At 56.3% G+C, this 56,233-nt stretch carries 58 protein-coding genes and 2 tRNA genes (2 of these 60 only partly in view); 28 read left to right on the plus strand and 32 right to left on the minus strand.

Translation table 11 applies throughout. The features are described from left to right. From msrQ to clpB, 8 genes are all read right to left on the minus strand, one after another. A protein-coding gene (gene msrQ / locus RZS32_RS06065; protein WP_317056123.1) for a protein-methionine-sulfoxide reductase heme-binding subunit MsrQ crosses the window boundary here: on the minus strand, positions 1–543 show its 5' portion. It extends 84 nt beyond the left edge of the window; the window shows 543 of its 627 coding nt (coding positions 1–543); the start codon lies at positions 541–543; the stop codon falls past the left edge of the window. Further along, entirely contained in the window at positions 543–1,445 is a 903-nt protein-coding gene (msrP, locus tag RZS32_RS06070; protein WP_317056124.1) for a protein-methionine-sulfoxide reductase catalytic subunit MsrP, read from the minus strand. Before msrP ends, msrQ begins: the two co-directional genes overlap by 1 nt. A gap of 109 nt (positions 1,446–1,554) precedes the next feature. Further along, positions 1,555–2,208 carry an HAD family hydrolase gene (locus tag RZS32_RS06075; RefSeq protein ID WP_317056125.1) on the minus strand — a complete coding sequence of 218 codons (654 nt, stop codon included), beginning with the start codon at positions 2,206–2,208 and terminating at the stop codon, positions 1,555–1,557. After that, on the minus strand, positions 2,205–3,698 hold the full coding sequence (locus RZS32_RS06080; RefSeq protein ID WP_317056126.1) for an FMN-binding glutamate synthase family protein: 1,494 nt from the start codon (positions 3,696–3,698) through the stop codon (positions 2,205–2,207). Before RZS32_RS06080 ends, RZS32_RS06075 begins: the two co-directional genes overlap by 4 nt. 173 nt (positions 3,699–3,871) lie before the next feature. Continuing rightward, positions 3,872–5,452: a hypothetical protein gene (locus RZS32_RS06085; protein ID WP_317056127.1), complete on the minus strand. Its 1,581-nt coding sequence runs from the start codon at positions 5,450–5,452 to the stop codon at positions 3,872–3,874. 33 nt (positions 5,453–5,485) lie between these two features. Further along, positions 5,486–6,262: a hypothetical protein gene (locus tag RZS32_RS06090; protein WP_339106841.1), complete on the minus strand. Its 777-nt coding sequence runs from the start codon at positions 6,260–6,262 to the stop codon at positions 5,486–5,488. A 161-nt stretch (positions 6,263–6,423) separates the two neighbouring features. Next, complete coding sequence (locus RZS32_RS06095) at positions 6,424–8,448, minus strand: glycosyltransferase family 2 protein (protein ID WP_339106842.1); 2,025 nt, start codon at positions 8,446–8,448, stop codon at positions 6,424–6,426. Between the two features lie 247 nt (positions 8,449–8,695). Beyond that, entirely contained in the window at positions 8,696–11,314 is a 2,619-nt protein-coding gene (gene clpB / locus RZS32_RS06100) for an ATP-dependent chaperone ClpB (protein ID WP_317056131.1), read from the minus strand. Between the two features lie 255 nt (positions 11,315–11,569). Here clpB and RZS32_RS06105 point away from each other — a divergent pair, with 255 nt between their 5' ends. The 3 genes from RZS32_RS06105 (at position 11,570) to RZS32_RS06115 (ending at position 13,972) form a co-directional block, all read left to right on the plus strand. Beyond that, positions 11,570–11,824 carry a hypothetical protein gene (locus RZS32_RS06105; protein WP_317056132.1) on the plus strand — a complete coding sequence of 85 codons (255 nt, stop codon included), beginning with the start codon at positions 11,570–11,572 and terminating at the stop codon, positions 11,822–11,824. A 55-nt stretch (positions 11,825–11,879) separates the two neighbouring features. Beyond that, positions 11,880–12,608, plus strand: a complete 729-nt coding sequence (pyrF, locus tag RZS32_RS06110; protein WP_317056133.1) for an orotidine-5'-phosphate decarboxylase — start codon at positions 11,880–11,882, stop codon at positions 12,606–12,608. 110 nt (positions 12,609–12,718) lie between these two features. Then, positions 12,719–13,972 carry a DNA polymerase IV gene (locus RZS32_RS06115; RefSeq protein WP_317056134.1) on the plus strand — a complete coding sequence of 418 codons (1,254 nt, stop codon included), beginning with the start codon at positions 12,719–12,721 and terminating at the stop codon, positions 13,970–13,972. Positions 13,973–13,974: 2 nt separating this feature from the next. On the opposite strand, the gene RZS32_RS06120 is transcribed toward RZS32_RS06115, so the two are convergent. Then, positions 13,975–14,838 (minus strand): N-formylglutamate amidohydrolase, encoded by an 864-nt coding sequence (locus RZS32_RS06120; protein WP_317056135.1) that lies wholly within the window; start codon positions 14,836–14,838, stop codon positions 13,975–13,977. Between the two features lie 144 nt (positions 14,839–14,982). Between RZS32_RS06120 and RZS32_RS06125 the strand changes: the two genes are divergently transcribed. The 5 genes from RZS32_RS06125 to RZS32_RS06145 all read left to right on the plus strand — a co-directional run bounded on the left by RZS32_RS06125 (position 14,983) and on the right by RZS32_RS06145 (position 19,428). Next, a tRNA-Val gene (locus RZS32_RS06125) sits at positions 14,983–15,057 on the plus strand. A gap of 75 nt (positions 15,058–15,132) precedes the next feature. Further along, positions 15,133–15,258, plus strand: a complete 126-nt coding sequence (ykgO, locus tag RZS32_RS06130; protein WP_008562923.1) for a type B 50S ribosomal protein L36 — start codon at positions 15,133–15,135, stop codon at positions 15,256–15,258. Between the two features lie 192 nt (positions 15,259–15,450). Next, positions 15,451–16,800, plus strand: a complete 1,350-nt coding sequence (locus RZS32_RS06135; RefSeq protein WP_317056136.1) for an aminotransferase class III-fold pyridoxal phosphate-dependent enzyme — start codon at positions 15,451–15,453, stop codon at positions 16,798–16,800. Between the two features lie 235 nt (positions 16,801–17,035). Next, a complete protein-coding gene (locus tag RZS32_RS06140; RefSeq protein WP_317056137.1) occupies positions 17,036–18,412 on the plus strand; it encodes a cytochrome ubiquinol oxidase subunit I in 1,377 nt (458 codons plus the stop codon). A 5-nt stretch (positions 18,413–18,417) separates the two neighbouring features. After that, positions 18,418–19,428, plus strand: a complete 1,011-nt coding sequence (locus RZS32_RS06145) for a cytochrome d ubiquinol oxidase subunit II (RefSeq protein ID WP_317056138.1) — start codon at positions 18,418–18,420, stop codon at positions 19,426–19,428. On the opposite strand, the gene RZS32_RS06150 is transcribed toward RZS32_RS06145, so the two are convergent. Next, positions 19,419–20,291, minus strand: coding sequence for a LysR family transcriptional regulator (locus RZS32_RS06150; protein ID WP_317056139.1), 873 nt, complete (start codon positions 20,289–20,291; stop codon positions 19,419–19,421). The genes RZS32_RS06145 and RZS32_RS06150 overlap by 10 nt on opposite strands. 95 nt (positions 20,292–20,386) lie before the next feature. On the opposite strand from RZS32_RS06150, the gene RZS32_RS06155 reads away from it, so the two are divergent. Continuing rightward, positions 20,387–21,448 carry a sodium-dependent bicarbonate transport family permease gene (locus RZS32_RS06155; RefSeq protein WP_317056140.1) on the plus strand — a complete coding sequence of 354 codons (1,062 nt, stop codon included), beginning with the start codon at positions 20,387–20,389 and terminating at the stop codon, positions 21,446–21,448. Here RZS32_RS06155 and RZS32_RS06160 read toward each other — a convergent pair. Both RZS32_RS06160 and RZS32_RS06165 read right to left on the minus strand, forming a co-directional pair. Then, positions 21,445–22,197: a DUF1194 domain-containing protein gene (locus tag RZS32_RS06160; RefSeq protein WP_339106843.1), complete on the minus strand. Its 753-nt coding sequence runs from the start codon at positions 22,195–22,197 to the stop codon at positions 21,445–21,447. The two genes, RZS32_RS06155 and RZS32_RS06160, sit on opposite strands and share 4 nt — an antisense overlap. A 49-nt stretch (positions 22,198–22,246) precedes the next feature. Next, entirely contained in the window at positions 22,247–25,822 is a 3,576-nt protein-coding gene (locus RZS32_RS06165; RefSeq protein WP_317056143.1) for a hydantoinase B/oxoprolinase family protein, read from the minus strand. Between the two features lie 127 nt (positions 25,823–25,949). Between RZS32_RS06165 and RZS32_RS06170 the strand changes: the two genes are divergently transcribed. Continuing rightward, positions 25,950–26,366: a TIGR01244 family sulfur transferase gene (locus tag RZS32_RS06170; RefSeq protein ID WP_317056144.1), complete on the plus strand. Its 417-nt coding sequence runs from the start codon at positions 25,950–25,952 to the stop codon at positions 26,364–26,366. Further along, positions 26,363–27,082, plus strand: a complete 720-nt coding sequence (locus RZS32_RS06175; RefSeq protein ID WP_317056145.1) for a 2-dehydro-3-deoxygalactonokinase — start codon at positions 26,363–26,365, stop codon at positions 27,080–27,082. The genes RZS32_RS06170 and RZS32_RS06175 overlap by 4 nt, the downstream gene beginning before the upstream one ends. Here the strand turns inward: RZS32_RS06175 and RZS32_RS06180 are convergent. The 11 genes from RZS32_RS06180 to RZS32_RS06230 all read right to left on the minus strand — a co-directional run bounded on the left by RZS32_RS06180 (position 27,079) and on the right by RZS32_RS06230 (position 35,308). Next, the gene (locus RZS32_RS06180) at positions 27,079–28,008 is read right to left on the minus strand and encodes a metal ABC transporter permease (RefSeq protein ID WP_317056146.1); all 930 of its coding nucleotides are present in this window, start codon (positions 28,006–28,008) and stop codon (positions 27,079–27,081) included. The genes RZS32_RS06175 and RZS32_RS06180 overlap by 4 nt on opposite strands. Continuing rightward, positions 28,005–29,204 carry a metal ABC transporter permease gene (locus RZS32_RS06185; RefSeq protein WP_317057850.1) on the minus strand — a complete coding sequence of 400 codons (1,200 nt, stop codon included), beginning with the start codon at positions 29,202–29,204 and terminating at the stop codon, positions 28,005–28,007. Before RZS32_RS06185 ends, RZS32_RS06180 begins: the two co-directional genes overlap by 4 nt. Before the next feature lie 4 nt (positions 29,205–29,208). Next, positions 29,209–30,003, minus strand: a complete 795-nt coding sequence (locus tag RZS32_RS06190) for a metal ABC transporter ATP-binding protein (RefSeq protein WP_317056147.1) — start codon at positions 30,001–30,003, stop codon at positions 29,209–29,211. A 3-nt stretch (positions 30,004–30,006) separates the two neighbouring features. Then, entirely contained in the window at positions 30,007–30,975 is a 969-nt protein-coding gene (locus tag RZS32_RS06195) for a metal ABC transporter solute-binding protein, Zn/Mn family (RefSeq protein WP_317056148.1), read from the minus strand. 106 nt (positions 30,976–31,081) lie between these two features. After that, the gene (locus tag RZS32_RS06200; protein WP_317056149.1) at positions 31,082–31,597 is read right to left on the minus strand and encodes an ImmA/IrrE family metallo-endopeptidase; all 516 of its coding nucleotides are present in this window, start codon (positions 31,595–31,597) and stop codon (positions 31,082–31,084) included. Further along, entirely contained in the window at positions 31,594–31,935 is a 342-nt protein-coding gene (locus RZS32_RS06205; protein ID WP_317056150.1) for a hypothetical protein, read from the minus strand. The genes RZS32_RS06200 and RZS32_RS06205 overlap by 4 nt, the downstream gene beginning before the upstream one ends. An 83-nt stretch (positions 31,936–32,018) precedes the next feature. After that, positions 32,019–32,981 carry a sensor histidine kinase gene (locus RZS32_RS06210; RefSeq protein ID WP_317056151.1) on the minus strand — a complete coding sequence of 321 codons (963 nt, stop codon included), beginning with the start codon at positions 32,979–32,981 and terminating at the stop codon, positions 32,019–32,021. Continuing rightward, the gene (locus RZS32_RS06215) at positions 32,966–33,658 is read right to left on the minus strand and encodes a response regulator transcription factor (RefSeq protein WP_317056152.1); all 693 of its coding nucleotides are present in this window, start codon (positions 33,656–33,658) and stop codon (positions 32,966–32,968) included. The genes RZS32_RS06210 and RZS32_RS06215 overlap by 16 nt, the downstream gene beginning before the upstream one ends. Positions 33,659–33,669: 11 nt before the next feature. Beyond that, positions 33,670–33,867: a hypothetical protein gene (locus RZS32_RS06220; RefSeq protein ID WP_317056153.1), complete on the minus strand. Its 198-nt coding sequence runs from the start codon at positions 33,865–33,867 to the stop codon at positions 33,670–33,672. 128 nt (positions 33,868–33,995) lie between these two features. After that, positions 33,996–34,670 (minus strand): cupin domain-containing protein, encoded by a 675-nt coding sequence (locus tag RZS32_RS06225; RefSeq protein WP_317056154.1) that lies wholly within the window; start codon positions 34,668–34,670, stop codon positions 33,996–33,998. Positions 34,671–34,687: 17 nt separating this feature from the next. After that, positions 34,688–35,308, minus strand: a complete 621-nt coding sequence (locus RZS32_RS06230) for a glutathione S-transferase family protein (protein ID WP_317056155.1) — start codon at positions 35,306–35,308, stop codon at positions 34,688–34,690. A gap of 94 nt (positions 35,309–35,402) precedes the next feature. Here RZS32_RS06230 and RZS32_RS06235 point away from each other — a divergent pair, with 94 nt between their 5' ends. Further along, positions 35,403–35,948, plus strand: coding sequence for a TetR/AcrR family transcriptional regulator (locus RZS32_RS06235; protein WP_317056156.1), 546 nt, complete (start codon positions 35,403–35,405; stop codon positions 35,946–35,948). Positions 35,949–36,102: 154 nt separating this feature from the next. Here the strand turns inward: RZS32_RS06235 and RZS32_RS06240 are convergent, their stop codons facing one another. From RZS32_RS06240 to RZS32_RS06250, 3 genes are all read right to left on the minus strand, one after another. Next, complete coding sequence (locus RZS32_RS06240) at positions 36,103–37,218, minus strand: site-specific DNA-methyltransferase (RefSeq protein ID WP_317056157.1); 1,116 nt, start codon at positions 37,216–37,218, stop codon at positions 36,103–36,105. Between the two features lie 89 nt (positions 37,219–37,307). Next, positions 37,308–37,940 (minus strand): ribonuclease HII, encoded by a 633-nt coding sequence (locus RZS32_RS06245; protein WP_317056158.1) that lies wholly within the window; start codon positions 37,938–37,940, stop codon positions 37,308–37,310. Positions 37,941–38,036: 96 nt separating this feature from the next. Next, positions 38,037–38,519: a hypothetical protein gene (locus RZS32_RS06250; protein WP_317056159.1), complete on the minus strand. Its 483-nt coding sequence runs from the start codon at positions 38,517–38,519 to the stop codon at positions 38,037–38,039. Between the two features lie 217 nt (positions 38,520–38,736). On the opposite strand from RZS32_RS06250, the gene RZS32_RS06255 reads away from it, so the two are divergent. From RZS32_RS06255 to RZS32_RS06265, 3 genes are all read left to right on the plus strand, one after another. Continuing rightward, the gene (locus RZS32_RS06255) at positions 38,737–38,979 is read left to right on the plus strand and encodes a hypothetical protein (protein WP_317056160.1); all 243 of its coding nucleotides are present in this window, start codon (positions 38,737–38,739) and stop codon (positions 38,977–38,979) included. Positions 38,980–38,998: 19 nt separating this feature from the next. Beyond that, on the plus strand, positions 38,999–39,703 hold the full coding sequence (locus RZS32_RS06260; protein ID WP_317056161.1) for a winged helix-turn-helix domain-containing protein: 705 nt from the start codon (positions 38,999–39,001) through the stop codon (positions 39,701–39,703). A 379-nt stretch (positions 39,704–40,082) separates the two neighbouring features. Beyond that, positions 40,083–40,511, plus strand: a complete 429-nt coding sequence (locus tag RZS32_RS06265) for a GFA family protein (protein WP_317056162.1) — start codon at positions 40,083–40,085, stop codon at positions 40,509–40,511. Between the two features lie 24 nt (positions 40,512–40,535). On the opposite strand, the gene RZS32_RS06270 is transcribed toward RZS32_RS06265, so the two are convergent. Beyond that, positions 40,536–40,612 (minus strand) — tRNA-Arg (locus RZS32_RS06270). Positions 40,613–40,749: 137 nt separating this feature from the next. Between RZS32_RS06270 and RZS32_RS06275 the strand changes: the two genes are divergently transcribed. The 7 genes from RZS32_RS06275 to RZS32_RS06305 all read left to right on the plus strand — a co-directional run bounded on the left by RZS32_RS06275 (position 40,750) and on the right by RZS32_RS06305 (position 46,143). Next, the gene (locus RZS32_RS06275) at positions 40,750–41,775 is read left to right on the plus strand and encodes a LacI family DNA-binding transcriptional regulator (RefSeq protein ID WP_317056163.1); all 1,026 of its coding nucleotides are present in this window, start codon (positions 40,750–40,752) and stop codon (positions 41,773–41,775) included. Between the two features lie 106 nt (positions 41,776–41,881). Further along, on the plus strand, positions 41,882–42,829 hold the full coding sequence (locus tag RZS32_RS06280) for an NAD(P)-dependent oxidoreductase (RefSeq protein WP_317056164.1): 948 nt from the start codon (positions 41,882–41,884) through the stop codon (positions 42,827–42,829). A gap of 142 nt (positions 42,830–42,971) precedes the next feature. Beyond that, positions 42,972–43,241: a 30S ribosomal protein S15 gene (rpsO, locus tag RZS32_RS06285; RefSeq protein WP_317056165.1), complete on the plus strand. Its 270-nt coding sequence runs from the start codon at positions 42,972–42,974 to the stop codon at positions 43,239–43,241. A 68-nt stretch (positions 43,242–43,309) separates the two neighbouring features. After that, a complete protein-coding gene (locus RZS32_RS06290; RefSeq protein ID WP_317056166.1) occupies positions 43,310–43,927 on the plus strand; it encodes a GbsR/MarR family transcriptional regulator in 618 nt (205 codons plus the stop codon). 70 nt (positions 43,928–43,997) lie between these two features. Next, positions 43,998–44,645: a DUF4166 domain-containing protein gene (locus tag RZS32_RS06295; RefSeq protein ID WP_317056167.1), complete on the plus strand. Its 648-nt coding sequence runs from the start codon at positions 43,998–44,000 to the stop codon at positions 44,643–44,645. Positions 44,646–44,647: 2 nt separating this feature from the next. After that, positions 44,648–45,205 (plus strand): hypothetical protein, encoded by a 558-nt coding sequence (locus RZS32_RS06300; protein WP_339106844.1) that lies wholly within the window; start codon positions 44,648–44,650, stop codon positions 45,203–45,205. 32 nt (positions 45,206–45,237) lie between these two features. After that, entirely contained in the window at positions 45,238–46,143 is a 906-nt protein-coding gene (locus RZS32_RS06305) for a TIGR01777 family oxidoreductase (protein ID WP_422395958.1), read from the plus strand. A gap of 75 nt (positions 46,144–46,218) precedes the next feature. Here RZS32_RS06305 and RZS32_RS06310 read toward each other — a convergent pair whose 3' ends face one another. Continuing rightward, positions 46,219–47,073 carry an SDR family oxidoreductase gene (locus RZS32_RS06310; protein ID WP_317056169.1) on the minus strand — a complete coding sequence of 285 codons (855 nt, stop codon included), beginning with the start codon at positions 47,071–47,073 and terminating at the stop codon, positions 46,219–46,221. Positions 47,074–47,079: 6 nt separating this feature from the next. Continuing rightward, positions 47,080–47,508, minus strand: a complete 429-nt coding sequence (locus tag RZS32_RS06315) for a glyoxalase (RefSeq protein ID WP_317056170.1) — start codon at positions 47,506–47,508, stop codon at positions 47,080–47,082. Positions 47,509–47,605: 97 nt separating this feature from the next. Between RZS32_RS06315 and RZS32_RS06320 the strand changes: the two genes are divergently transcribed. Then, positions 47,606–49,087 (plus strand): AMP nucleosidase, encoded by a 1,482-nt coding sequence (locus RZS32_RS06320; RefSeq protein ID WP_317056171.1) that lies wholly within the window; start codon positions 47,606–47,608, stop codon positions 49,085–49,087. Positions 49,088–49,094: 7 nt separating this feature from the next. Here RZS32_RS06320 and RZS32_RS06325 read toward each other — a convergent pair whose 3' ends face one another. Beyond that, positions 49,095–49,727: a TetR/AcrR family transcriptional regulator gene (locus RZS32_RS06325; RefSeq protein WP_317056172.1), complete on the minus strand. Its 633-nt coding sequence runs from the start codon at positions 49,725–49,727 to the stop codon at positions 49,095–49,097. 108 nt (positions 49,728–49,835) lie between these two features. Here RZS32_RS06325 and RZS32_RS06330 point away from each other — a divergent pair, with 108 nt between their 5' ends. The 4 genes from RZS32_RS06330 (at position 49,836) to RZS32_RS06345 (ending at position 52,424) form a co-directional block, all read left to right on the plus strand. Continuing rightward, a complete protein-coding gene (locus RZS32_RS06330; RefSeq protein ID WP_317056173.1) occupies positions 49,836–50,540 on the plus strand; it encodes a PspA/IM30 family protein in 705 nt (234 codons plus the stop codon). Positions 50,541–50,558: 18 nt separating this feature from the next. Next, complete coding sequence (locus RZS32_RS06335; RefSeq protein WP_317056174.1) at positions 50,559–50,840, plus strand: YiaA/YiaB family inner membrane protein; 282 nt, start codon at positions 50,559–50,561, stop codon at positions 50,838–50,840. Between the two features lie 354 nt (positions 50,841–51,194). Beyond that, complete coding sequence (locus RZS32_RS06340) at positions 51,195–51,482, plus strand: HU family DNA-binding protein (protein WP_317056175.1); 288 nt, start codon at positions 51,195–51,197, stop codon at positions 51,480–51,482. 69 nt (positions 51,483–51,551) lie between these two features. After that, positions 51,552–52,424, plus strand: coding sequence for a DMT family transporter (locus tag RZS32_RS06345; protein WP_317056176.1), 873 nt, complete (start codon positions 51,552–51,554; stop codon positions 52,422–52,424). Between the two features lie 68 nt (positions 52,425–52,492). Here RZS32_RS06345 and aroC read toward each other — a convergent pair whose 3' ends face one another. After that, positions 52,493–53,596, minus strand: coding sequence for a chorismate synthase (gene aroC / locus RZS32_RS06350; protein WP_317056177.1), 1,104 nt, complete (start codon positions 53,594–53,596; stop codon positions 52,493–52,495). Between the two features lie 613 nt (positions 53,597–54,209). Between aroC and RZS32_RS06355 the strand changes: the two genes are divergently transcribed. Next, positions 54,210–55,265: an acyltransferase family protein gene (locus tag RZS32_RS06355; RefSeq protein ID WP_317056178.1), complete on the plus strand. Its 1,056-nt coding sequence runs from the start codon at positions 54,210–54,212 to the stop codon at positions 55,263–55,265. A gap of 12 nt (positions 55,266–55,277) precedes the next feature. Here RZS32_RS06355 and RZS32_RS06360 read toward each other — a convergent pair whose 3' ends face one another. Next, positions 55,278–56,233, minus strand: the 3' portion of a protein-coding gene (locus RZS32_RS06360) for an aspartate aminotransferase family protein (protein ID WP_317056179.1). Its footprint extends 352 nt past the window's final position; only the last 956 of its 1,308 coding nucleotides appear in the window; its start codon lies beyond the right edge, outside the window; it ends in the stop codon at positions 55,278–55,280.

The following is a 56,233-nucleotide window of genomic DNA, read 5'->3' on the forward strand; positions in this document are numbered from 1 at the left end:
GAAAACCAGTGGCCTGACTTGCCAACCTTTGACGAGCATCACGTAGTGCACCGCCCCCAAAATGGCCGCTGGGTATATCAACTTATGCAACTTGCCCCAGGCCGCCGCTCCCATTTTGCGCACAGACACATTGTTTGAGGTCATTGCCAACGGAAGCAGCAGAACAAACGCCGCCATGCCCACAGTGATATAGGGCCGCTTCACAATATCGGCCCAAACCCGATCGAGACGCTGCACATCCAACACAGCCCAAACCAAAAGATGACAGGCCACAAAGAAGAAACATGCCAGCCCGATGGCTCGTCGGAATTTCAGAAGGTTTATCCCGAGAGTCCGCCGCAAGGGCGATACGGCCAGACCTAAGACCAGAAGATAAAGCGCCACCTCACCAAGCTGGTGTTCCAGAGCCTTAACCGGATCAGCCCCAACGCGATTGTCGATCCCCAGCCACAACAGCCACCCCGCATACGCAAAACTTGCCAGGTAGATTGTCCACGGCGGAATGCGCCGCAGCCCGGTGTTGATGAGATCGCTCAGCGTCATTAGTAGAACTTGGTCAGGTCCATGCCTTCATAGAGTGATGCCACCTCTTCGGCATAGCCATTGAACATCAAAGTATCCTGACGGCGTGCAAACAAACCGGTGCCAAGCACGCGCTCGCTTGCCTGACTCCAGCGTGGATGATCCACCTCGGGATTCACATTGCTGTAGAATCCGTATTCGCGGGGGCCAGCCTTGTTCCAGCTTGTCGGCGGTTGGGTGTCGGTCAGCGTAATACGCACAATCGACTTGATCGACTTGAACCCGTATTTCCACGGTACGACCAGCCGCAGCGGCGCGCCATTCTGATTAGGTATGTCTTTTCCATAGATACCGGTTGCCATGATCGTGAGTGGATGCATCGCCTCGTCCATGCGCAAGCCTTCAACATAGGGCCAATCTAACACCGGGTAGCGCATCCCGGGCATTTCCTCGGGGCGGTTGACCGTCTCAAACGCCGCATACTTGGCGTCAGATTGAACACCTGCCAATTCCAGAAGATCTGCAAGTTCAAATCCGTTCCAAGGAACAACCATCGACCAAGCTTCGACGCAGCGGAAGCGGTAGATGCGTTCTTCGACCGTCATTTTGGACATGATGTCCTCGAACGCATAGTCGCCCGGCTTGTCCACCATCCCGTCGATCTTCACCGACCATGGCTCGGTTGTCAGCATATGCGCATATTTCGATGGATCATCCTTGCGCGTGCCGAACTCATAATAGTTGCAATAGCTGGTGATATCATCCCAAGACGTTGGTTCCAGGTCTTCAGCGCTTGCGCTTTGACCAATACCCGACAGCCCTAACCCCGCCGCCGCGCCTGCAATGATGTGGCGGCGATTGAGATAAACGCCGTCGTCCGTCACATCACGGTCTGTCAGAGTGTTCTTCCAACGATTGGCCATACATGAGCCTCCGGCAAATTCGGTTACGGTATGTCTGCTGTAACAGGTCGGTCTTTGTCAGCACAAAACAAGCTCACTCACAATGAGTTCGGTTCCTGTAACAATCGGCTCAGAGGCCCAGATACGCCCCGACGTCTGTCATATCCCTGACCACCACATCGCAAATCGGAGTGAGCTTCGCAGGATCAGCCACCAGTGCAAATCCGACACACCGCATACCCGCCGCTTTGGCCGCGCGGGCGCCCGATGCGCTGTCCTCCACCACAACACAGTCTTGCGGTGCGACACCAAGCTGTGCAGCCGCATGACGATATATATCCGGCGCGGGTTTGGGATTGGCCAAATCGCGGGCGGAATAGATATGAGGCTGAAGCAAATCCTTCAGCCCAACCTTGCCCAGCGTGATTTCCATCTTGGCCACAGGGCCATTAGATCCAACCGCAATCTTGATACCAGCAGTCGCAAGTGCCTCTACCAAAGCCTTGACCCCAGACACCTCCTCAGTTTGCGTCTTCAGCGCGGCAAACATTGTTTGATAAAACCGTTGTACCCAATCCGCTGGAAGGTCAGCCCCGCGTTTGATTGCGCCTTCTGCCACCAACTCCATCGGACCAGCGCCATATATCTCGGCCGCCTCTTCCTTTGAGATATCTAATCCACGTGCCCGCATATCCTGCCAAAAGAGCCGCGCACAGACGCGTTCGCTTTCCACAAGAACACCATCGCAGTCAAAGAGAACTGCCTTGCAAATGACATTAGTCATGGATGATGCGCAGCATCGAAACTCGGCCGGAATTTGTTCATCGGTACGGACGTACCATCCGCCTGAACGATCCGCACATGCCGCCGTCGCATCAGACGTGGTTCAGCCACACCGACGGAATGGGCAATGGTCTCGACCTCTTTGATGACTTGCTTCGCATAGTTGGCGACTTTCTTGTACTTATCTTCGACAACCAGTCCCGCCTGCAAATGCGGGTCGTGCGTGGTTATACCCGTCGGGCATGTATTGCGATTGCACTTCAGTGCCTGAATGCAGCCGAGGCTAAACATAAAGCCCCGCGCGGAGGTTACGAAATCCGCACCAGCGCAAATCGCCCAAGCTACATCGCCGGGATTTACCAGCTTGCCTGCCGCGATAATACGAATGCGGTCTTTCAGCCCATGCCTGTCACGCAAGTCCACCATTCGAGGCAGCGCCTCTCGAATGGGCAGTCCGACCAGATCCATCAACGGCATTGGCGCCGCCCCGGTGCCACCCTCACCGCCATCAATGGTGATGAAATCCGGCGCGCTTTCCTCGCCGCGTTCGGCGATCAGCTGAAAAAGTCCATCCCAAGCTTCGCTTGACCCGACCACCGTTTTGAAACCCACAGGTCGCCCCGTGACGTCACGGATGTGACTCAGGAAATCAAGCAGCTCGCCAAAGTCATTCACTTCACGGTGGCGGTTTGGCGAAATACTATCCTGTCCTTCGGCTATCCCTCGAATTTTGGCGATCTCGGAATTGACCTTCTCGCCTGGCAGAATACCGCCCTTGCCGGGTTTGGCGCCCTGCGCAAGCTTCAATTCGAACATTTTGACCTGAGGATGCGCAGCGACCTCACGCAGTTTCTCATCGCTCAGCGCCCCATCCTCGGTGCGCACGCCATATTTTGCTGTACCGATCTGATAGACAATATCGCAACTGCCCTCCAGGTGAAACGGGCTGAGCCCACCCTCCCCTGTGTTCAGCCACACACCAGCCTCAGCAGCACCCCTACTGAGCGCCTCAACGGCGGGACGCGAAATTGCGCCAAAGCTCATGCCTGAGATGTTGAAGATCGACTTGGCCTTAAAGGGAAGTGCCGCATGCGGTCCGATCTCCATCGGTTCAGTCGTCGCGAATTGATCGTCCAAAGGCGGGAAAGACGCAGGGACAAAAATAGGCGTCCCTGCCACATTCAGATTGCGGGTGGAGCCAAATGCAACTGTATTTCCCTTACCCTGCGCCGAATGCGCCACCCAATCCCGCTGCGCGCGGTTGAACGGCATCTCTTCACGATCCATGGCGAAAAAGTACTGACGAAAAAATTCACCCAACGAGGTGAACAATCCCCGAAATCGTCCAATCACCGGATAGTTCCGCCGAATGGCATCTCCGGTTTGGGTCTTATCAATTATGTAGAAAAGTACGGCCGTCGCCAGAACAGCTCCGATAACCAGCACAAAAACGATAGCCAGCATCGCCAGCGCATTGAATGCGTATGTCATTAGACCTTCCGACGTTTAAGGGCATGCACAATTCCGTTATGCCACAGATGTCGGGCGTCACAAGACGAAAGACAGTTGGGAAATAGCCTCTGACAAGCTGCGTGCGGTTTCCAAGACTATGGGTGCAGGTTCTAACGGGGCGGAACGCACTGGTTGAACGAAACTTGTGGGCACTATTTCTTATGGATCACAACCACCTGATCCTTACGCTTCTTCTGATACCGGACCGGCTCGACGATGCATCCTGAAATGTCTTCTGACAGCGCGTTGAACTCGGCCGCGATAGCAGAGTCTGAATGCTTAAACTCTCGTTCATCCAACCAGCTCCGGAACAGTGCGGCTGTTTTTGTGATCCCTGGCTTCTCGTAGGTCTCTGGTTGCCAGCGCAAATCTTCAATCACATAGAGGCCACCGGACGACAGCCGTGGAAAAATTTCCAGAAATGCATTTTGCTGGTGATGGCTCGCATGACTGGCATCATCAATAACAATCGTCGGGGCCGGTGTAATCTCTTCAATCGCATCAGCAATCTGCTGGCGTTCATCCATATCGCAGCGATGAAACTCAAAACGCTCATGCTCGAACCACGAAAAGTCAGAGACATCTAAGCCGTGGATGTCTGCTTTGGGGAAATACTCCAACCACATGCGGATCGAGGGCAAATCCGTTGTCACCCGATCCGCGCTTTTGCCATGCTCCGGCCCACCGATCAGCAATCCCATTTCAAGAAAGACAATCTCGCGGTCGCGATAAGGGTGGAACAGCATATGATACAACTCGGTGTAGCGATGCTTAGTTGAGCCCTTGTCTGATCCATACCGGTCTGCCAGATCGGTGAGGTTTTCACCACCTTTACCTGTGGGGACGCGCGCGGCGGACATGGATTTGCCTGCAGCATCGGCAGCCTTCAAAGCTTCTTTTTCTTCTCGTGACATGACTGGGGCGGCCTCGCAATCAATCTTGTGTTTGATGAGTGTTTCCGCAAGCCAACTGCCTGGTTCCGGCATCCCGCCTATGGCCGCCAGTTTCTCACGCACACGTCTTCCATAGAAGTGAACCGAAAAAGTCTCTGGCTTAATCAAGTCACTCACGTTTTCACGGGCGCGCGTGCGCAACAATGCGCGCCGATCGCGAAAGCTTACAGGATAAAGAGCTGAAATTGGAAAGGCGTATTTGGCTTCACCTGTCTTTTTCAAATAATGCGTCACGGCCTGAGGCCCCCACACACCCCAAGGCAGTTCACTTACATGCACTGGCGCACCATTTTCCTTAAGACTCTGTAGTTCTTGTTTCTTCTCTTTGGAGTACCACTCAGGGATATCATATTCATCCTCGGTCATCTCCAACAGCTGCCCCAAGGCATTGCTGTCGTTTGGCAATCCCAAAACACCACCATTTATAAGGTGTTCAGACTCCCACCCAAAGAAATGCCCGGTTTCACTTTCGAAAGGTTTCACACAGTAGGCATCAAGATCAGCCCAGATCATTCGGTCATTCTGACGCAGCAGATGATAACGGAACACGTCCGAAAAAAGGGCGAGACTACCCGTCCGACCATGCTCTAGGAAATTGTCAATTTTCAGAACAGAGTTCCCATGCACCAATTCGATGCCATCGGGCACATTCTGAATGTCCTTGTAGTGATAAAGTTTAACGTGGTGGCCTGCGTCTAAAAACGATTGCGCACAAAGAACCTCAACGTAGCTGAGTGCGCCTTCTACCCACAACATACCGATTTCGTATTCGCGGCTCATTTACTGTTCCGTCTTCTTGGTCAACTCAGCGGCTCATGCATGTTCGACCTCAACAAGGCTGAAGTCCGGGTTTGTTCTAATTTCCGCAATATCTCTGTCATACATTCGTGACAAATGTGCCCGCTCAGAAGCCGTCCATGGATCATATCCACCAAACTCTGCTCCCCGAGGATATTTTTCCTGCAAAGCGACCCGGTTCGCTAAGGCCGACTCGGCCCCGTCCCGGTAAATCATGGCAATCAACTCTTCGACCGCGCGGCCACTTGCGGTTGGGCGCTTATTCTTGTTTTTGGGTTGCTTAAATTTCCCAATATCTACCTCAGGGCCGCACAAATTGGCTAATATCCGACTGTCGATGCCCTGAAAATCCTCGAACCGCCAAACATGAATCTGCGCCTCAGGAAAACACTTCTTGATGACTCTGAGCACTTTCATCCAGTTTGGCATGTGTTCCATTACACGGGTGCGCATGACGGTTTCATTTATGAAGTTTGCACTTGTGACAGACCGCAGATACTCCACATAAGCAGACGCAAAAAAATCCGCATAGTTGCGCACCCCTAGGTGCACCTCGCGCACGGGCCACGGAAATTGAGACGCGAATGTTGCGATCAATTGGTCTCGCCACAGGTAAAGCAGCCCACGTTTCACACAATGTCCGCAATGTCCGGCCAAATTCTCGTCTGAAAAAACAATCCGTTTGATCTTGTGCTTCTTCGTCAAAAGACCGCCGAAAAAAGCAGCTGTCTTTTCGGCCAATTCCTTTTCGCTGTACTTGGTACGGTAGTTCAGACCCTGTTTTTCGTACACGTAGAGCTGACACGGCACAGTCAGCTCTTTTCGCGTGTCACGATGATGAACGTACAGGACACCATTGCGTTCAAGGTATCCCGCATTCCGGCCCAGTGTCGATTGAATGTGACTGGTCGCTGTCTTGTGGAACCCACCATGCAAAATGACATAAGGCACCGTCATCCGGTCAACTGCTCTTTGACTAAGTCTACGCTATCTTCTGGATTCTGCCCGGGTGGATTGATTTTCTGCAGCAGCTTATGAAAATCAGCCCAATCTCTATTGGATTTCAACGCGGCAATCTTGGCGCGATGCCACGCACATGCTTCAGCATGCAGCCGCAACAGTTGAGGGTCTTTCAACAGTTTCTCGAACTCTTCTCGTGTGCGATCCACCGTCGGCAATAGCGACCGATCTTCTTCCATATTGAGGTTCATATCCGCCCAATATGCAACGCCTTGATCCCGATCAACATGGTTGGTCCGCCCACGGTCGCGCTTTACCAAGAAACTGTCGATCGACCGGACCGAGTAATGATGCAATCTGGCAAAGTCGTGTCGAAACCCACCCCAAGCCGACCAACCTGTTTGGAAATAAGCCTCCGGCATCAATTGCCCACCGGCGTCTTTCCAAACGAAACCTTCAGGGCGCCCTTTATCGAACTTCGGACGGTGTACTCCGAAACGGTTGGCACCTCGACCGGGCCGAAACATGGATTTTAACCCCAACGCCCGGTACTTGTCGCGATAGTCTTCCGGTGCGCTCCAGATGAACTGCTCGGTGACCAGGTTTTCCTCGTAGCTGACTTTGTCGCCACAACCGAAAATCTTCCAGCAAAAGGAAATCGCGTCTGCCGTCCCTGTTGCCTCGAACAGATCCGGCAAGCGCCGATCACCGACGCGAATGTTCAGAAACTCATCGCAATCTGCGCACATCACCCAGTCGCACTCGGTGTAAAAATCTTCCTTCAAGGTGCGGCGCAATGCAGACCGCTGTGGGCTGGAACCCTTCTTGAATTTGTTGTCGATGTGCTTTGCCAAACCGAGCTCTTCCAGACGCATGCCGATCCTGTCAGTGCCATCATCGCAATCGTTTGTGAAAACAAGAAAATCCGTGAATCCCAGAGCCCTATGATAGGCAACCCATTCGAGCATAAAAGGGCCTTCATTCTTCATCGTCGTTACGATGCCACAGCGCTCATTCTTGCGCGGTGCGAGCTTTTTTGCGACAGAAACGATTTTGAAGTCTGGATTTGGCGCTGGCTGGGGTGTGTCTTCTTTGACCTCCAGCCCATCCTGCGCCGCTCTCGCAGCCCGCTCTTCACGACGCGCCAAGGCGCGCAGACGCTTGCGAAATACTTTCGTAAATTGATCCGCCGTCTCGTCGCGACCCTTTTCACTGAAATACCCAGCGACAGCCCCACGATACCATTTTAGATCTCTTCGCCCCCTGTACAGTCGATAAAACTCTACGTCATTAAGCTCATCAAAAATCACAGCGTTCATCACCGGTTTCAGTGCGTTGATCTTGCGCAGGAACACTGCTGTCTTGTGGTTTGAATGACGGCAATTAAAGACACGAATATTGTCACCTTCAAACCGGCTCACGTGCTGTTTGTCCAACTCATGATACGGGTCATAAAAGATGTTAACCCGCTCCAGCTTGGCGGTAAGTTTCGACGCGTCCGACAAAGGCAGCGTCCAGTCCTGCCGCCGGCCACCCTCATACCGCGTTTCCCATGGAACAAGATCAGTATCGAGCGTGCTCTGCGGGTTGACCGAAATCACATGCGCACCGGGCACCAGTGAGCCAAACGCGATAGCGGCGTATCCGCCCATGGACACACCTGCAAAAATGACCCGGTCATAACCCTCGAAAAATCCCTCATCGGCCAGTTTCTGGAAACGTTCGATCAAATCCGAGTCGCGATACCAATCTGCGACATGCGCCATCACGCCCAGATGCGAAATGTTGATGTCCTTGGCAAATTTAAAGGCCCAGGGCTCGCGGCCTGGCGAGCGATCGCTCACATTCGAAAGGTTATCGAATGTCACCAGCAAACGCTTCACTGGCCTTTGTACGAACAACAGCGAATGGCGCAGACGCCGTTCAAGGAAGCCTTCCGCGTCGCCGCCTGGACGGATTTCATCGAACCAGAGCGGCAACTCTGGTGCGTCTGATGTCTCGGTGTCCTGCTCTGCCATGACCCGGTCTTATAGAAGCTACGTTCAAATGCCCGGTAAATTCCCAGGCCCAACTGCCTTTTGAGCACTATAGGCTTGCGCAGCAAACCGGTGCAACACTCGTGTTGAATCACAAAAACTGTCGCTGATCCAGAAACAATATCATCCTATTGTTTCCAAACCCCAAGCTTCTCTCTTGTCGCAAATACCCCACGCGTCGCTGGCGCGAACGAAACCCCCGCCAATGTCGAAGGCGGGGGTCTATGTGTCAGTGTACGACAGCGTCGTCAGGCCGTTCGCGGTTGGTCGACCCAACCCTGTCGCCAATGATCAACCCTTCGGGGCCTGCGCTCACCGGCACGGTGCTGCCATCAAGTATATCTCCCGCCAGAAGCGCCTCGGCCAGCGGATTCTGTAGCGCCTTTTGTATGACGCGCTTCAAGGGTCTTGCGCCATAGACAGGATCATAACCTTCATCGGCCAACCATGTCTTGGCCTCCGCATCAAGCTCTAGCGTGATCTTCCGGCTGGCCAGCCGTTTCAACAACCGGCTCAGCTGAATGTCCACGATGCCATCCATCTGGTCGCGGTTGAGCCGGTCAAAGACTACTATTTCATCCAGCCGATTGAGGAATTCCGGCCTGAAATGCGACCGCACCGCATCCATCACATCACGCCGCGCGTCGGAGGCATCCGCCCCTTCGGGCAACTGGCTGAGCGCCTGAGACCCAAGGTTCGATGTCAGAATAATCAGCGTCTGCTTGAAGTCGACTGTCCGGCCCTGTCCATCGGTCAGCACCCCGTCATCAAGCACCTGCAACAGCACGTTGAAGACTTCCGGATGCGCCTTTTCAACCTCATCGAATAACACCACCTGATAGGGTCTGCGCCGCACAGCTTCGGTCAGAACACCGCCTTCGTCATAGCCGACATAGCCCGGAGGTGCCCCAATCAACCGAGCGACCGAATGCTTCTCCATGAACTCACTCATGTCGATCCGCACCATGGCGCTGTCATCGTCAAAGAGAAACTCCGCGACGGCTTTGGTCAACTCAGTCTTACCTACGCCGGTTGGCCCGAGAAACAGGAACGATCCAAGCGGCCGGTTCTCGTCATTGAGGCCCGCTCTTGCACGGCGAACGGCATTCGCCACCGCCTTCACAGCAGTATCCTGACCAATCACACGGCCATGCAGCTTGTCTTCCATGCCAAGAAGCTTCTCACGCTCGCCTTCCAGCATCTTGGCCGTCGGAATTCCCGTCCAACGCTCGACCACCTGCGCAATCTGCTCCGGGCGCACCGCCTCTTCGACCATCACACCAGTTTCCTCGGCTTGCTCGGCCTCGGACAGCTGCTTTTCCAGCCCCGGAATGACGCCATAGGACAGCTCCCCAGCCTTGGCGAGATCCCCCTCACGCTTGGCGTGCTCCAGCTCGATCCGCGCGCGATCCAACTGTTCTTTGATATCTCGCGCACTAGCAAGCTTGTCACGCTCTGCCTGCCATTGTGCAGTCATTTGCGAGGAGCGCTCCTGCATATCCGCCAGCTCTTTTTCCAGCTTTTCCAAACGATCTTTGCTGGCGGCATCGTCTTCTTTCTTCAGCGCTTCCGCCTCGATCTGCTTTTGCAAAATCTCGCGGTCCAGCGCATCAAGCTCTTCAGGCTTGGAATCCACTTCCATTCGAAGCCGCGATGCCGCCTCATCCACAAGGTCAATCGCCTTGTCCGGCAGGAACCGGTCCGTGATGTAGCGATGGCTGAGCGTCGCTGCAGACACCAGCGCACTGTCCGAGATCCGCACACCATGGTGAAGCTCGTACTTTTCCTTGATGCCCCTTAGGATGGAAATCGTATCTTCGACGGTCGGCTCCTCAACCACCAAAGGCTGGAACCGCCGCGCAAGCGCTGCGTCTTTCTCCACATGCTTACGATATTCATCAAGCGTCGTTGCCCCGATACAGTGCAATTCACCTCGCGCCAGCGCAGGTTTGATCAGGTTGGCGGCGTCCATAGCCCCTTCGGACTTGCCAGCACCGACAAGCGTATGCATCTCATCAATGAAAAGAACAATCTCACCCGCCGCCGCCGTAACCTCGTTGAGCACGGCCTTCAGACGCTCTTCAAACTCGCCACGGTATTTCGCACCAGCAATCAGCGCGCCCATATCCAGCGCCAGGAGCTTCTTGTTCTGCAAACTTTCCGGCACGTCACCATTGACGATCCGCAGCGCGAGCCCCTCCGCAATCGCGGTCTTACCCACACCCGGTTCCCCAATCAGAACAGGATTGTTCTTGGTCCGGCGGCTGAGCACCTGCATAGCGCGGCGAATTTCGTCGTCGCGGCCAATGATCGGGTCAATCTTGCCATCCGCCGCGGACTTGGTCAGGTCAGTGGCGTATTTTTCCAGCGCCTCATATGTATCTTCAGCGCTGGCCGTATCTGCCGTGCGCCCCTTGCGCACATCATTAATGGCCGCGTTCAGTTCTTGTGCACTGACACCGCCCTGCTCCAACGCGTCTCGCGCCGGGCTTTTGACCACGGCCAGCGCTGTCAGAAGCCGTTCAACGGGAACAAAACTATCACCCGCCTTTTTGGCCACCTTGTCGGCCTCATCCAGAACCTTGGCTGTCTGCCCATCCATATAGACTTGGCCGGCGTCGCCTGTAACTTTCGGGATTTTGCCCAGTGAAAGGTCAAGCGCCTCGACAACGCGCTGCGGCTGACCACCGGCGCGACGGATCAAATTGCTCGCCAACCCCTCGGGGTCATCCATCAATGCTTTCAGAATATGTTCGGGCGCCAGTTTCTGGTGGCTCTCCCGCATCGCGATCATCTGCGCGGCCTGAATGAACCCGCGTGACCGCTCGGTGAACTTGTTTAAGTCCATCTCAGGTCTCCTTCTCATAAGCGTTCCACCTCTGGCGCACCCAGCAATAGGCATACACCGGTCCGGAACCTCATTAGCAAAGATGGGTAACGCGTCTGTTATCTTCAAGACCACGCCGCCACATCACGACAAAATCGCGCTGATTCAAGTCTCTAGCACGAAACCGTGAGTCATATTGCAATAGAGCCGAAGCGGACCCAATTACTCACATAGTTATCCACAGGTATTCAGACCTGAAAGACAAGGAGCAGTCCCATGATCATCGAAGCCCTGGCATTCGACACAATCCGCTACAACCCAGAAATAGAAGGCTTTGAGGCCTCTGTCCGCATTCGCGACGCGTTGTGGGTGTACAACTACCCGGTGCATGTCAAAGCCCCGTTACACGCGGATTATGCACTGGTTGCGCGCAGCCTCGTTCAAAAGGCCCGCGACCAACACGAATCGCAAACCAAGACGCTGCACTCGCAGGTCCTGCGTGCAGTGCAAACCCCAGCTTTGGCCGCGTAAAATTCTGAAGGTGGGTTGACCGCGAGGGTCATGGCCGCAAAAAGAGCGAAAGTTCATGCAAGCCGGAGCCTACGCCATGTCGCCCTCATTACCCTCTGACGACCGTTTGATTGTGGCCATAGACTTGCCCAATGCGTTGGCGGGTTTGCAGCTGACGGAGCAGCTTGGCGATGCTGTATCGTTCTACAAGATTGGGCTCGGTATGCTCACCGGCGGCGGGCTTGCCCTGGCCAATGAGCTGAAACAGGATCATGGAAAACGTATTTTCATGGACCTCAAACTCTTCGACATCGGCGCCACGGTCGAAAATGCCGTGCGCGGCCTTGCTCATTTCGACCTTGATTTTCTAACTGTCCATGGCGATCCACATGTGGTGCGCGCCGCGCGCGAAGGAGTCGGTGGCAAGGAGATGAAAATTCTTGCCGTGACCATCCTGACGTCGCTTGACCGCACCGATCTCGACGCCGCACTGATCTCTTCAGGCGACATAACCGATCTGGTCATCAGCCGCGCTGCGCGGGCGTTTGAGGCTGGTGCAGACGGTGTCATCTCCTCGCCACAGGAAGCCGCGCTCATCCGCGCACTTCCAGAAGCGCAGGGCAAGCTCATCGTCACACCCGGCGTTCGCCCCATCGGTACCGCACTGGGCGACCAGAAACGCGTCGCCACCCCGGCCCAGGCCCTTTCGGACGGCGCTGATCATATCGTCGTAGGCCGCCCGATCTGGGCCGCCGAGAGCCCACGAGAGGCCGCGCAAAACATCCTGAGGGACATCTCGGGCTAATCCGTCTTTCACTGTTCTCCAAATACTCAAACTCCAGCATCAACCCCAAGCACTTTCGCTCGGGCAGGGTCCGTCGTACATTACACTGCATCGCCAAACCGATAGGTCCCATGCCTGCCTTCTGCCGAGATTGCCTGCATCCTTTTGAAACTGGCACGCGCTGCCCCGCTTGCCGGAGCCCTCGCGTGCTCTCGCATCCGGAACTCTTTGATCTCTCCATAGCGCACATGGACTGCGACGCCTTCTATGCCAGTGTCGAGAAACGCGACAACCCCGAGTTGGAGTCCAAACCCCTCATCATTGGTGGTGGGCGGCGCGGCGTGGTTTCAACCGCTTGTTATGTTGCCCGTATTCGCGGTGTACGCTCGGCCATGCCAATGTTTCAGGCGCTGAAGCTTTGCCCGGATGCCGTGGTTCTCAAACCACGCATGTCCGTCTATGCGGACGTTTCAAAGCAAATCCGCGAGATGATGAAAGAGCTCACACCTGATATCGAGCCGTTGTCGCTTGATGAAGCCTTTCTCGATCTCACCGGAACGGCCCGCCTGCATGGCGCCCCGCCCGCCATTATGCTGGCCCGGCTGGTTCAGCGCATGAAGAGTGACCTGGGCCTCACCGGCTCTATTGGCCTCAGCCACAATAAATTCCTGGCCAAGATTGCCTCAGACCTCGACAAGCCGCGCGGGTTTTCCGTCATTGGTCAGGCCGAAACGGCTGCATTTCTGCATGACCAACCTGTTACCTTGATCTGGGGAGTGGGCCAGGCCACCCGCGCATCACTTGAAAAGGCCGGCATCCGCCACTTCAGCGATCTTTTACGTTGGGAACAGATGGATCTGACCGCTCGTTTTGGCGCGATGGGAGACAGGCTCTGGCATCTGGCCCGTGGGCAAGACCACCGCCGCGTATCGGCCAATGCCCCTGTCAAATCAATCTCGAATGAGACCACTTTTTCTGAAGATACAACGGACACCGACATCCTTGATGGCCATATCTGGCGGCTGGCCGAGAATGTGGCTGACCGCGCTAAGGCCCGTGCTCTGGCCGGTCGCGTTGTGACACTGAAGCTCAAACGTGCCGATCACTCACTCCTGACCCGGAGACTGGCGCTTCGCGATCCCACGCAGCTGGCCGATGCGATTTATCGGACCGCACGCGCACTCTACGATCAGGTCGAGCCAGATCAGCCCTACCGCCTTATCGGCGTCGGTATTTCAGAGCTTTGGCCAGAAAGCGCCGCGGACACCTCGGGCGACCTGCTCGATCCCCAGGCCCGCCAGCGTGGAGAAGCAGAACGCGCGACAGACGAAATTCGCGCCCGGTTTGGACCAGACGCGATTCTCAAGGGGCGGTCGTTACGCTAGATTTACTCGGCTGCCAGCGGCTGTGCCTCGGGTCGACCGATCCGAGCAATATCCGCGATAATTGCCTGCAGGCGGCGTTTAAAGGTCGCAAACTCCGCATTCGGGCGAATTGTTTTTTCGTTCATGTAAAGCGCGCGATCGATTTCAATTTGTATTGCATGCCTATCATTTGCCGGTTTTCCGTAGTTCTGAGTGATAAACGCCCCGGCAAAAGGCGTGTTTCGCGTGACCGCGAACCCGGCGTGAACAAAGGCCGCTTCAATACGATCTACAATGGCTTCACTGGCCGCGGCACCAAACCTGTCACCCAATACAATCTCTGGCCGTTTGATCCCTGTGCGCACAACAGAATCCATCGCCTCATGCGGCATGGAGTGGCAATCAATCAAAATGGCCTCGCCAAATGCTTCGTGCGCCTGGTCCAGTTCTGTCCGAAGCGCGGCGTGATAAGGTGCCCAGTAGCGTTCAAGCCTCTGCTGTGCCTCGGCCAGGGTGATCTTCCCGCTGTAAATCGCCTGCCCGTTGGCTACGACGCGCGGGATAACTCCCAAACCTGACGACACCCTCGGATTGTGCCCGCCCTTGCGCACGCCATCAATGAGCGCAGGGTCAAGCTCTTCAATACTGCGGTTCAAATCAACATAGGCACGCGGCACAGTCGCAGTAATCAGGGATGCCCCAAACTGCGGAGCGACCTCAAAGAGCTGATCGACAAACGCATCCTCCGAGCTTCGGATCGCTTTTTCGTTCAACATCGAGCGGCGCAGGAAATGCGACGAATATCCCCGGCCGCTATGCGGCGAGGCAAAGACCACCGATGTGGTCCGACGATTTGGACGTGTCAGCGAAAACGCAGTGTTGGTCATCATTTCTCCTACACGCCATAATAGAGCGAAATTGGCAATCTAAAAGCCCTTGATCCAGTCCTCGACTCCTTTTATAGACACGGCTCACCGGCGCGGTTTCCCGCGCCCCTCTTTATTTGGGGCATGTGAAGCGGTGACGTGAACGGGCGATTAGCTCAGCGGTAGAGCACTTCGTTGACATCGAAGGGGTCACAAGTTCGATCCTTGTATCGCCCACCATATTTGTTGTGTCGCCTTAGGCGACACACCCGTTAACCCCGGCGCAAGCCCGCGCCACGACAAAGGAGACGACCGATGAAGGTCAAGAATTCGCTGCGGTCCCTGAAGAACCGTCACCGCGATTGCCGCGTCGTGCGCCGCAAAGGCCGCGTCTATGTAATCAACAAAACCCAGCGCCGGTTCAAAGCCCGCCAAGGCTAAGCCAACCTGCGTTGTAGACTGAAGCCCCGCCGTTCGGCGGGGTTTTTCGTTTTGGGTGATCCCAGTTTCCACAACGGATATCAGATGGGGAATTTTGAAAGCTTCCGCCTCGCGCTTTTCACTCCTTTGTAGACAGACACGTTTCGCCCTGTCAGGATTTGATCAAATCCCGTTCTGCTCTCGGAGGCTGTTATGAAAGATGACAATTTTTTGCGCGAGATGAATGCGCGCCACATCTGGCACCCCATGGGTCATCCCGGCGAGCAACAATCAAACGCACCCAAGATCATCAAAGGAGCTGAGGGCGTTGAGATCGTCGATATCGACGGGCATCGGACCGTGGATGCCGTGGGCGGCCTCTGGTGCACCAATCTGGGCTACTCCAATGACGCGATCAAACAGGCGATTTCCGATCAGCTTTGGGAACTGCCGTATTACTCTGCCTTCGCTGGCACCTCAAACCCTCCAGCGATTGAGGCCTCTTATGCGGTGCAGGAGTTCTTTGCTGAAGACGGTATGACGCGGGTGTTCTTCACCTCGGGCGGGTCCGACGCCGTAGACACCGCTTTGCGCATGGCGCGACAGTATCATCGCCTGCGGGGCGAGCATACGCGCACAAAGTTCATAAGCCTGAAGAAAGGCTATCACGGCACCCATTGGGGCGGCGCGTCTGTGAACGGCAACAACAGATTCCGGATCACCTACGAGCCGCTTCTCCCCGGCTGCTATCACTTACCCAGCCCTTACACGTATCGGAACCCCTTTGATGAAACTGACCCGGTCAAACTGGCCGAGAAGATCGCGGCGGCCTTTGTGGATGAGGTGGAGTTTCAGGACCCCAGCACCATCGCCGCATTCATCATGGAGCCGATTCAGGGAGCGGGTGGGGTGATCGTGCCGGACGCGTCCTTTATGAAGCATATGCGTGAGATCTGTGACCGCTATGGTATCTTGCTGATCTCAGATGAGGTAATCTGCGGGTTTGGGCGCACAGGCGACTGGACTGGCGCTCGGCATTGGGGCGTTAAACCGGATATGATGACCGTTGCCAAAGGCATCACGAGCGCCTACTTTCCGGTCGGAGGCGTGCTCGTCGGAGACAAGGTGGCTGATGTGTTTGAGAGCGCCGGGTCAGATGGTGCGATTTGGACTGGCTATACTTACTCCGCCCACCCCGTAGGCGCAGCAGCCGTCGTCGCGTGCCTGTCGGAAACACTGCGACTGGATACCAAAACAAACGCTGCGTCGAGAGGTGCGCAACTCTTTGAGGGCGTGCAAAAACTGATGGAAAAATACGACATCATCGGCGATGTGCGCGGCGGGCATGGGTTGATGACAGGAATTGAACTGGTCAGCGATCAGTCTAGCAAAACGCCTATGGACATGGATACGATCAAACGCGTGCATCAAGCGACCTACGAAGCCGGTGCTATGGTACGGATCGGGGGAAACAACCTGTTGATGTCTCCTCCATTGATCATCACAGAGGCGGAAATTGACAGGGTGCTGACCGCACTCGACACAGGTTTCGCTGCGGCCTAAAGCTTTCAGCACGCGGCGTTGGGGTTTTGGAGGATGTTCAAGATCCCACTGACGCGCCAAAACGCCGCGCTGGCAAATGTTTCGCGCGCGAAACGCTTTAATTTCTTGTTAAAACTTGCGTCTGCTTGATCAGAGCCCCGTGCGCCCGGTGGTCGCAGGGAGCAGATACTTTGCGACACAGGGCTAAATGTCTTTCGAAGGCCAAGCATTTAGGCTGGCGGAAAAGGCAAAGGTCATGGACACGTTACTTCTGTCCCGTATTCAATTCGGAGCGAATATTTCGTTCCACATCCTGTTCCCAACGATCACCATCGCTTTAGGATGGGTGCTGTTCTATTTCAAACTCCGCTACGGCCGGTCCGGCGAAGAAAGCTGGATCAAGGCCTATCGGTTCTGGGTCAAGGTTTTTGCGCTCAGTTTTGCGCTGGGCGTCGTGAGCGGCATCACCATGTCTTTTCAGTTCGGCACCAACTGGCCAGGTTTTATGGAAACAGTTGGAAATATCGCAGGGCCTTTGCTGGCCTACGAGGTGATGACAGCCTTCTTTCTGGAGGCCGTATTCCTGGGGATCATGCTGTTTGGCTTTAGCCGTGTGCCAAGCTGGTTGCACACGACGGCAACCTTCCTCGTGGCCTTTGGTACGACTATGTCTGCCTTCTGGATTTTGGTCCTTTCAAGCTGGATGCACACGCCCATAGGGTTTGAGATGCGCGAAGGCGTGGCACATGCCACGGACTGGTTTGCGATTATCTTCAATCCGTCGATGCCCTATCGGCTGGCCCATATGTTGCTGGCGTCTGGTTTGACTGTGGCGTTCCTTTTGGCCGGCATAGGGGCCTATCGCTGGCTGCGGAACGACAAGGCGGATGATGTGCGTGTATCGCTTGTCACGGGTCTTGGTTTGGGGGCGCTTTTGATACCAGTGCAAATCCTGATGGGGGATTTTCACGGGCTCAATACGCTGGAACATCAACCCGCCAAGGTTGCCGCCATGGAGGGCAATTGGGAAACGCGCGGCAATGTGCCCCTGCTGCTCTTTGCGGTGCCGGATGAAGCTGCGCGGGAAAACAACTTTGAGATCAGCATTCCCAACGGCGCCTCGCTGATCCTGACGCACAAAGCAGATGGCGTGGTGCCTGGGCTGAATGATTTTGTGGCTGAAGATGGCACGATCTTGCATCCGCCCGTGGCACCCGTGTTCTACAGCTTCCGCGTCATGGTGGGCACAGGCATGGCCATGCTGTTTCTGAGCTGGGCGGCCGTGGCGATGATGGCCTACAAAAGACGCGGGCCTGAGGGTCTGCCCAAACCCATGCTCTGGGCGATGGTGCCCATGGCATTCAGCGGCTGGGTAGCGACGCTTGCAGGCTGGTACACCACCGAAATCGGGCGGCAACCCTGGCTGGTGACGGGTGTGATGACAACCGAGCAAGCTGTGGCCGACGTGCCCGCGCCAATGGTGGCGTCAACGCTCTTTGTCTATCTCACCGTCTATGCCGCATTGCTGATCGCTTATATCGGTGTGCTGTTCTACATCGCACGCAATGCTGGTGCAGGCAGCGATCACGTGGGACCCGAACGACCCGGCATGGCGCCGGTTCCGGCGGAGTAGCGGCGATGGACATGTTTGGAGACCCGGCACAATGGCTGCCCCTGGTGTTTGCCGCCCTGATGGGGCTGTCGATCCTGATCTATGTGTGTCTTGACGGATATGACCTTGGGGTCGGGGTTCTCTTCCCCTTTGCCGATGATGCCGAGAAAGACCGTATGATTGCGTCAATCGGTCCCTTCTGGGACGCCAATGAAACATGGCTGGTTCTGGCCATCGGTATTCTTTTGGTGGCCTTTCCGGCAGCACACGGCATGATCCTGACCGCTCTTTACCTGCCGGTCGCGATTATGCTGGTCGGGCTCATCCTGCGCGGTGTTGCGTTTGAGTTTCGCGCCAAGGCCCCCGCCCACCGCAAGCCGATGTGGAATATGGCATTTTATGCTGGCAGTTTGATGTCTTCCTTGTCGCAGGGCTTCATGCTGGGCGTCTATATCATGGGCCTTGAGATCACGCTCTTCACGCTGGTTTTCGCCACAATCACGGCAGTCTTCCTGACAGTAGCCTACTCGTTTATCGGCGCCACCTGGATTATTTTAAAGACCGATGGTGAATTGCAGAAAAAGGCCGTCAGTTGGGCACGGGGCGGTATTTGGGGCGTTGTCCTTGGACTTGGTGCCGTATCGCTCGCGTCGCCTTTCGTCAGCCCCCGAATTTTCGATAAATGGTTTTCGGTGCCCGAGATTTTCCTTCTGGCTCCTTTGCCGATCATGGCGGCGGGATTGGTGCTGGCGCTTTGGGTGACATTGCGGCATCTGCCGGACAGTCAGGATCGTCTGTCCTGGCTGCCCTTCACGTTGACAACCGTGCTCTTCACGCTTGGCTTCTTTGGGATGGCGTATTCGTTCTACCCCTATGTCGTGCCCGAGCAGTTGACACTGTACGAATCCGCCAGCGCGCCCGAGAGCCTGTTTATCATTCTTGTGGGGACAGTATTCGTCCTTCCGATGATCGCGGGATACACGGTGCTGTCTTACGTGATCTTCCGCGGCAAGGCGACAGAGCTGCGCTACGACTGATCCTGCTTTAGCAGCGCTGCCAAAAGTGGATGCGGGAAACTGCGAGGGATGGTGACAGCAAAGAAGGCTTCATTGATCCGCAGATCATATGGCGCGGTTTGAAGCAGACCTGAGGCGATTTCGTCGGCCAACACCACGGCGGGCGCAATAGCCAGTCCGACGCCCTCGCGCGCCAAAAGCCGTACCATGGCCATGTCATCCACATCGGCCACAACCCGCGGCTCAACACCCAGACGCACAACAAGGCTATCAAAGCCGGAGCGGATGACAGGGTCACTGGGCACGATGAGCGGCTCGTTCTTGAGCAGTGATTTGAGGCTGCCATGTTGCAAGCGCTCTGGCACCCCATGCAAGCCGACGGGCTGTTCGGAGATACGGTGCGCAATAAATTCAGTGTGGGCGTCGCGGGCTGGCACCTGTGTGGTGAGAACCACATCAAGTGCAAGAGACTTCAACATGTCCAAGAGCCGTTCGGCGTTGCCGGAGGTCAGCTTGATGTCCACCTCGTCCAGACCGAGCACGGGCCTGAGAAAGGCGAGTTGAAAGTTGCGGGACAGTGTTGATAGAGCGCCGACGCGCAAGGGTGGGCGCGTTTCTCTGCTCTGGTTCAAGGTCGCCAAAAGTTCGGCCCCTGTGCCAAAAATCCGGTCGGCGTGGTCAAGCGCGATACGGCCAACCTCGGTCAATTCCAGCCTGCGGCCGACGCGGTCAAAAAGCTTTTGTCCAAACCGCTCTTCCAGTGCTTTGATCTGAGAAGACAAGGCAGATTGTGAGAGGTTCAGCCGCTCAGCTGTACGGGTCAGATTTCCATCATGGGCCACAGCATGAAAATATCTCAGATGGTGATAATTCAGATCGCTCATAGTTCTAATAAATAGAACGAAATTGTATAAAAGATATATTTTTTATTCTTCTTGAACTGTCCTATCTGCCAATCAGCGCGCATTGGAGGCGGATCATGGAAATCATTATGGACATCGGCACAACTGTGCTCAGCCAGCTGCAGAAACCAACATTGTCCTTTCTTATAGGTGGCATGATGCTGGCCGCTTTGGGCAGCAAATTTGAAATACCTCCACCAGTTTACAAATTCATTGTGATCCTGCTTTTGCTCAAGGTCGGTCTTGGGGCGGGCATGTCAGTTCGTGACGCCGACCTCATCGCACTCGCCGTTCCGGCGGTTGCCGCAGCGGTTGCTGGCGTCGCGATTGTAGCTCTTGGAACCAGGACACTGGCGCGGCTAAACGGGGTTTCGAAAATGGACGGCATGGCAACCGCCGGGCTGTTCGGCGCGGTTTCGGCATCCACCCTTGCGGCAGCGATGGCGATGCTGGATGCGGATGGCATTGCGTATGAAGGCTTTATCGGGGCGCTCTATCCCTTCATGGACATCGCCGCGCTGGTCACGGCGGTGGTGCTTGGTCGGATGAGTGCTGAGCGTGCAACGGCACAGGGCACCAATGCAAGTGGGACGGTCACAATGGGCGGCGGCGCGGGCGGCCCTGGTTTGAACATGAACAGCGAATTGGTACGCGGTATTCTGGTAGATACGCTGCGCAGCCCAGCGATCTCGGCGCTTCTGCTAGGTCTCGCCCTTGGTATCTTTGCCAAGCCAGACTCCGTCTACGAAAGTTTCTATGACCCTCTGTTCCGGGGCCTTCTGTCGATCCTCATGCTGATCATGGGCATGGAAGCGTGGTCGCGGCTATCAGAACTGCGCAAGGTGGCGCACGCCTACGTGCTTTATGGTCTGACCGCTCCGCTGATACATGGGTTGATCGGTTTCGGGCTGGGTCTTGTCGCGCATCATCTGACCGGGTTCTCCGCTGGCGGGGTGATCCTTTTGGCAGTGATGGCTGCATCCAGCTCTGACATTTCTGGCCCGCCAACCATGCGCGCCGCCCTGCCCGAGGCAAACCCGTCGGCCTATGTCGGGTCGTCCACGGGGCTTGGCACGCCGGTGGCGATCCTGAGCATCCCGCTTTGGGTTTGGCTGGCAAACTTGGTGATTGGCATCTAGTCCAGACCTGTACGACGCAACAAAGACTGGTCAATGTCACCTGGTCGGTCTGCTGCAACGGTCGGAGTCAGTTCGCGCAACAGCTTACGGCGCATCGCATCCTCGTAGTTCTCAAACCCAAAAATAAGCTCGGCGAACGCGGCGGGTCCAGTGATCACACGGTCGCGGTAATAGGGACCGAGCGGCGGCGAGGCAGACGGCTCGGGATCGTTGAAGTTGTTCTCAATCACCAATGCATTGACAATGAAACCAGCAAGATTCATTTCGTCTCGGATCAATTCAGGTGCAGGGCCCTGATTGCTTGGACCATCCCCGGAAATGTCCAGGGTGTGGCGGGCACAACCACCCCGCTGTTTCATCAATTCGATCGCGAAAAGCATCGCTGCGCCGATGGCCGTCCGACCCGTGCGATCCATGGCTGGACGGTCACGCAGGGCTTGTGCAATGTCCAGAAGCGTTGCGAGACTGTCGACAACAGTCCAGTTGACCAGGATGACCTGATCAAATTCCCCGCTCCACTCGAACACCGCAACTTCAACATGACCTCCGGGCATATGAAGCATCGCATCCGAGACCGCCGGATCCAGAAGGGCATTCGCCAGCCCCTGGCGTTGCAGTGCGAAATCCTGCGCGTCCACCGAAAGCGAGACATCCAGGCCCAGGACAAGCGCATGGGCGCAGGATTGCGCCTTGGCCTTGTGTGGCCACAGGCAGATCAGTATCAGAACAACGCCGGCACGAAGATGCATAGACCCACAGTATCGGCCGCACGCGTCCAGGCAAATCACGAATCCGGTGTCAGGCTTTGCCCCACCCACCGCCACCAGGGGTTTCCATACCAAAGACCGATCCTGCGGGCAGATCTATCTCATCATTGCCCGCCATATCGCGGACCGTGCCATCGGGGAGTTCGGCCCAGTTGCGGCCAACCTTCCCTGGATCACCGCCGTCACCACCAAAAGGCGGGATAATGCGGTGGTTAGAAAGCGTGGTTATGGTCACAGGTTCCAGAAACCGCAATGTGCGGATCACGCCATGCCCGCCGCGCCACTTGCCCGCACCACCTGAACCGTTGCGAATGGTGAAAGTCTCCAGTCGCACGGGGAAGCGTTTTTCCAGTATTTCGGGATCGGTCATGCGAGTGTTGGTCATATGGCCCTGGATCGCATCGCAGCCTTGAAAACCTGGTCCCGCGCCGGTGCCGCCGCAGATGGTTTCATAGTTCTGAAAATCGTCATTCCCCCAGACAAAGTTGTTCATCGTGGCCTGGCTTCCGGCAATGACACGCAGCGCGCCGTAAAGCGCGTTGCAGGTGGCTTGGCTGACTTCTGTGTTGCCCGAGATCACTGCCGCAGGGCGCTCGGGATTGAGCATGGAGCCATCAGGGATGATGATGTTCAGAGGTTTCAGACACCCTTCGTTCAGTGGGATGTCGGCACCAACCATGGTGCGGAAGACATACAAGACAACCGCACGGCAGATGGATTTGGGCGCGTTGTAATTGCCAGAATGTTGTGGCGATGTTCCGGTGAAATCAATCGTGGCCTCTCGGGCATCACGGTTGACACTGACCTTGACCTCAATCACAGCCCCATGGTCCATCGGATAGGTGAATTGCCCGTCCTTGAGCCGGTCAACCACGCGCCGCACGCTTTCTTCGGCGTTATCCTGCACGTGGCCCATATACGCGGTCACAACGTCGATACCAAAGTTATCCACCACTTTTAGCAGCTCTTGCCGACCGGTTTCGTTGGCGGCAACCTGCGCCTTGAGATCGGCCATGTTCTGCATCACGTTGCGACAGGGGTACGTACCAGATGCGAGGATCTCTTCGGCCATAGTGTCGAGGAATGTGCCTTCATCAACCAGCTTAACGTTATCGATCAAAACACCTTCTTCTTCGATATGGCTGCTGTCGGGCGGGGCGCTTCCGGGTGTGCGTCCCCCAATATCGGCGTGATGCCCTCGCGAGCCGAGCCAGAAGACCGGTTTGTCGCCCACAAAGACGGGTGTGACCACTGTGACATCAGGCAAATGCGTGCCGCCATTGTAGGGCGAGTTCAGCATGTAAGCATCGCCAGGTTTCACATCCGGGTTGAGGCGCATGACAGTTTTTATCGAGTCCGACATAGAGCCAAGGTGCACCGGCACATGTGGTGCGTTGGCCACGAGATCGCCCAACTCATCGAAGATCGCACAGGAGAAATCCAGGCGCTCCTTGATATTGACCGACCAGGATGTATTGGCCAGCGTCGCACCCATCTGATCGGCCACGGACATAAAGAGGTTGTTGAACACCTCCAGCAAGACCGGGTCGGCTTTGGTGCCTGCGGCCTCTGTGCGTTTCGCACTCTCTGAGCGCTCCAGAATGAGGTTGCCCAAATCGTCCAAACGCGCAGACCAGCCCGGCTCGACCATGTTGGTGCCGGTGGGTTCGGTGATAATGGCGGGACCTTTGATACCCGTTTCAGGCGTGAGTGTTTCACGATCGTAAAGCGGCACGTCCTGCCAGCCGCCTTCTGTGAAAACGGGCACTTTAGCTTTGATCGCCCCGGTCCCGGTGATCACTGGCGCGCGCGCCTCGACACCGCTTGCTCCGGCAGCTTCGACACTGATCATGTCAATAACAATGCCACGTGTCGGCGAGATGAACCCGTAGCGTTGCTTATGCAGGGTTTCGAACTCGGCGCGGGCGGCGTTCTCGGTAAGGCCGGCGACCGGGATGGTCTGGTGTGAGCCGTCATAGCGAAGATGCAGGCGGGTTTCTGTCTCGATGTTCTGTCCGCCCTGTGCGGCGACATCAGCGACAGTCTCATCACCAAGCGTTTGACCTCGTGAGAGCGCGGTGTCGATTTGATCCAAAGGCAGGTCAAGCTGAGTTTCCTTCATAGAAGAAATTTGCGCCAGTCCCATACCGAAGGCCGACAACACGCCAGCGTATGGATGTATGAGCACGCGACGCATGCCCAGTGCATCAGCGACAAGGCAGGCATGCTGCCCGCCTGCACCGCCAAAGCATTGCAAGGTGTACCCGGTCACATCATGACCACGCTGCACACTGATCTTCTTGATGGCGTTCGCCATGTTGTCGACGGCAATACGCAGGAAACCTTCGGCCATGTCCTCGGGGCTGCGTAGGGCCTCACCGGTTTGTTCAGCGACAGATTGAGCCAGTTCACCGAACTTGGCGCGCACAGTTTCAGGGTCCAGTCTTTCATCGCCCTCAGGACCAAAGACCGCCGGAAAGTGATCTGGGTTCAGCTTACCCAGCATGACATTGCAGTCGGTCACAGCCAAAGGTCCACCCCGGCGATAGCACGCCGGACCAGGATCCGCCCCGGCGCTTTCCGGGCCAACCTGGAAACGGCCATCCTCAAACTTGCAGATACTGCCTCCACCGGCCGCTACCGTATGGATATCCATCATCGGCGCGCGCATGCGCACGCCGGCAACATCCGTTTCAAAGCTGCGTTCGAACTCACCGGCGTAGTGACTGACATCGGTGGAGGTGCCGCCCATGTCAAACCCGATGAGCTTGTCAAAGCCTGCGGCCTCTCCGGTCTGAGTCATGCCGACAATGCCGCCTGCGGGGCCCGACAGGATCGCATCACGCCCCTGAAAGCGACGCGCCTCTGTCAGCCCACCATTAGATTGCATGAAAAGAAGCTGATGACAGGCCCGCCCCAGATCAAGCGCGCCAGCCACCTGGTCCACATAGCGTCGCAGGATGGGCGAGAGATACGCGTCGACCACAGTGGTGTCCCCACGACCGACGAGTTTCGCCAGACGAGAAACCTCGGCGCTGGTAGAGACCTGCGCAAAGCCGATCTCGCGCGCAATGTCGGCGACGCGATTCTCATGAGTGGGATTACAATAGGCGTGCAGCCCGGCAATGGCTATGGCGCGAATACCCTGATCAAAAGCCTCCTGCATGGCGGCACGCACTGGAGCATCGTCAAGCGGACGAACAACTTCGCCTTCAGCTCCGAGTCGCTCGACCATCTCAATGACATCTTCGTAGAGAAGATCAGGACGCTTTATTTCAAGGTCAAAGAGACGTGGGCGCGTCTGATACCCGATGCGCAGAAGATCGCGGTAGCCTTTGGTGATGACCAAGAGCACCCGTTCGCCTTTGCGCTCCAAGAGAGCGTTGGTGGCCACTGTCGTGCCCATCTTCACGGCTTGAATGGCGTCGTCGGGGAAGGCGCCTGTCACACCCATCACATCGCGAATGCCCTGAACAGCGGCGTCGGCATAGCGTTCGGGGTTCTCGGACAAAAGCTTGTGCGTGTGCACTTCACCATTGGGATCAAGAGCAACAATATCGGTGAAGGTTCCACCGCGATCAATCCAGAATTCCCAAGCGCCTTGCATGTTGTATGCCCCACCAATTAAATCCTGTGCAGCCTTGGCGGGCGATTGCCGAATGTCAACGGGATTGGCATTGAATTTCAAACCTCAATCGCGACATATAGAGAGCACCGCGCAGTGGGAGCCCAAGATGGACATACGTCAGCTAACCGATGATTTTGCCGTGTCGCCACAGATTGATGTAGCGCATATGAAGGAAATCGCCGGGGCTGGGTTTCGGTCACTTCTGTGCAATCGGCCCGATGGCGAAGAGATGGGGCAAACGGATTTTGCCGCCATTGAGGACGCGGCGGCGCAGGAAGGGCTGGAAATCCGCTGGATCCCAATCGTGTCGGGCATGGTGACACAAGGGGCGATGTCCGAGTTCACCGCAGCACTTGATGAGATGCCCAAGCCGATCCTGGCCTATTGCCGGTCCGGCACACGCTGCACCATGCTTTGGAGCATTGCGCAATATGGCCGTTTGGATGACCAGGAGATTGTCAGTCGTGCCGCCAAGGCAGGCTATGACATGGGGCCTTTGATCCAGCAATTGTCAAACCGGTGAGTGTCTGGACACTTCTAGGTCGCACGCCAAGTGGCGTGCGCGGGTTCCGCATGGACGGAGCACAACTGCTCGAGGAAGTGGCGGCCTCTGAGAGTGGGGCTTCACTTGCGCTGTTGGCCAAGGATGGTCCAGTGGTGCGAATTGGGGATGGAGGCGCTGAGGCGTTGCCAGTCGCGGTTTTGCCCGGCGATGGAACTAGCCTGTCCAATCTCGAACAGGAAAGCCCGCCGGATGTCATTAGCGGTTGGGTCCGGCTTTGGGTTGCAGGTGCGTTAGCGTCGAAACCGAACTGGGCTGGTGTTATCGTTGTGACTCATGGCGACGTCACCCATTGGCTTCAGATCAGTGCAGATGAAGTGGTCAGCGTGCAATCGGTCATCACTCAACGTTTGTTAACAGCGTTAGGTGGGGCAGACAGGTTGGATGCCTCGGCCCTCGCCGACAGCATGAGCCAGCCCGAAAGATTGGCGGCGCATCTGCGCAAGGCTGATGTGACAGGTGACGCCGCTGCCGCGACAGGGCATCTTATGGGTGTCGAATTGGCGGCCACACGGCCCTATTGGTTGGGGCAAGAGGTCATCGTGATCTCGGAGGTTCCAGGGCTTCATATGCAGGCGTTGGAACATCAGGCTGTACCCTGCACTGCCTATCATCCGCAGGATTTGCTGGCAGCGGGTCTGGCGGCTCTGGCACAAAGCCTTGGGTATGTGGACTAGACCTCAACCGGAGCACCACTGCGGGTACGGCACGGGCCAAAAGCAGCGGCGAGGGCCAAGATGCCGCCCGAAACTGTAGCGATCATCCCTGCCGCGCTGACGGCGTTCTCAAATCCCAACCAAAGCGGGCCATACCCGGCCAGTACATATCCCAGCACCGCTGAAACTGTGGCAAAGACGACGGACCACAAAACCTGTGCTTCTAGACTGTTGGTCATCATGCGGGCCGCAGCGGGCGGGCAGATAAACATGGCGATAACAATGATAGATCCCACCGCATCAAAGGCGGCAACAGCAGCGATGGCGGCGGTTACAACAAGGCCAAGACCAATGAGATTCACTGGTAACCCAATGGTTTGTGCAAACCCTTCGTCGAAGGTGGAAAGCTTGAGCGGCCGCCAGAAGAGGACGCACATCACAAGCACAACAAGCGTGGTGATCGCCATGCGCCACAGCTCAGGCGGCATTCCGGCCAGCGCCTCAAGATCAAAGAGCGAAGACCACCCAGTGGCGTCGAGCCAAATCAGGCTTTCCAGATTGCCATAAAGCGCGTGTTCCACATCGAGATGTACAGACGACGTGTCCGATTGCTCAAGCAGCAGCACACCGCCTGCAAACATCGCCGTGAACACCACCCCCATAGCCGCGCCCGGCTCAATCCGACCGAGACGCCGCACCGCCTCTATGAGACCCACAGCGACAAGAGCTGCAATGCCGGCACCGATCATCATCGGCCACGCGCTGAGCGTGCCGGTCACCAGAAAGGCGAGTACAATGCCGGGCAGAACCACGTGGCTGATGGCATCCCCGATGAGGGCCTGTTTGCGTAAAAGCAGGAAATTTCCCGGAACAGCGCAGGCGATGGCGGCGCAGATCCCGATGACCAACGGCGGCAGGGAAAGAGGAACAAACTCGGCGCCGGTCATGTGGTGGCCCTCGGTCCAAGTCCCTGATCCAGCGCTTTGAGCTGATCTGGGGTCAAAACGGTGTCGAGTGGCGTCAGCCCGTCGTAATGCGCCGCAGCCTCGGCATGCGCAGGATCAGAGCGCAGCACCTGCCAGCGGCGCTCGTCCAGCAGGGCGCGGGCGGCCTGGGCCTGACCGGTTTCCGTGGCCACGCCATCGGCGCGCACCAAACCACGGCGTTTCATTAGACGCAGTGTGAGGCGTTCATAAATTGGCTGATCTGTGGCCAGCGCCAGCAGACCTTGGCGCACATGCACCTGCGCCTGAAAGCGGCGATGGCGCAGCATGGCGGCGAGAACGCCGCGCGCGGGCGCTATGAGCAATGACATCAAGAAGATGGCAAAGGCCACAAGCACGATGATCGGACCGGTGGGCAACGCGGGGGCGGTGGCGGATATGGCCGCGCCGACATAGCCTGCGACACCGCCAAACGTCCCGGCCAGCAGAACCACATGGCCAACACGGTGGCTCCAAAACCGCGCGGCCACAGCCGGGATGATGAGAAGCGCCACGATCAGGATGAGGCCCACGATCTTGAGGCCGACAACTGTGATCGCCATCGCCAGACCCATCATGGCAAGCTCAATCCGGCGCACGTTCATACCCGCTCCGGCAGCGAATTCGGGATCAAATGCTACGGTGGTCATAGGGCGTCGCAGGATGAGAACAGCCAACAAAACGAGTGTTCCACCCAAAGCGATCACCACGGCATCGTTCCAGAGCATTCCAGCGGTAGAGCCAAGAAGGAAGCTTTCCAGTCCGGCTTGCCGCCCGGCGTTCATCGACTGGATCACAGTCAGAAGCACGATGCCAAATCCGAAGAACACCGAAAGCACCGCGCCTATGGCGGCATCTTCGGACAGGCGCGTTCGGTGGGTGAGCGCGCTGACGCAGAGCAGTCCTATGGCTGAGGTGACGGCAGACCCCAGCAATAATCCGGGGAGAGATCGACCCTCCCCGCCGAACGCCACCATGAGCATGAAGGCCAGCGCCACACCGGGAAGCGTTGCATGGCTAATGGCGTCACTGACCAAAGCGCGTTTGCCAAGAAACAGGAAGGTGCCCGTCGCCCCGGCGGCGATGCCCAAGAGCATGGCACCGACCGTCACCAACGTGGCGTTGTAGCCAAGCTGCAGGGTGAGCGCCTCCAAAAGCATGGGATCAGATGGCCGCGCCCATTTGCGCGGTGGCCAGACGTCCGCCATAGGCGGCTTGCAGATTGGGCTGCGTAAAGGCCTCGGCCACGGTGCCTTCTGCGATGCGCGTGGTGTTGATCAAGAACACCCGGTCAAAATACTCCGGCACGGTGGCCAAATCATGATGCACGGCAACCACGGTTTTGCCGGCAGCGCGAAGTTCTTGCAGAACTGAGATGATGGCTTTTTCCGTGGCCGCATCGACCCCGGCAAAGGGTTCATCAAGCAGGTAAAGATCGGCCTCTTGCGCCAGGGCGCGCGCGAGGAAGACGCGCTGTTGCTGACCCCCAGACAATTGCCCGATCTGGCGGTTGGCAAAACTCTCCATTCCAACCCGTGCAAGACTGTCGAGTGCGATCTGGCGATGTGCGCCGCTGACCCGGCGCAGCAAACCCAGGCTGCGGTATTGTCCCATCATCACCACGTCCAGAACCCGCGTCGGGAAATCCCAATCGACACTGGCACGTTGCGGCACATAAGCAATACGGGCGCGCTCAGAGGCCAAGGGTTGACCCCATGCAGAGATTAGACCCGAGAGCGGTTTGACAATCCCAAGGGCAGCTTTGAGTAAGGTGGATTTACCAGCACCATTCGGGCCGATGATGGCGGTCATTTCACCGGGGTGGAACGTCGCGTCCACAGAAAATACCGCCGGTTTTTCACCGTAGGACACGGTCAGGCCGCGAATGGCAAGAGGCGCATCGAACTCGGTTGAGCTGGTGACGCGATGGCCTTCTGTTGTGATGAGATCAAGGGACATGGCCTAGCTTCCTGCCGACAGTTTGGCATTCATACCGCGCGCAGGCACGTCGCCTCCCAGCGCCGCCGTGATGGTTGTCACGTTGTGGTCGATCATGCCGATATAGGTGCCTTCATACGTGTCCGACTGACCCATAGCGTCCGAGAAAAGCTCTCCGCCGATCTTGACTTCGTGGCCTTGGGCCGCGGCGCCTTCGATCAGGGCGCGGACATTGCGGTCACTGACTGAGCTTTCCACGAAGACCGCTCCGATGCCACGCTCGACCAGCATGTCAGCCAGTGTGCTGATGCGGTTGAGCCCAGCCTCAGACTCAGTCGAGATGCCTTGAATACCGATCACTTCAAAGCCGTAGCTCTTACCGAAATACCCAAAGGCATCATGCGCAGACAGCAGAACGCGCGCAGGTTCAGGCACGGTGGTGAGGGATGTGCGGGCATAGGTGGCAAGACGTTCGATCTGTTCCAGATGCGCCTCGGCATTCGCGGCAAACGCATCTTTGTGCACTGGTGCAACGTCGCTCAACGCGTCGCGCACCGCAGCCACCACATGCGCCCAAAGCTCAGGCACCATCCAGACATGTGGGTCAAACCGCCCGTCGTAATCCTCATGAGCGATCAGCAGATCCTCTGGCACTGCTTCTGCCACAGCAACGACTTTCCGTCGCTTGCCAAGCTTAAGCAGGAACTCCTCCATCTGTGCCTCCAGATAGAGCCCATTCCAAAGCACCAGATCGGCCTGTGTCGCGGCCACAAGATCCGTGCGGGTTTGCCGATAGGCGTGCGGGTCAACACCCGGTCCCATCAACGCTTTGACATTGACAAGATCACCGCCCACCTGACGCGCTGCATCGGCGATCATGCCGGTGGTCGCCACGACGGACAGTTTTGTTTCCGCAAACGCAAAGGCGGGCGCCGCGGCCAATGAAGCCGACACCAATGTGCTTTTCAGAAAGTCTCTGCGCTTGAGGCGCATGGAATACTCCTCAGGGTCTGCGTTGTTCTGTATTGAATATGAGAGTCATTCGCAAAAAGTCAATGCAATTGCGAATTATTCGCAAGAAACCGCTATGATTTCCAATTTAATGATCGACGCTGGGTAACGAGCCTTCGGGATAGGATAGGCCAAGCCTAATAGACATGGCATGTTCAGAAACCCCAAATAGTTGGGCCATAGAGGCAACTGTTGTTCCTGGCTTCTTTTTTTCAAGATTTACCAGTTCGCGTGGCATCAACAAATTAGCGGCAAACTTGTTAGCCTCGGTTTCCTCAGACGGGCCAATCATTGTATTGTGATACTTACCTGACTCAGTACTACGATACGCTCGATCATCATCGATGCCATCACCTACTAAATGCCGGTGTAACATGTAATGACCCAGTTCGTGTGCTAATGTAAATCTCTGACGAGTGTAAGGATCTTTGGCAGAAACAGTAATCAAGAACGAATCTCCAATACGCTCAAGCATGCCCGAAATTCCTTGCGTCAAAAATGCAGCCTGAAGCCCAATACCTAATTTTTCTGGCAAAACATGCACACCGACAGGCGCAGACTTACGAGCTGCTGTCAAAACATCCCACTGATCAGAGATATTCATTTTTCACCATTTTCTGCGTCTTCTTGTGCTTCTGCAAACCTATTTGCGTCCTCGTCAGTAGTGCCATCGGAATCCATCATTTCCCGGTATGCCTTAACGACATCGGGCAATTCTTTTTGCAGATACTCGTTAGCAACCCGTTCAGCGACTTCCTCAGCAACTTTCGTTGCTTCCAATGTGGCTTGAGCTTTTGCAATACCTCGAAAGTTTAGAAAAGCGAACAATCCACCTAGTACTAAAATAAGGCCGATTGCAGCCAAAAGCAATGACATAAGGTCAAGGCGCCCTAGCTGCGCAGCGATCGAAATCGCATCAGCTGTGTCTATTATCTCTTCCATAATATCAATCTTTACAACTTATGCGAGAAAGTACAAATCTTTTGAAATTCATTTATGGTAAGTACAAGGATAACGTCTACACTTTACCCAAACCCAATCTCAAACCGTGTGCCGCTGAACGTATCCGCGAGCACAATCTCTCCGCCCGCAACTTCGATCATCGTCTTTACAATGGCCAAGCCCATGCCTGTGCCGCCTTCCGCGCGGCGCGTGGTGAAGAAGGGCTCAAAGATATGCGCGCGATTGCCGGGGGCGATGCCGGGGCCGTCGTCGGAGACGCTGAACCCTTCGGGCGTGGCCGAGAGCGTGACCGTTTTGGCACCGTGAGCCGCGGCGTTCTGTGCCAGATGGGCAAGAACCGCACGCAAAGCGTCGAGGTCAAGCGGCACGGAGGTGTCTTGTTCCACGCGTATTGTGAGATCAGCGTCCAATCCCTCACTGGCTTCTGACAGGCTCGATGGCCCCTCGCCCACAGGATCGCGCGCCGAGGCGAGGCGGCGCAGGGCGTGAAGCTGATCCTGCATTTTGTAGGCCGAAGTGCGGATCGTGTTGGTCAGCGCCGCGCGGTCCTCAGCTGAGCTGTCAGATTGAAGAAGCTCGGCGGCCCCAATCAGGCTGGTGAGAGGCGATTTAAGCTCATGCGTGACGTGGTTGGTGTAGGCGCGCAGGCCTGCTTCGCGGTCCTGAAGCGTGGTGCTCATATCAACAACCGCACGCGCCAGATCTGAGAGCTCCGGCGTGCCGAACTGTGTCGGCAAGGGCGCATCGTCGCGCCCTTCTTTTACCGCCAAAGCGTGCGCTGTGAGCGCATAGACGGGTCGGAGCACAAGACGCCAAAGCAAAAACGCCAGTAGCGACGTCACCACAATGGCGAGGGTGAAAAACAAAAGGGTGGTTTCCCCCCAGCCGAGGATGAACCCGGCGACTTTGAAGTACCCGATGGAGATAGCGGGAAGGATCAGGACTGCTGCCAACGTGCCGCCAATCACAAGCGCCAAGGGCGGTCGCCATTTGCGCCGAATGCGCGGTTTTACCCGCCCTGACATGCGCCCATCCGGATGCCCACGCCATGCACAGTTTCAATCGCCGTGTCGCACCCTGCCTCAGCCAGTTTGGCGCGCAAATTCCGCAAATGGCTATCAAGTGTCCGGTCCGAGACATGAAGAGACGGGCCGTAGACGGCATCCGTCAACTGCGCCTTGGTTGCAACGTGATCGGGCCGTGTCATCAGATGCGCCAGCATGTCCATCTCGCGTTTGGTCAGGGCGACAGGCTGGTTTTCAAACGTGCACAGGTGACGTCCGGGATCGAGTTGCAGCGCGCCGCGCGTCAGCATGCCTTGCGAGATACCTGGTGCCACACCGGACGTGCGTTTGAGGATGGCGCGTATGCGCGCCAGTAGTTCCCTCGGCGAGAACGGTTTCGTCACATAGTCATCACCGCCAAGTTCAAATCCCAGAACGCGGTCGATTTCATCATCTCTTGCGGTCAGAAACAGAACCGGCGTGCTGTACTCTGCGCGCAAGCGGCGGCACACCTCCAGCCCATCCATTTCCGGCATGCCAATATCCAGCACAATGAGATCAGCCTTGCCATTACGTGCCTTGGCCAACCCTTCTGCGCCATCACCTGCCTCAGAGACGTCATACCCGTCCTGCCGCAATGCGATGCGCAGCACCTCGCGGATTTGCGGGTCGTCATCAACGATCAGGATGTGGCTCATCACGCGGTCCATCAACACGAGGTTATGTCCGTGAAACTATGCCAGCCCAGCGGCTCGGAAAACCCCTGATCTTGCGCTGGACTCTCCACACCCTTCACCGCAAGGCCCGTCAGGATGGCCAACCCCAGAACAAGGATCAGCATACGCGCGCGTTGGCGCTTGTTGCTTGTCTGGTTATGGCCGCCCTGACGGGACTGCGGGGAGAACAAGGTTATGCGTCTTTGATGCACTGCCGATACCATCGTCTCTTGCCTTTATTGCTTTGACACAGGTTTACCGCGCTGGGGTGCAGCCAGCGCGGAGTGTTTTCGCATTTTTTGTGCAGATCAGACGTGGATTACACGGATGGACCCTTGGGCGTTTCGCGCAGGTGGTCTCGTTTGATCCAGACGCGGGCACCATTAGCGCCGACTCTGGCGGAGGATGTCATCCCCTTCGGCAGGCGCAGCCAGCTATACGTCTTGAAGCTATCGCCACCTTCCTCAAAGCCGCCATCCAGAACCAGAAGCTCAAGTCCGTTTGGCGCATCAAGCGTGACTTCGGCCTCTGGTGCCCAACGCTCCAGAACGACATCCTCTGATCCATCCGAAAAGAGCGGCATGACCTCAACACCTGAGCGGCCCGGCAAAAAACGCATCTTGTTGGTGTCGACGCGGATATGGGTGCGGTCATCCAGATCAAACTGCCAAAGCTTCACGAAAATGGTACAGCCAGGCTCGGATCCCGGTGTGTGTGAGGAATGCGGCGGATTGCGGATGTAGCTTCCGGCAGGGAAATCGCCGTGCTCATCCTGAAACACGCCGTCGATTACCAGAAACTCTTCACCGCCTGTGTGCACATGAGACGAAAATTTGCTGCCCGGCGCATAGCGCACAATGGTTGTGGCCCGCGCCACTTCATCGCCGATCCGGTCGAGCATGCGGCGATCTACACCGGCCATGGGTGAGGCAACCCATGGCTCATCGGCGCTGTGGACGACGGCGCGTTGAGAAAAATCATCATTGCGTTGCATGGGTTGCATCCTTTCTCTTAGGCCGCGATTGAGGGGCGCGCGGCGACACGGGCGTGCCATGCCTGCAGATTGGCACAGTCTTCTGGCACGTCAATATTGGCAAAGCCAGCAAAAGCCAGACCGGCAAAGGCGGTGATGTCAGCTATGCTGAACTCGTCGCCTGCAAGATAGAGTTTTTCGGCGAGAATATTGTCGAGATAACGCATACCTTTCAGCGCTGTCTCTTTCTGATGCTCACCCCATTCAGCACATTGGTAGCCTTCGATCTCTTTGCCAAGACCGGGCGTGGCATGGTGGAAATAGGTGGCCACAGCGTCAAGCAACCCGGATTCCGCGCGCCGCTGCATCATGTGAATCACGGCACGGTCTTTCGCCGTCTGTCCGGTGAGCGCGGGGCTGCCGTCGAGGTGATCGAGATATTCGGTGATGGCGGTGCATTCAGAGATACAAGTGCCATCCTCAAGTTCAAGCACGGGCACGGCGGCAGACGGGTTCTTGGCACGGAATGCCTCGGATTGGTGTTCTCCTTCTGGAACGTTGACGGACACAAACTCAACCTGTTCGGTGAGTCCTTTTTCGGCGAGGGCGATACGGATACGCGTAGGATTTGGGAAACCTTCGAATTCATAAATTTTCATTTTGATTCTCCTATCTAGTAGTAGGTAGATTACTAGAATTGATTTTTCTCACCGTCAAGCCTATCTACTGGCAGATAAATAATCCGTGAGAACCATGCCTGAGACCCGCGACCAAATCCTTGATCTTGCTGAACGCGCCATACGCTTGCGCGGTTACCATGCCGTGAGCTTTCGCGACATCGCAGACGAGCTAGGCATCAAATCGGCCAGCATTCACTATCACTTCCGTCACAAGGAGGACCTTGGGGTTGCAATGGTGGAACGCTATGCCAAGCGGGTGCATACCTATGTCGGCGACGCTGGTATTTTGGATTGGCCAGCCGCCGTTGGGCAGTTTGGCGCGGTCTACAAACGCGCGCTGCATGACGAAGACTTACAATGCCTGTGCGGGATGCTGGCCGCTGAAAGTGCCGGATTGCCTGATCCCGTCGCTGCGAAAGTCGCGGAGTTTTTCAAGACTAACCTGGCCTGGTTGAAAGCCTCAATGCCGGAGGGCGTGGAAAATCAGACCCTTTTGGCCCAACGCGTGCAGGCGGAAATCCAAGGGGCCATGACCCTTTCGGTCAGCCTTGGACGGCCTGAAATCCTGAATGACACAGTCGAGCGGTTGATGGCTGCGGCGCATTCAGAATTTGCATGAATTCTGAAATAGAAAACACGTGTTTTCTAACCCATTTTCCGCATGAAAAAATGACTACTGCCCAAAAAAAGCCCTCGCCACTAGGGCGAGGGGTTGAGTTAAGTGCCATGTGTCAGGCCACAGGCACCGGCGGTGTTCGTGTATTTCAGTATGTTCAGTTCGGACGTTCGGCCATTTCCGCGCGGATTTGCTGGCGGAAGACGTCGATGGAAATCGGTTTGCCGTCACGTTTGATGCACCAGTAGGTCCAGCCGTTGCAGCTCGGCGCGCCTTCCAGAGCGGCACCAACTTGGTGAATTGAGCCGCGATGGTCGCCGCCCACAAGTGTGCCATCAGCACGGACTTTGGCCTTAAACCGTTTGTTCATCGAGAAAAGCTCTTCGCCCGGGCGCAGCATGCCGCGTTCGATCAACTGCCCGAACGGCACGCGCGGCTCGGCGCGTTTGCTGGCTGTGACCTGAAGCGCCTCGCGGTCAAACTTGCGTACTTTTGCCAGCCGTTTCTCAGCCACTTTGCGATAGGCCACCTCGCGTTCGATGCCGATAAAGTCACGTCCCAGCATCTTGGCCACGGCACCGGTTGTACCCGTGCCAAAGAAAGGATCCAGAACCACATCGCCCGGATTGGTTGTGCCCAAAAGCACGCGGTGCAAGAGGCTCTCGGGTTTTTGCGTCGGATGGGCCTTGTCGCCCTTGTCGTCCTTCAACCGCTCATGCCCGGTGCAGATCGGCAGGACCCAGTCGCTGCGCATCTGCACGCCTTCATTGAGCGCTTTCAGGGCCTCATAGTTGAAGGTGTATTTGGCGCCCTCGCCCTTGCTGGCCCAGATCAAGGTCTCGTGCGCATTAGTCAACCGCTTGCCTCGAAAATTGGGCATCGGGTTGGACTTTCTCCATACCACATCGTTGAGAATCCAGAACCCCGCATCCTGCATCGCCGCGCCAACGCGGAAGACGTTATGATATGATCCGATGACCCAAATCGCGCCGTTGGGTTTGAGCAGGCGTTGTGCGGCTTTGAGCCAGTCGCGGGTAAAAAGGTCATAGGCATCAAAGGATGCAAACTGGTCCCAGGCATCATCCACAGCATCGACCTGACTGTTGTCGGGGCGGTGCAAATCGCCACGCAGTTGCAGGTTATAAGGGGGATCGGCAAAAATCAGGTCGACAGACTCCGCCGGGAGCGCGTTCATCGCGTCCACGCAATCCCCATTCAGAATCGTGTTCAAAGGAAGCGCAGTCGCGCCCTTTTTGGTCTTGGTCTTCGTCATGTCTGCCTCTGTCCCGGCGCATCGTTGGCGCTCTGGTTGTTGAGGCTGAGCATGAGTCAAAGCTGATTCGCGGTCAAATTCTTTTTGAATCAGTCGTTTATGTTTTTTGCTTGATACAATATATTGTGCACCGGCTTGAACGAACGCCTATGATGTGGGGTTGGGCCGAGTTTTTGGAGCGCAGACATGTGGCTTTTTGATCCATAGCCTGCATTTGTCTCCCAGCCGTAGCCGGGAAACTGTTGCGCCAAATCCCACATGATCGCGTCGCGGGTGGTTTTGGCCACGATAGATGCTGCTGCGATGGAAAGTGATTTGCCGTCGCCCTTGATGATGGGCTGCCCTGGGCAACTTAGATCTTTTGGGATCATGTTACCATCGACCAAAGCAAGGCAGGGGTGCCGACCAAGCCCGACAACGGCCCGCTCCATCGCAAGATGTGCGGCGCGCAGAATGTTGATCTCGTCAATTTCTTCAACACTGGCATGGGCCACGCACACTTCGGCGACCCGGAAAATCTCTTTGCTCAAGGTATCCCGACGTTTGGCCGTAAGCTTTTTCGAGTCATTGAGACCTTCGGGAATGTGCTTTGGGTCCAATATAACGGCTGCGGCTGTCACTGGCCCGGCCAACGGCCCACGTCCCACCTCATCGACACCGGCGATGGTGATATGACCGTCCAACATGGCTTGGGTTTCAAATGAAAAATCGGGAGCAGACATGCACTCTACAAAGCACGACTGGCGCGGACAAAAAAGAGAGAGACCCGAATTTCTTCGGGCCCCTCGTTTCTGCTCGATGTTTATACCGCCTGCGTATCAGCCAGGTGTGACGTAGCCATGCTTTCTGAGGCAGCGCCCACTGTAAATTACGCGCTGACCGCCGTTGTATCCCTGAGCACGGACCGCGCAGTTGTGTGGCAAGGCGTTGAATTGCGAATAGTTGTTCAGCAGGCAGCGGCGACCGTAGCCATAGACGTCACCCCGACGCGTATACCCGTCGCGACGGCAGCGCACTGGCAAAGCGCGGCGTTTGGACTGGTTTTGGTACCGGTAGCGATGCCCGTCATCCTTATAGCGCCTGTTGTGGTTGTACTGGTGCTTTGAAACGTGATTGCGTGCGGCGGCTTTGCGACGGCGGTCTTTGCGGTCTTCGGCAATCACTGCGCCAATGATCGCAAGAGCGGCAACGCCCGCGATGACTTTTGCCGCGTCGTTGTCTGCACGTGCCGGTGCAGCGGTCATACCAGTGACGGCAATCGCCGCCGCCAGAATGATGGAGATGAAAATGCGGTGCGTCATGTTTTGTCCTTCCCGACAGTAGAGGTCGTTATCTGTGCTCTGCGCTGATGAACACGAAATTGGATGGCAGCAGCGGAAGCGTGTCATGGCACAAAACTGAGCTTGCCTCCCTCAGACAGGCAATAACGGCAGGGTGTTATCGGATAACACGCCGCACTCAGCCGGATTTCGCGATTGAGTTATTGAATAGCGGCAGGCTCTCGCGCATTTTGAGCGCATGAAACAAAAACTCTTCTCCTGCCTTCTGGGCACTTTTCTTGTCATTGCGACCGCAAGTGTTGCTCAGGCCGCCTGTGTGGCCGAGTACAAAGCCAAGAGTGACAAACCATTAAAACTCTTCTTTAGTACCGCTCAGATCAGCGGACCCTGCACGGTTGGCAATGCCACCAAGCAGTTGCGATCACAGCTGGCGGCACAGGGCCTGACCTTGCTCAAGGTCGTTTCCGTGCGCGAAGGATAAGTCAGGAAGGAGAGCGCTCTTGCATGAGCTAACCGATTCCGCCTCAGACGCCCGGCGCTCGGGCAACCGAGTTGTTTTGTTCGGGGTCGCCGCGATCGTCGGGATCCTGGTGGTCGCGGCCATTCTGCTATTTGTCTCTTTGCCTGACGCAAACGCGTTCAACGCCAAGGTAGAACGCATCTTTGTGGAAAATGATGAGCTCAGCTCGGACGCCGAAATCAAGCTGCTGGAAATCCTGGCGCTATCCGGCACAGCCTTTTCCGAGACGCTGACCAGCTATCGCATGGTGATCTTCGTGCTGCTGGTCTTTGCCACGGCACTTCTGATAGCGGCCTTGGTGTTTCTTATTATGCTGATCACACTTAACCGCCGCATGGCCCAGATCGAGAGGTCTGGCATTCAGGTCAGTTCCCTGCTGATCAGCCGCGAAGAGAAAACGGTTTATCTCAATAATATGGGGTTCAAGCTCACCGACGCGGCGATGGAAACGCTCGCCGTTCTGGCCGAAGCGCGCATGGACGATGACGTGATGACAGGGGCAGAGATAGAAGCGGTGATTTCGGGCCGTGCCAGCGCGGATTGCGAAGAGGCCGCGGGGGCCACGCGGATCAAGCGGCTGCGTGACACGCTGGGCAATCAGATGATTAGCGAACTTCTGGTCAAGAACATCGCACGGCGCGGCTATATGCTTGCCATTGATAAGGATGTGATCAAGGTCATCTGATTGGCATCACTTGAGATACAACAGCAGTGACGAGGCCCCGTGTTTGCACACATGACCCCGTCACGCACCCAATGGACTCGTTACTAACTCACACACCGCCAAAACTCGGCGTTACCCATTTAAGAAACATCCAGGGCTTGTTCCCGCCCTGATGAGTTAAAGATGGGGCATTTGGGTGCTGGATATAAGGGGGAAAGGGGGAAGGGGTTTCCCTCCGAGTTTGGAAACGGCCTCGCGCGATGCTCTTTGACGCAGCAGTTGCAGACCATGTCGCAATTCGGGCCAGATCAGTCCACTTCATTATCGTTCGGCGCCTCATTTCATGAATCATGTTCGTCATCGGATGCTGAAATTCGGGTCAAAGAGAAGGGTAAAAAAAATGACAACGCGCGGCCATTGCCTTTGCAAGAGGACAGGATGGGTTTACGACGGAGAGCCCACCTGGGCGTGCTATTGCCATTGCGACGATTGCCGCCGGAACTGCTCGGCACCTGTTGTTGCGTGGCTTGGAGTTCCGCTCAAGACTTTCGCATGGACGGGTCACACACCCAAAACACTGGAAAGCTCAAAAGGGGTATTCCGTCATTTTTGTGCATCCTGTGGCACGCCCATGGCGTTCAAGGCAGCACACTACGAAGGCGGCATGAACCTCTACGCCGCATCAATGGAGAACCCCGAAGAGTTTGAGCCGACATTTCACGTGAACTATCAGAGTAGGCTGAGCTGGTTGCAGATGGATGATGACCTTCCGAAATACGAAGGCACATTGTTTCAAGCCGACAAAGACCTGAGCGACGACACCGCCTAGCGTGAACGCGCCAGAGCCATGGGTTGGCGACCCCGGCAGGATTCGAACCTGCAACCTGCCCCTTAGGAGGGGGCTGCTCTATCCAGTTGAGCCACGGGGCCGCTTACGTGTTTGAATATCGGCTTGGATTGGCCTTGTCAGCCACAAAGGGTTGGTATTCGCGCATGGTTGCGCTGGTTGTGGTGATTGCGGTAACATTTTTCCCAGCTATCCCTCGAACCATCGGGACATCCCTATTGTGACCAAACATGACAACCGCCCGCTGACCCTCCGCGATGTGTCTGAGGCGTCGGGCGTGTCGGAAATGACTGTAAGCCGCGTGTTGCGCAATCGCGGGGATGTCTCGGACGCCACCCGCGAACGGGTACTCGAGGCGGCCAAGACGCTGGGTTATGTGCCCAACAAGATCGCCGGGGCGCTGGCCAGTCAACGAGTGAACCTTGTGGCGGTCATCATTCCGTCCATGTCGAATATGGTCTTTCCCGAGGTGATGACCGGGATCAGTCAGATCTTGGACGAAACCGGGCTTCAACCTGTGGTGGGGGTAACCGGATATATGCCTGAAAAGGAAGAGCAGGTTCTTTATGAAATGCTCTCCTGGCGCCCCTCTGGTGTGATCATCGCAGGGCTGGAACATTCCGATGCGAGCCGAGCGATGCTGCGCGCGGCGGGCATACCAGTGGTTGAGATCATGGATGTGGACGGCACGCCGGTAGACTCGGTTGTGGGCATCTCGCATCGCCGGGCAGGCCAACAGATGGCGCAGGCGATCCTGAAGGCGGGGTATGAGCATATCGCCTTTCTGGGGACCAAGATGCTGCTCGATCATCGGGCGCGTAAACGGTTCGAGGGGTTCACCGAGACCTTGGCCAAGGCCGGGGTCGAAATTGAAGACAGTGATTTTTATTCCGGTGGATCGGCCTTGGCCAAAGGCCGCGAGATGACGCGCGATGTGCTGAACCGAAGCCCTGATCTCGATTTTATCTATTACTCCAACGATCTCATCGGTGCAGGCGGTCTCCTTTACCTGATGGAACAGGGTGTCGATATTCCCAATGCCATGGGGCTTGCCGGGTTCAACGGCGTGAACCTCTTGCGAGGTTTGCCACAGGAACTGGCCACGATGGATTCCTGTCGTTTGGAAATTGGCCGCCGCGCTGCCGAGATCATTGTCGAGCGATCAGGGTCTGAAACCCCGCAAGACCCCAAACGGATCGTACTTGAGCCAAAGATCACCTACGGCGATACGCTGCGCGTTCGATAGGCTTTTCCCGGTATTGACGACCTGAGGATGTCGCAGACAGGCAAGACCTGTGGCTGCGCATGATCACGATGTGGCGAAGCGCGTAGATGATCCAAAGGAGACGATCATGAAAGTAGGGTTCATTGGCCTCGGCAATGTAGGGGGTAAGCTGAGCGGATCGCTGTTGAGAAACGGCGTGGACCTTGTGGTGCATGATCTGAATGCCGATCTTGTCGATGCGGCGGTTGCCAAGGGCGCGCAACGTGGGGAAAGCCCGGCGCAGATGATGCGCAACTGCGACGCGGTGATCACCTGTTTGCCCAGCCCTGCGGCCTCCGACGCCGTCATGCAAGAGATGCTGCCCGAAGTGGGCCCCGGCAAAATCTGGATGGAGATGTCCACCACGGATGAGGCCGAGGCCAAACGGCTTGGCGCGTTGGTGATCGAAAAAGGTGGCGCTGCGGTGGATTGCCCGGTTTCAGGCGGCTGTCACCGGGCGGATACCGGCAATATCTCGATTTTTGCGGGATGTGACCGCGAGACGTTTGAGCGCATCCTGCCCTTCCTGACCAAGATGGGCCGCCGCATCCTGCATACTGGTGATCTAGGCAGTGCCTCTGTGCTCAAGGTGATCACCAATTATCTGGCCACGGCCAACCTGATCACCTGCTGCGAGGCGCTGGTCACGGCCAAAGCGGCGGGGATGGACCTCAACACCACTTATGAGGCGCTCAAGATCAGCTCGGGTACGTCCTTCGTGCATGAAACCGAAAGTCAGGTAATCCTGAATGGCAGCCGGGATATTTCTTTCACCATGGATCTGGTGAAGAAGGATATTGGCCTGTTCCAAGAGGTGGCCGACCGCGCTGGTGTGCCGCTTGAGATGAACCCGTTGATGATGAAAATCTTTGATGATGGCATCGAACGTTACGGGCCAAGAGAGCTTTCTCCCAACATTATCCGCCGATTGGAAGATTCCACCGGTCTCGATATTCGCGCGCCCGGCTTTCCGCCCGAGATGGTCGATGATGAACCCGAAGAGCCAGGATATGAAGTGATCCCGCAGGGGCGTTAAAGGGGTAAGTTTAGGCTTCCCTTCCTCTTGAGAATCTCCTATACGCCCGCATCCGCCTCCGATATGGCGGTGTTCTCCATAGGACCTTGCTGGACGACATCCCGGCTTGCGCCCTCAACCCTTTGACACAAAGGAGATCCCGATGTCGATCACGGCCGAAGAAAAAGCCAAGGTGATGAAAGAGTTCGCAACCAAGGAAGGCGACACAGGTTCGCCCGAAGTACAGGTTGCCATTCTGACTTCACGCATCACCACGCTGACAGAGCATTTCAAGACCCATAAGAAGGACAACCACGGCCGCCGTGGCCTTCTGAAAATGGTCGCACAGCGCCGCAAGCTTCTGGACTATCTCAAGGCGAAAGAAGAGGCGCGCTACACCGACCTCATCAAGCGCCTCGGCATCCGCCGCTAAACACCGCGCATACGTCAGATCAATCGCACCCATTCGGGTGCGATTTTTCGTTTGGCCTGGCATGAGTGATGACCGGTGGTTTGGCGTTACTTGACTCTTTCGTCTGTTTGTCTATTATTTCTGTTATGACAGAAATTACCGATATAACCGATTCTTCTGCAAAATCGAAGTTCATCCTCTACTGGGGCGATATGGGCAGTCAGTGGGGCGTGAACCGTTCGGTCGCGCAAATCCATGCGCTGCTCTTTCTGAGCGAAGCCCCAATGAATGCAGAACAGATATCAGAAGAGCTGGGAATCGCCCGGTCAAACGTCTCCAATTCGTTGAAAGAGCTCGTTGGCTGGCGCTTGATCCGCCGCGTGCCGGTTGCCGGAGACCGCCGCGAACATTTTGTGGCGGAGGTCGACGTCTGGGAAATGGCCATGCTGATCGCCAAAGGCCGCAAAGAACGTGAAATCGATCCAGCTATGCGTGCGATAGACATTTGTGTGAAGCAGGCCATCGATGAACCCGGGTTGCATCCTGTTGCCCTAAGCCGAATGCAGGAAATGCACGATTTTTTGGTGACGGCTGATCGTTGGTCTGACCAGATGTTGAACGTCCCAAAATCCAAACTCTCAATGCTCATGAAAATGGGCGACAAGGTTCTCGCCTTACTCAAAATCGGAAGCAAGAAGACCGAATAGCCGGGCAAAAAATTTGGATATTAATTTCTCTTTATACAGAAATAACCGACAAGTCAGTACAAGGTGCAAAATGGAACATACTACCCTCTGCAGTCACCCACAGATCCATCCCGATCACCGTTTTAGGAGTCTGGTTGGCAAGCAAAATTGGAACGCGTTGCCGTGCAAGGTGCGCGCGCGATTTGGCAAACGGCTGTCCGGTGGGGAAAGCGTTGTCTACCAGGGAAAGGTTGTTTCCATGCGGATGAATCTGGCGGGGCGGTTATTGGCTCAGATTGCCAGACTGGTTGGCGGCCCTCTGCCTTATGACATGTCTTCGGTGAACCAACCTGCCGTGGTTTCAGTGACCGAAGATCAAGCCGGAAGCGGCCAGTTTTGGATACGGCAATATGGGCGCGCCTCTGGCTTCCCGCAGGTCATTCATAGCTCCAAGCGCTTTGCCGGTCCCACCGGGATTGAGGAATATGTCGGCGCAGGCATCGGAATGGCGCTTCGTGTCTGCACTGGTCAGGACCGCCTCTGTTTCGAAAGCGACCACTACTTCCTGCAACTCGGCACCAGAAAACTACGACTCCCTGCATGGCTTCGCCCCGGTGCGCTGACCATCACACATCAAGACCTTGGTGATGGCCGGTTTCTCTTTTCCCTCAGTCTTCAGAGCAAGCTGTTTGGCGAGCTGATCCATCAGGACGCAATATTTTCAGATATGGAGGACTAATTATGGACAACCCCATCCTTTGGACACTGATTTCAATTCAGGTTGTCATGGGCGCGTTCGACACGCTCCTGCACCACGAAGGCAGCGAGCGCCTTGCCTGGCGCGCGTCTCAGAAAACCGAACTGCGCCTGCACGGGGTCCGCAACTTCTTTTATGCGGTGATCTTCCTGTGCTTTGCCTGGTTGGAGCCCCACGGCGCATTCGCCATAGCGCTGACTTTGATCCTTGCCGTTGAAGTCATGATCACCCTTTGGGATTTTGTCGAAGAGGACATGACCCGCAAACTGCCCGGCAGTGAACGGATCAATCACACGCTTCTGGCGTTGAACTACGGGGCCATTCTGGCATTGGCCGCGCCTTACCTTTTGGCTTGGTCCTCTCTGCCAACCGGCTTTGTCGTGGTGAACTACGGCTGGTGGAGTGTGATGGCGACGTTGTCTGCGATCGGTGTCGGCCTCTTTAGCGCACGTGATTTGCTTGCCGCGTCCCGAAGTGACCGTCTGGACCGAGGAAACCCAGCCGATCTGGTTTCCACCCTCCCCCGCGCCAACATATCCTGATCACGGGCGGAACCGGATTCATCGGTCAGCGCCTGGTCGCGGCATTGGTCGCAGCAGGTCATTTCGTAACCGTTGTCACACGCAATCCTAAAAAGGCGGACATGCTGCCTCATCCCGTGCGCGTCATCGCCGACCTTGATCAGGTTCACAACGCGGATCATTTTGATGCCATCGTAAACCTTGCAGGCGAACCCATCGCAAATGGTCTTTGGACCAGGAAGAAACGTGCCAAAATCATCCAGTCCCGAGTTGATATGACCGTAGGACTGAACAAATTGATCCAAAGGCTGGAAAGCAAACCCAAATGCTTGGTCAATGGGTCGGCCATTGGTTGGTATGGGTTGCGCGGCGACGAAGAGCTGTCAGAGGAGGCAGGCTTTGCACCGGCGTTTGTTCATGACGTCTGCGAGGCATGGGAACGCGCCACAGCTCAGGCCGCCCAATACGGCGTGCGGGCGGTCCGGCTCCGCATCGGACTTGTTCTTGGCGTCGACGGCGGCATCTTGGCCAAACTGCTCACCCCATTCGAATTCGGCGGCGGCTGCGTCATGGGCGAAGGTCAACAATGGATGTCGTGGATTGAACAGGACGACCTTGTCCGCGTGATTGCATTTGCGATTGCGAACGAAGCTCTCGAAGGTCCCGTAAACGCAACTGCGCCGCATCCGGTCCGCAATGTGGAGTTTTCGCGCGCTTTGGCGCGTGCCTTGAAACGCCCGGCTTTCTTGAAAGCGCCACATTGGATACTTGCCACCCTTCTTGGAGATATGGCGCGTGAGACAATGCTAGGCGGTCAACGCGTCATCCCATCACGATTGCAGCACTATGGTTTTGTCTTCAGGCACCCCCGGCTGGCCCCAATGCTGCGCAAGATTACCGGTGCAAAACCACAGCAGGCCGGAATTGATACTCACCAGCAACGGGTTGCGGCCAAATAAAATGAAGTCATGAAATGGGGTCGTGGTGGACGTTCGATCATCAAAAGATCGAACGTCTTACCTATGCCGACGCCCCTAGCCCTCGTTATTCAACAAGGCCTGCAAGCCCGTGCGATAGTCCGGAAAGATCAGTTCCACGCCCAGTTCCTCCTTGATCCGCGTGTTGTCTACGCGTTTGGATTCCGCATAAAACGACCGCGCCATAGGCGTCATATCTGCCGTTTCAAAATCAACTTCAGGCGGCAAAGGCAGACCAAGCAACTCAGCGGCATACCCAATGACATCCTGCGGCGGGGCCGGATCGTTGTCACAGACATTATACACCGTGCCCGGGTTAGGTTTTTTTATAGAGGCGTCCAGAACCTGCGCGATGTCTTCAACGTGAATGCGGCTGAACACCTGACCTTTTTTCACGATCCGCCGCGCTGTGCCTTGCCGCACTTTGGCAAACGGGCCGCGACCCGGGCCATAAATCCCAGCCAATCGAAAGATGTGCAGCGGCAGGCCCTCGATGGCTTGCCATGCGGCCTCGGCCTCCACTCGCAACTGCCCGCGTCGGGTTGACGGGGTCAACGGTGTGTGTTCATCGACCCAACCGCCCTGATGGTCGCCATAAACGCCTGTTGTCGAGAGGTACCCTGCCCAATCGAGCCGAGAAGCAAGCGCCGTGATCTCGTTGCGACAGGCCTTCAACACCGGATCGCCATCTTGCCCCGGTCCTGCGGAGATCAGCAGATGCGTGGCGGTGTCAAAAGCCTTGCTCAAATCTCCGCCGGGCCACACCACAGGATGCACGCCTTCCTCACGCAGAACATCAGCTTTATCCGCCGACCGCGTTGTGCCGTAGATCGTCCAACCCTGAGGCACCAGACGCCGCGCCAATGCGCGCGCGGAATACCCATGCCCAAAGGACAGCAGCGTTTTTCTCATGCCTGATTACTCCAATTCCAGCGGCCGTGAAGGAACCCAAGCATAGCCGTTTTCACACACGATGTATGCCTCGCGCAGCCCATGCGGCTTGTCCGTCGGTTCCTGCAAAATATACGCCCCACACGCCTTGGCCCGTACTACTGCCTCATCGGGGTCCGTTTGATAGAAACGAAACTCGGCACCAGCGCCCCGCGCACCTGCTTCAGGCAATAGCCCCAACAAAGGATTGGCACTGTAAGTGTGATCAGCATGAAGCTGCATGACCTCTCCGAAATAGGTCAGAATGGCAAAATCCTGACTCACGCGATGCGCTTTCAGCTGAAAGATATCCTCAAGAAACGCCACCTGCGCGGTCACATCCCGCACCAGAATATTCAGTCCAATACCTCTGAGCGATGCACCAAAGGCTTCGGCAGATACCGTTTCATAGTCCATCTTGCACATCCCCCAAGATCACGTCGCCCCGGCAACTTGATCACCGCCCGCGCCCGTGTCAACGTACGCCTGCATCCGCATCACATCAGGTCCCTTTATGGTTCATGCCCCCTCCGACACAGCGCGGACACCGCCCGCCTCTGTACCCAAGACATTTTCCGATGCCAAAGCCGCTGTTGCCCATCTCATCACGCTTTATGATGAGGCGACGCAGTTTCTCTGTGAAGAGTTCAAATCCGCCATGTCTCCGCATGGCCCGTCGGGTCGTGTGCGTGCCTATTATCCCGAGATCCGCCTTAGCACGACCAGCTTTGCCAAGATCGACAGCCGTCTCAGTTTTGGCCATCTGGCCGAGCCCGGCACCTACGCCACGACGATCACGCGGCCGCGTCTGTTCCGGCATTACCTGGAACAACAAATTGACCTCTTGATGTGCAATCACGACGTGCCGGTCACCATTCAGATTTCGCAAACGCCCATGCCTGTGCATTTCGCTGTTGCCAATGACACTGGCCTTAGTGTTCCGCAACAAGGGGCTGCTGATTTCACCTTGCGTGACTATTTCGATGTGCCGGAGCTGTCGAGCACCAATGATGACATCGTCAACGGAACCTTTGTTCCAAGCGATGACCAGCCTGGGGCGCTTGCGCCGTTTACGGCACAGCGGGTGGACTATTCTCTGGCGCGGCTGACGCATTATACCGCAACAGATCCCGGCCATTTTCAGAACCATGTGCTGTTCACCAACTATCAGTTCTACGTGGCCGAGTTTGAGGCCTATGCCCGCCACATGCTGGCCGATCCGAACAGTGGCTATGAGAGCTTTGTCGGCCCGGGCAATGCAATGATCACCGACCCAGATGCACCGCTGGCACCCACATCAAAATTGCCGCAGATGCCAAGCTATCACCTGACCCGATCCGATGGCAGCGGAATTACTTTGGTTAATATCGGCGTCGGTCCGTCGAATGCCAAAACCGCCACCGATCATATCGCGGTGCTGCGTCCACATGCGTGGATCATGGTCGGCCACTGTGCAGGCTTACGCAATTCGCAATCGCTCGGGGATTTCGTCCTCGCCCACGCATATCTGCGGGAAGACGGCGTGCTGGATGACGACTTGCCTGCCTGGGTGCCGATCCCAGCTCTGGCCGAAATCCAGATTGCTCTGGAACAGGCCGTGGCATCGGAGACCGAACTAGAAGGGTACGATCTCAAGCGCTTCATGCGCACCGGCACTGTGGCCAGCTTTGACAACCGGAATTGGGAACTCCGCGATCAATCCGGCCCGGTGCAACGGCTCAGTCAATCACGCGCCATCGCACTGGACATGGAAAGTGCAACCATCGCCGCCAACGGCTTTCGCTTTCGGGTGCCGTATGGCACGCTCCTGTGCGTGTCTGACAAACCCTTGCACGGAGAGCTGAAACTCCCCGGCATGGCGTCAGATTTCTACAAGACACAGGTCTCCCGCCATCTCATGATCGGCATCCGAGCCATGGAGCATATCCGCAACATGCCGCTGGAACGGATTCACTCACGCAAACTGCGCAGCTTCGATGAAACGGCGTTTTTGTGAATTCGATTCAGGCTTGCGGCCCAATCATCTCCTTATTCTCAAGCAGACGAATTCCGCGCGTCATGGCTTCGACAAGTGCGTCAACCTCTTCTGCAAGACGCTCAGGTGGCGCGCCGACATACAATCCTTGAATGGACAGTTGAATGACCCCGTGCACAGACGCAAAAAGTGTTTGTGACCGCTGGCGCAGCTGTTCGGGGTCAAGGTCCGGCCGCAAGACCGACAGCGGCGCAATAATCTCTTGAATCAGAACGGCGTATTCGGCCTGGTGCCACTCTGGTGCTTCATCCCCCTCTGGCAGGCGGTGGTTGAAGATCGCGGACCACAGGTTTGTATGATTGACAGCAAACTGCACATACGCCTGCGCCAGGGCATGCATCGTTTGTTCCGGTGTCGCGCCTTTCGGAACCGCAGAGCGCAACACCTGCCCCAAATGAGACAAAGTTCGGGAATTAACGAGGACCACTAAATGACTAAGGTCTTCCACAGCCGTATAAAGCGCACCCAAGGCACATTCTGCACGGGTGGTGATATCGCGCGCCTTTAGACCACTCAAACCCCGTTCTTTGATTAAACCTTCGGCGGCCTTGATCAATCTTTCTCGCAACGCGTCGCGTTTGGTCTCTCTTTTGTTTTCCATATCTGCACAAATTGTTTCTGAACGTTGTTCATGTTCAATCTTGAACAACGTTCATGAGCTTCTTATCTGACCGCTGTGAACATCGTTCAAAAATTAAGGTAAGTCAAAATGTTTGGAAAATTACTTGTTCTGGCGCGGGGTCGATCTGAGGATGCAGCTGAGGCATTTATGGACGCAAATGCCTTGCCCATTCTTCGGCAACAACTGCGCGATGCGGCTAACGGCGTTGAAAAAACACGCAAGGCACTGGCCGTTGTGATGGCCTATGCCGACCGCGAAAAGGCAGCGCTTGCCAAACTTGAAGAGCAGATCTCATCCCTTGAAGTACGAGCTCTCGACGCGATCGAAAATGATCGTGAACACCTTGCAATGGAAGCATCCGAAGCAATTGCCGATCTGGAAGCCGAAGCCGCTGCAACCCGGCAAGCAATTAGCACCTATTCAAACGAACTGCTTCAGTTGCGGCAATGCCTGAAGGAAAGTGAGGCGCAGCTCACCGAGCTGAAGCGCGGTCAGCGTCTTGCAGAAGTCAATGAAAAGGCAATTAAGCTTCGCGGCGCCCTGCCCGCCATGTCCAAAACGGATCTGGAGGACGCAGCCGACACACTCAGAAAGTTGCAGACCAGACAGGAGCACGCCGCGGCCACCGCCAAAGCCATGACGGAACTGTCTACGCAAATGCGCGCGGAAAACATAGATGACCGCCTGGCCATTGCTGGATGTGGTGCACCCAAACGGAGCAACGCGGAAAGCGTGCTGGCACGCCTCAAAGCCAAGCAGCAGCCAAAACCAGACCAATCGAAATCCAAATAAACTTGAAAGGAAAGATCCATGGACAGTTATACCCTCAAGAACTCCAACGCCTGGACCCTCTTCACCTATCTGCAATTTGCGGTGGCCGCTTCTATGATGGCCGGCGGCATCTTCTTCCTGGAGGCCTCATTTGCTGCGAAAGGATTCTACGCAATGTCTGCAATCATGCTTGTGAGTACGACCGCCGGAATTACAAAGTCCATTCGTGACACCGAAGAAAGCCACCGCCTGCACAACAAACTTGAGGAGGCACGCACTGAGCGCATCCTCGCAGAGGTGAGCGACCCCAAGGCAGCGTAACCAAGACTGTCAAAATTGGCAGAACTCGGGGTGGGCCGTCATGCCCACCCCTTCAGTATTCCGGCATCGAATACACTCGGATAACATGCCAAATTCCCCCGCCACCGTTATCGAAACGCTTCAAATCAAGGGTTTTCGCCTTGATTCGGCCTTGCGCAAGAAGATGCATTTCTCCGGAAAATCGAACCCAAGAGCTGAAAACTGTAGGGTATCTTTTCGACTCCTCGGACAAAACACCCCCAAAACCCGCCGAAAAACCTTATTTTCTTACACTATTTGTTGTGTTCACTCACAAGATGCAGTTAAATCTGCGGCAGGAGGCCCAAGAAACGGGCAGTTGAAGGAGACCAGAAAATGGCAAAACCTATGACCAAAACACAGCTCGTCACGGCCTTGGCCGAGGAAATGGGCAGCGACAAGAAATCCGCGAGCGGCGCGCTGGACTCGCTTATCTCGATCATCACCCGCGAAGTATCCGGCGGTGGTGCTGTGACACTTCCAGGTGTCGGCAAAATCTATTGCCGCGAGCGTCCAGCACGCATGGTGCGCAACCCTGCCACCGGCGAGCAGATTCACAAGGACGCTGACAAGGTCGTCAAGATGACCATCGCCAAAGCGCTGAAAGACAGCGTGAACGGCTGATCTTGTCATTCCAGACAGTTTGAGAAAGGGTCGCCTCATTGGCGGCCCTTTTGAGTTTGGACAACAGTTATGGACGTGCGCGCAATTCTGATGGGCCTGGCCTTTGCGGTCATGTGGTCGAGCGCATTTACCTCCGCCCGAATTATCGTGTCCGCAGCCCCTCCAGTCAGCGCACTCGCATTGCGGTTCCTGATATCTGGTTTGCTCGGCGTCCTGATCGCCCGGGCCCTGGGTCAAACTTGGCACCTGACACCGGCACAGTGGCGCGCAACCATCATCTTCGGCATCTGCCAGAACGCGCTCTATCTCGGCCTCAACTTCGTGGCCATGCAAACAGTTGAGGCGTCACTCGCGGCCATCATAGCATCCACCATGCCACTTCTCGTCGGGCTGGCCAGTTGGATCGTCTTCAAGGAACGCATTGGCGCGCTCGGGTTTGCCGGACTCGCGGCCGGGGTGATCGGGGTCGGCATTATTATGGGGTCGCGCCTGCAAGGCGGCGCCGACCTTTATGGCATCGCACTCTGTGTCATCGGCGTTATCGCGCTGACATTTGCAACCCTGTCTGTGCGTGGGGCGACCTCTGGCGGCAATTTCCTTATGATCGTTGGTCTTCAGATGCTGGTCGGCAGTGTGGTGCTCGGTGTTGTAGGTGCGACCACCGAGACCATCCGGATCGACTGGTCCTGGCAACTCATTGCGGCCTTTGCCTACACCACGCTGATCCCTGGCCTTGCTGCAACACTGACCTGGTTCTGGCTGGTCAACCGCATCGGCGCCATCAAAGCTGCCACATTCCACTTTCTCAACCCGTTTCTTGGCGTCACCATCGCCGCGCTGATCCTAGGCGAGGCGCTCCGCATATGGGACATCATCGGCGTGATCATCGTGACCCTTGGCATCCTCGCGGTTCAAATATCACGACAGACCAAGCCGGACTGAACACCGGCTTCTTTCTTGTCATAAATACCCCCGCCGGAGGCGTCGGAATTTTCCCAAAATTCCGCGACCTACCCGATCACACCACGCGGACCATCGCCAACCTGACCGCGATGCAAGAGCAAATGATCCAGGATCACACAGGCCATCATCGCCTCACCGACCGGCACGGCGCGGATACCCACACAGGGATCGTGCCGTCCCTTGGTTACGACTTCCGTGGCACTGCCATCCATGCGGATGGATTTGCGCGGGGTCAGGATCGAGGAGGTCGGTTTCACCGCAAACCGAACCACGATATCCTGCCCGGTAGAAATCCCCCCAAGGATCCCACCTGCATGGTTCGAGCTATACTCCGGCCCATCTGCCCCCATGAAGATCTCATCGGCGTTGTCGGTCCCCTTGAGACGCGCAGCCGCCATGCCTTCGCCAATCTCAACCCCTTTTACCGCGTTGATCGACATCATGGCCGAGGCCAGATCGGTATCCAACTTGCCATAGACGGGCGCGCCCAACCCGGCAGGGGCGCCGCGACAGACAACCTCAATCTCGGCACCCACGGAATTCTGCGCCTTGCGAATGTCCTGAAGATAGGCTTCCCAGTCCGGCACCGCCTTTGCATCGGGCAAGAAGAAATCATTGCGATCAATTTCCGCCCAGTCGATCCGCTCCCTATCAATCGCGACTTCACCCATACGGGTCATATACCCTTTGATCTCAAGCCCCGGCGCCAGATGCCGCAAAGCCGCACGCGCCAACCCGCCAGCCGCCACACGCGCCGCCGTTTCACGCGCCGAGCTGCGCCCGCCTCCACGATAGTCCCGAATGCCGTATTTCTGGTGATAGGTGATATCGGCATGGCCTGGGCGGAACGTCTGGGCAATGTCGCCATAATCCTTGCTGCGCTGATCGGTGTTCTCGATCATCAACTGCACCGGCGTGCCGGTCGTTTGCCCCTCAAACACACCCGACAGGATTTTCACCGCATCCGCTTCCTTGCGCTGCGTGGTGAACTTGCTCTGACCCGGACGGCGCTTGTCGAGAAAGGTCTGGAGAAACGCCTCATCCACCGCCACACCGGGCGGGCAGCCATCCACCGTCGCACCCAAAGCAGGCCCGTGGCTTTCGCCCCATGTGGTGACGCGAAAGAGATGTCCGAATGTGTTGAGGCTCATGCCCGATCTCCTTTGACGGATGGACTTAGCCGCGCACAGCACCCGCCTCAAGCAATTTCGCCGAACGCGCCGGAATGCCGCGCGCAGCGATGCAAGCGTGCAGACCTCGCACGGCCTAGCAGAACGATGAAAAACCTGTGTCGAATACCGAATTCACACTTCGCGAATCGGTTTCTATTGACCGCTTCGAATCACTTCGCCTATACAAAATGAACGTGGGAGGATCATATGACCGCGCTGGAGCTTTCAAAGCCTTGCGACTGTGTCACTCATCTTCCCGGCATATGCAGGTGATGATCTTTATGGCTTTGTTCTTATTTGTATTTTGTATCGCGCTTGCATATTCCACCGCATCATTGACCCATCCAAATTGCATAGCAGACACCCGTCTTTCTCAGGCGCGCCTCTGCAAGAAAAACTGACAATCACGCACACACGGCAGGACTGACTGAGGGGCCGAACCAACGGCCCCCTTTCATTTGTTCATCTCGCCATCAGTCTGCTGAGCACCATGGCCAACAGTTCTCAGCGCCCTATATAAATTAAAGGCCGACTGCTTTGGCGGACAGTTTTTTGAAAAAGTTGATTTGTATTTGATGTTTGGAGTTTGCGTATGGGTTTTGGTGTTTGGACCACTGTTGCCGATCAATCTGAGGGGCGCGACAATAATTTCAACCTGTTGCGCATGCTGGCCGCATTAGGTGTCTTGGTCTCCCATTCCATTCCTGTCACCGGGGGGCCTGATGCCCCGCAGATTTTAGAAGGCACACTCAAAGGAGTGACACTAGGGGATGCCTGCGTACTCATCTTTTTTGCCGTATCTGGATTTTTCATCACCCAAAGTTTCGACCGAAGCCGAAGCCCGGTCTCGTTTGTCACAAACCGTGTACTGCGCATTTTTCCTGCACTTTTGGTGATGCTGACACTTACAGTTCTGGCGGCCGGACTTTGGGTCACTATGACCCGTGATCTTACTTTCTGGTCAGAGGGCCTGTCTTACCTGCTGCGCAATCTGCTGCTCTTCTTTTCTGCGCCTAACTTGCCTGGTGTGTTTGAGAGCCACCCGTTCAGCCCAATTGTCAACAGCTCACTCTGGACCTTGTCATACGAGGTAATTTGCTATGGGTTTGTTCTGATATGCGGTGTGATGGGTCTTTTTTCAGGCCCACGCATATTCCTCATCGTGCTGAGCCTCTTCGCAGTAGCGCTTGGCATCAAGGCAAGCATGGATTTAGGCAAACGTTTTGAAACCACCTTGTACCTCGGCCTGCCCTTTGTAATCGGCATGACGGTCTATGTCTGGCGCGCATATGTACCACTCACGTTTTGGTTGGTTGCAGCCCTGGCTGTCCTCACAACCCTCCTTCGCAATACTGAGCTCTTTTTGCCTATGCTAATCGTCGCGCTTAGCTATGGCAGCATCCTGTTAGGCTTTGCCTCCCTGCCAAAGCTGAAGGCTTACAATCGTCTGGGGGATTATTCTTACGGGACTTATATTTACGCATTCCCACTTCAACAGACCGGCTTTGCCTTGGGCTTCTCCGATCCACTTTCGAATGTGATCTTTGCACTGCCTTTGGCGGTTTTCTGCGCCGTGTTGTCCTGGCATGCTGTGGAACATCCTGCACTTGGCCTAAAACGCTGGATTGCCGCGCCTCGCCTTGCATGATCTTGGCCGTCTTTACGTTGCAGCCGACCGAAACGCCGCATCCAGCCCTTCAGCCACCTTGTCCACATCCTGCAACGACAAACACATCGGCGGCACCATGCGCAGGCAGGACCGGTGCGGCCCGGATTTTGACAGGATCAGCCCGGCGTCGCGGGTCTTTTCAAACACCGCCGCTGTGACATCCTCATCGGGTTCCTTGGTCTTGCGGTCCTTCACCATCTCAATGGCCAGCATCAAGCCCCTGCCGCGCACGTCCCCGATGGCGGCATGTTTGTCTTTCAACTCGTGAAGCCGTTCCAGAAGCGCTGCGCCCACCTCCCGCGCATTCTCCTGCACCTTGTCACGCCGGATCACCTCAAGCACAGCCCGGCCCGCGGCGCAGCTTGTGGGATTGGCCCCGTAGGTGTGGAACATGAACTTGTCGGCCATAGGGGCCGCCACAGCTTTGCGCGCCACTACGGCCCCAAGAGGGAAGCCATTGCCGATACCCTTGGCCATGACAACAATATCCGGCACCACGCCGTCGGCCTTAAACCCCCACATGTGGTCGCCCGTGCGACCAAAGCCCGACTGGACCTCGTCCGCAATGTAGAGCCCACCCGCCGCGCGCACACGTTCGGCGGCCCCTGACATATATCCTTTGGGCATCTCAATGATCCCGCCATAGCCCTGCACGCTTTCCACAAGCATGCCTGCCACGCAGCCGGTTGTGGCGGTGGCAATGGCGCGCTCAATCTCATCGAGATAAGGCGCAGCCCCTGCGTTCTCACCAAAAATCCCGCGGTACTGGTTGGGCTCGGGCACAAACGCCACATGCCCTGGCATGCCCGGATGCCGCCAGCCCGCAATGCCCGTGACCGACTGCGCCGCCGCAGTCGGCCCATGGTAGGACGTGCGCAACGCCAGAAGGTCAAGGTTGCCCGTGTATGTCCGCGCCATGGTCATCGCCAGATCAATGGCCTCGGCGC

The sequence above is a fragment of the Roseovarius sp. W115 genome (genome assembly GCF_032842945.2).
GTDB lineage: Bacteria > Pseudomonadota > Alphaproteobacteria > Rhodobacterales > Rhodobacteraceae > Roseovarius > Roseovarius rhodophyticola.

Coding starts and splice junctions, on each gene's coding strand:
- msrP (WP_317056124.1), bottom strand. CDS start 1,445: ATGGCCAATCGTTGGAAGAACACTCTGACAGACCGTGATGTGACGGAC.
- RZS32_RS06075 (WP_317056125.1), bottom strand. CDS start 2,208: ATGACTAATGTCATTTGCAAGGCAGTTCTCTTTGACTGCGATGGTGTT.
- RZS32_RS06080 (WP_317056126.1), bottom strand. CDS start 3,698: ATGACATACGCATTCAATGCGCTGGCGATGCTGGCTATCGTTTTTGTG.
- RZS32_RS06085 (WP_317056127.1), bottom strand. CDS start 5,452: ATGAGCCGCGAATACGAAATCGGTATGTTGTGGGTAGAAGGCGCACTC.
- RZS32_RS06095 (WP_339106842.1), bottom strand. CDS start 8,448: ATGGCAGAGCAGGACACCGAGACATCAGACGCACCAGAGTTGCCGCTC.
- clpB (WP_317056131.1), bottom strand. CDS start 11,314: ATGGACTTAAACAAGTTCACCGAGCGGTCACGCGGGTTCATTCAGGCC.
- RZS32_RS06105 (WP_317056132.1), top strand. CDS start 11,570: ATGATCATCGAAGCCCTGGCATTCGACACAATCCGCTACAACCCAGAA.
- pyrF (WP_317056133.1), top strand. CDS start 11,880: ATGCAAGCCGGAGCCTACGCCATGTCGCCCTCATTACCCTCTGACGAC.
- RZS32_RS06115 (WP_317056134.1), top strand. CDS start 12,719: ATGCCTGCCTTCTGCCGAGATTGCCTGCATCCTTTTGAAACTGGCACG.
- RZS32_RS06120 (WP_317056135.1), bottom strand. CDS start 14,838: ATGACCAACACTGCGTTTTCGCTGACACGTCCAAATCGTCGGACCACA.
- ykgO (WP_008562923.1), top strand. CDS start 15,133: ATGAAGGTCAAGAATTCGCTGCGGTCCCTGAAGAACCGTCACCGCGAT.
- RZS32_RS06135 (WP_317056136.1), top strand. CDS start 15,451: ATGAAAGATGACAATTTTTTGCGCGAGATGAATGCGCGCCACATCTGG.
- RZS32_RS06140 (WP_317056137.1), top strand. CDS start 17,036: ATGGACACGTTACTTCTGTCCCGTATTCAATTCGGAGCGAATATTTCG.
- RZS32_RS06145 (WP_317056138.1), top strand. CDS start 18,418: ATGGACATGTTTGGAGACCCGGCACAATGGCTGCCCCTGGTGTTTGCC.
- RZS32_RS06150 (WP_317056139.1), bottom strand. CDS start 20,291: ATGAGCGATCTGAATTATCACCATCTGAGATATTTTCATGCTGTGGCC.
- RZS32_RS06155 (WP_317056140.1), top strand. CDS start 20,387: ATGGAAATCATTATGGACATCGGCACAACTGTGCTCAGCCAGCTGCAG.
- RZS32_RS06160 (WP_339106843.1), bottom strand. CDS start 22,197: ATGCATCTTCGTGCCGGCGTTGTTCTGATACTGATCTGCCTGTGGCCA.
- RZS32_RS06165 (WP_317056143.1), bottom strand. CDS start 25,822: ATGCAAGGCGCTTGGGAATTCTGGATTGATCGCGGTGGAACCTTCACC.
- RZS32_RS06170 (WP_317056144.1), top strand. CDS start 25,950: ATGGACATACGTCAGCTAACCGATGATTTTGCCGTGTCGCCACAGATT.
- RZS32_RS06180 (WP_317056146.1), bottom strand. CDS start 28,008: ATGACCGGCGCCGAGTTTGTTCCTCTTTCCCTGCCGCCGTTGGTCATC.
- RZS32_RS06185 (WP_317057850.1), bottom strand. CDS start 29,204: ATGCTTTTGGAGGCGCTCACCCTGCAGCTTGGCTACAACGCCACGTTG.
- RZS32_RS06190 (WP_317056147.1), bottom strand. CDS start 30,003: ATGTCCCTTGATCTCATCACAACAGAAGGCCATCGCGTCACCAGCTCA.
- RZS32_RS06195 (WP_317056148.1), bottom strand. CDS start 30,975: ATGCGCCTCAAGCGCAGAGACTTTCTGAAAAGCACATTGGTGTCGGCT.
- RZS32_RS06200 (WP_317056149.1), bottom strand. CDS start 31,597: ATGAATATCTCTGATCAGTGGGATGTTTTGACAGCAGCTCGTAAGTCT.
- RZS32_RS06205 (WP_317056150.1), bottom strand. CDS start 31,935: ATGGAAGAGATAATAGACACAGCTGATGCGATTTCGATCGCTGCGCAG.
- RZS32_RS06210 (WP_317056151.1), bottom strand. CDS start 32,981: ATGTCAGGGCGGGTAAAACCGCGCATTCGGCGCAAATGGCGACCGCCC.
- RZS32_RS06215 (WP_317056152.1), bottom strand. CDS start 33,658: ATGAGCCACATCCTGATCGTTGATGACGACCCGCAAATCCGCGAGGTG.
- RZS32_RS06225 (WP_317056154.1), bottom strand. CDS start 34,670: ATGCAACGCAATGATGATTTTTCTCAACGCGCCGTCGTCCACAGCGCC.
- RZS32_RS06230 (WP_317056155.1), bottom strand. CDS start 35,308: ATGAAAATTTATGAATTCGAAGGTTTCCCAAATCCTACGCGTATCCGT.
- RZS32_RS06235 (WP_317056156.1), top strand. CDS start 35,403: ATGCCTGAGACCCGCGACCAAATCCTTGATCTTGCTGAACGCGCCATA.
- RZS32_RS06240 (WP_317056157.1), bottom strand. CDS start 37,218: ATGACGAAGACCAAGACCAAAAAGGGCGCGACTGCGCTTCCTTTGAAC.
- RZS32_RS06245 (WP_317056158.1), bottom strand. CDS start 37,940: ATGTCTGCTCCCGATTTTTCATTTGAAACCCAAGCCATGTTGGACGGT.
- RZS32_RS06250 (WP_317056159.1), bottom strand. CDS start 38,519: ATGACGCACCGCATTTTCATCTCCATCATTCTGGCGGCGGCGATTGCC.
- RZS32_RS06255 (WP_317056160.1), top strand. CDS start 38,737: ATGAAACAAAAACTCTTCTCCTGCCTTCTGGGCACTTTTCTTGTCATT.
- RZS32_RS06265 (WP_317056162.1), top strand. CDS start 40,083: ATGACAACGCGCGGCCATTGCCTTTGCAAGAGGACAGGATGGGTTTAC.
- RZS32_RS06280 (WP_317056164.1), top strand. CDS start 41,882: ATGAAAGTAGGGTTCATTGGCCTCGGCAATGTAGGGGGTAAGCTGAGC.
- rpsO (WP_317056165.1), top strand. CDS start 42,972: ATGTCGATCACGGCCGAAGAAAAAGCCAAGGTGATGAAAGAGTTCGCA.
- RZS32_RS06290 (WP_317056166.1), top strand. CDS start 43,310: ATGACCGGTGGTTTGGCGTTACTTGACTCTTTCGTCTGTTTGTCTATT.
- RZS32_RS06295 (WP_317056167.1), top strand. CDS start 43,998: ATGGAACATACTACCCTCTGCAGTCACCCACAGATCCATCCCGATCAC.
- RZS32_RS06300 (WP_339106844.1), top strand. CDS start 44,648: ATGGACAACCCCATCCTTTGGACACTGATTTCAATTCAGGTTGTCATG.
- RZS32_RS06310 (WP_317056169.1), bottom strand. CDS start 47,073: ATGAGAAAAACGCTGCTGTCCTTTGGGCATGGGTATTCCGCGCGCGCA.
- RZS32_RS06315 (WP_317056170.1), bottom strand. CDS start 47,508: ATGGACTATGAAACGGTATCTGCCGAAGCCTTTGGTGCATCGCTCAGA.
- RZS32_RS06320 (WP_317056171.1), top strand. CDS start 47,606: ATGGTTCATGCCCCCTCCGACACAGCGCGGACACCGCCCGCCTCTGTA.
- RZS32_RS06325 (WP_317056172.1), bottom strand. CDS start 49,727: ATGGAAAACAAAAGAGAGACCAAACGCGACGCGTTGCGAGAAAGATTG.
- RZS32_RS06330 (WP_317056173.1), top strand. CDS start 49,836: ATGTTTGGAAAATTACTTGTTCTGGCGCGGGGTCGATCTGAGGATGCA.
- RZS32_RS06335 (WP_317056174.1), top strand. CDS start 50,559: ATGGACAGTTATACCCTCAAGAACTCCAACGCCTGGACCCTCTTCACC.
- RZS32_RS06340 (WP_317056175.1), top strand. CDS start 51,195: ATGGCAAAACCTATGACCAAAACACAGCTCGTCACGGCCTTGGCCGAG.
- RZS32_RS06345 (WP_317056176.1), top strand. CDS start 51,552: ATGGACGTGCGCGCAATTCTGATGGGCCTGGCCTTTGCGGTCATGTGG.
- aroC (WP_317056177.1), bottom strand. CDS start 53,596: ATGAGCCTCAACACATTCGGACATCTCTTTCGCGTCACCACATGGGGC.
- RZS32_RS06355 (WP_317056178.1), top strand. CDS start 54,210: ATGGGTTTTGGTGTTTGGACCACTGTTGCCGATCAATCTGAGGGGCGC.